Below are 57671 nucleotides of genomic sequence, written 5' to 3'. Positions count from 1 at the left end.
CTCAAGGAAAAGATGTACCTGTCTATCCTGGAGCGCAGCTTCAAGAACCAGTCGAACGAGGCCTTTCTGCCGCTGATTGGTGCGGATACAACGGGTAACCAGTTTACGGCCGGACTTCTACGGCTGCTTAATCTGGAACAGGTGCGCAAGGGGCGGTTTCATGAGGACCGTGATCTGATGCATTTTGCCGTGACGAATGTGATTAATGAGAACAGTGGCGGAGCATTCGAGGCATTCAGTTTTGTGAACCCGAAGAATGAGCGGGAGCTGATTGCGGTCTTTACGATGAAAAAAGGCTATGAGGAGGATGCGGCCTTCCACTCCATGCATCAGCTAAAAAAAGCGGCCGCGACGCTGAAGGAGCTGTTCGGTATACTATGTGCCGGTGCGCTCGGCGCTACATACGGTGATTATCTGGAGCTGGCAGACTCTTATGATACGGCTAAAGCAAGGCTGGATGATATTGACCTGCTGCAGCTGAAGGGTCCGGTGGTATCCGGCGGGGGGACGCCTGTGCAGGAATTTAGGGACAGCCCTTCTCTCACCGGGCGGATGCCGCAGATCCGCAGCATTCTGGAGAGCGGGAATGCCGCCCATGCCAAAAGCATTTTGAACGAATTCACCCAGAGGTGGCAGTCCTCCGCCCGCTTCAGCCTGGGAGATGCGGACCGGACACTCCGCGAGCTCCTGATTCTGCTCGGCGATATTGCCGGAGAGCTGGAAGAGGTGCCGGCTGCGCTGCGTGCTGTCAAGAATAAAGGATTAGCTGCACTGGGCCTAAGCGGCGATTATACCTCGTTCAGCCAGTTTGAAGGACTGCTGAATGGGCTTCTGGATGCCTATGCCGGTGAAATCAGCCGGTCGCTTGCCGGCAACCGCAGCGGTGTGCTGGAAAATATTAAAGCATACATTGATAACCATTATTTTGAGAATATTAAAATATCGATGTTCACGGATAAGTATTTCCTGAGCAGAGAATACTTGATGAAGCTGTTCAAGGGTAAATACGGCTGCGGTATTCATGAGTATGTGCAAAAGGTGAGGATGGACAAAGCCAGGGATCTGCTGGCCGACCCCGCGCTCAAGGTTCAGGATATCTCTGAAATGCTGGGCTACAAGGACAAGAACTATTTCAGCAAGGCGTTCCGCAATTACTATGATTGTTCGCCTTCTGAATTCCGGACCGGGAACCTGGAGGGAGAAAAGTGAAACGGTTACATTAGCCCACTTTTTTACCCTTAGAAGTTCACTTATGTACATTCTTATCCTTTTTCTTTTTATTTAGAATAAACACCAAGAACACAAGCTACATGAGGAAAAGGGGGCAACATCATGTTAAAAAGATTCATGGCAGTCTCAGCGAGCCTGCTGCTCGCAGGAGGATTGCTGGCCGGCTGCGGAGGCAATAACAATAATACCGCTAACAACACGGCTGGAACAAACGGCGGGGATAATGCAGCTGCCGAAACAGACTCCTCCAAGCCTGTAACCATTAATATGTTCACCGCATCACCGGAGTACACGGACGCCTTCAATGCCTACATTGCCGAGTATAAAAAAGTGAAGCCGAACGTGAGCATCAACCTGGAAATTATGCAGGCCGACTATAACACCGTACTGAAATCCAAAATTGCTGCTGGCAGCACTCCTGACGTCTTCCAGACCACTGCCGGCGGGGATATTGATACCTTTGCTGAATACAGTGCGGACCTGACCAATGAACCGCTGGCTGCAGCCATGACCGATGCGGTACGTGCCAACATGAGCTCATCAGACGGCAAGGTGCTGGGGCTTCCGGTAAAAGGCAATCTGTTCGTATTGATGTATAACAAAAAGCTGCTGGCCGATGCCGGCATCACGGATGTTCCGAAAACAACCGCTGAGCTGGATGATGCCATCACCAAGCTGGAAGCCAAAGGCATCACTCCATTCGCCAATGCTTATAAAGAGTGGTGGGTATGGAAGCACATCTTCCAGCACTTTGTAGACGCAGCGGCTATGGATGCCGGAATTGATGCAAAGACACTGGTAGCCAACTTCATCGCGGGTGAGACTACCTTCAAGGATCATCCGGTGCTGTACGATAACTTCTTCAACTTTATTGATACTACCGTTAAGCACGGAACAGACAAGCCGCTGGAACGTGACAGCAATGCTGAAGTGAGCGATTTTGCCCTTGGCAAAGCAGCATTTATGACCGGTAAAGGCGCTTGGGATGAAGAGGCGATCAAGAAAATCACCCCGGACTTCGACCTTGGCATTGCCGGATACCCGGTCAGCGACAAGGCTGAACAATCCCAGATCATTACCGGGGCCGACCAGGCGCTGCGCATTAACAAGGATTCCGCAGTAGCTGCCGAAACCATCGAATTCTTCAACTGGCTGTACACTTCCGACTACGGTAAAAGCTGGTTCTCTACTGTAGCCAAAGTAATTCCGCCAATCAAGGATGCGCCAATGCCTGACCTGCAGATGCCGAAGGAAATGGATGAAATCCTCAAAACCGAAAAATCCGGTGACCTGTCCGTCAACTACTCGCTGGATACCTTCCACCAGAAATTCGGCGAGCTGATGCAGGCCTACATCGGCGGCAGCAAGACTAAAGACCAGGCGATCGACGAAATTCAGAAGGCATGGATTCAATTCGGTTCGGCTGAATAACAGAAGGTGATAATCCGGGACGGTCTCGCAGGTAAGGTTCTTACCGGCGGGGCCGTCTGTTTTTGTGAATTAAAAGGATTGATTTTAGGTATTGGACGTAACTGCGGAGAGCGTTTGGATTTCCGGCCGCTGTTATGTTTGGATTTCCCGATTTAAACTGCTGGCTGCAGTAGAAATCCAAACATAAAGGCGGACGCTTCCGCTCCTCCAATTCCAAACCTCCCCTCCGTTACTCTTACCTTTTATTTTGGATACGAATTCATATGTAGTTCAAAACCCACAAAAGGGCAAGGCTTAGAGATGAGTTGGTTTTCTTCAACTCGTTTAGCAACTAATTAATATAATTAAAAGAGACGTCAAACCACATTCATCACTTGTCAGGAGGCTTCAACACTTATGACCAGCAGGCTGATTGAAATTGCCGAAAACGGATTATATCTTACGATTGAAATTACAGAGGAGCTTGATGTCCGGCTGCTGCATTTCGGGGCGGCGCCGCTTGAGCCGGGAGCGGTTGCGGACAAGCATAAGCCGGGCTTCCGGCTGCTGGAACTGCAGCTGTCCGGGGAAGACCGCGCAGAGTACCACGGCCGGACTCACCGGGCTTCTTATCCGGGACTGCGGATGGAATACGACGGACATAGCGACACTGTTAATGCGCTTGGGCGTAAGCTTGAGTTCACTTTAAAAGATCCGGTCACTGCGCTGAAGGCCGTCCAGCATTTTCAATTTTACAGCGGGGTGCAGATCGTCCGTTCCTGGACGGTGCTGAAGAATGAAGGAGACAGTGAAATTGCTGTAGAATATATTTCTTCCTTTGCCCTTACAGGTGTGGACAAGGAGGGGAGTGGTGACAGGGGGGACAAGATTGAAGTCACGCTGGCGCACAGCGGCTGGCAGAGCGAGCTGCAGTGGCGGACCTACAGCCTGCCGGAGCTGGGCATGTACCATCTGGCTGACCGGGGCTCGAAGCGGATTGCCGCCAGCAATACGGGCTCCTGGTCGGCGGCGGAGCTGCTGCCGATGGCGGTGCTGCACAACACAGAAAGCGGAAGCAGCCTGTTCTGGCAGATTGAGCATAACGGCTCGTGGCACTGGGAGCTGACCGACCAGTACGATCAGCTTACTCTGCTGGCCAGCGGACCCACAGAGCATGACAACCACTGGTGGCTGAAGCTTGCGCCGGGCGAAGCATTTACCTCCGTTCCGGTTGCCGCCGGCTCCGTGCAAGGGGGACTTGAAGCGGCGGCCGCGCAGCTGACGGCCTACCGCCGGATTATCCGCAGACCGAATGAGGACAATGAGCTGCTGCGGATTATTTTTAATGACTACATGAATTGCCTATGGGGCAGTCCGACGACAGAGAAGCTGCTGCCGCTCATTGATGCCGCCGCAGATGTAGGCTGCGAATATTTCTGTATTGATGCCGGCTGGTATGCGCCCGGAGAATGGTGGGATGGTGTGGGCCAGTGGGAGCCTTCGGCTGAGCGATTTCCGGAGGGGATCAAATATGTGTTGGATTACATCCGGGGCAAAGGCATGATCCCGGGACTGTGGCTGGAGCTGGAGGTCATGGGGATCAACAGTCCGAAGCTGGCTGAAGCCGATGACAGCTGGTTCTTCATGCGGCACGGCAAGCGGGTCAAGGATCGCAGCCGCTATCAGCTGGACTACCGCAATCCCAAGGTTATCGAACATGCCGACGGTGTTATTGCCCGTCTGGTCGAGGAGTATGGCGTAGGCTATATCAAATTGGATTACAACATCAATGCGGGTATAGGCACCGAGACGGATGCGGACAGCTTCGGCGACGGGCTGCTGCAGCATAACCGGGCTTATCTGGCCTGGCTGGACAGCATCTTCGCGCGTTATCCGGAGCTGGTCATCGAGAACTGCTCCAGCGGCGGCATGCGGATGGATTATGCCATGCTGAGCCGTCACAGTATCCAGTCCACCAGTGACCAGGAGGACTACGTGAGCTATGCGGCGATTGCTGCCGGTTCCCCGCTGGCGCTGACACCGGAGCAATCGGCGGTCTGGTCTTATCCGCTGCGTGAAGGCGATGATGAAGAGGTCATTTTTAACATGATCAACGCCCTCCTGCTGCGTGTGCACCAGAGCGGCCATCTGGCAGAGCTTGCGCCCGGCCGCAGGGAGCTGGTGCGTGAAGCGCTGGAGTACTATAAATCGATCCGCGCTCAAATCCCGCATGCGCTGCCGTTCTGGCCGCTTGGCCTGCCGGACAGCCGGGGGCAGTGGGTCAGCTATGGTCTGCAGCACGGTAATATCCGCTATCTGGCAGTCTGGCGGATTGCCGGGGAAGAGCAGAGCGTTGCGCTCCCGCTGCCGGAGCTTGCCGGCCGGGAGGTACGGATCAGCTGTGCTTATCCCAAGCAGCATGGCTCCGAATGGAGCTGGAAAAAGGCGGAGGGCAGCCTGACCGTATCTGTTCCGGCCGGAAGAACAGCCAGACTGTTTGAGCTGCATAGTTAAGAGGGCAAATAAGGTCTAAAGCACCGTACGAATAGAGACATCCTTCGCAATCTGGAAATGATTGACCAGTGCTAGCGGAGGGTGTTTTTGCTATTTTCACAAAAAAATATTATTATTCATGTAAAACTATCTAAAAATCATAATATTGCTAATTGAAAGAATTTTTATATTTTGTCGAATCATCTCTAAACTTTGTCGAATCATATGTCGATAAATATCAAAAGATGTAGAAATAAATTTGACAGGGAAGAAATAGCACTTTACAATGCAAATATGAGCGTAATCATTACTACTATTTAGAAGCCTTGATAGCTTTTAACACAAATGATTATATAAAGTGCTTATTTCAAGGGAGGATGCATAATAATGAAAGCAACTGGTATTGTGAGAAAAGTTGATGAACTGGGACGTATTGTAATTCCGATTGAGCTGCGCAGAACAATGGGAATCGACATAAAAGACCCGCTTGAAATCTTTGTTGACGGAGAAAAAATCATTCTTAGAAAATACGAGCCTACCTGCATCTTCTCCGGAAGCGCAGAAAACCTGATCAACTTCAGAGGCAAAATGGTCAGCAAGGATGTCCTTGACGAGCTGATCGCCAGCTTTGACCGGATTTAATCATTTATTTTTAACTTGAGATTTCAGTTGGACAGGATGACCGGAGTGCAGACACTTTAACAGTGAATGCTCCGGTCTTTTTAATGCCCTGCCCCTCGTAGACAATGAGTGCTGCAATCCTATATCATTAAGGCGTGCAGAACAATCTGAAGGGAAGGTCACCTTATGACGACACTGAAGAAACCGGAAGCGATTGTATTTGATATGGACGGAACGCTGTTCCAGACGGAAAGCCTGTTATTGCCTGCCTACCATAAAATGTTCAATATCCTTCGCGAGGAAGGGCTGTATGCCGGTCCCACGCCGCCGGAGGAGCGCATTCTGGGCAGTCTGGGTATGCTTCTTGCGCAGATCTGGAAGAATGTGATGCCGGAAGCGGATGAAGCGGTGCACCGCAGGGCGGATGAGCTGCTGCTGCAGCTGGAGATCGAAGGGCTGGAGGCCGGCGGCACACTGCTGTACCCGGGGGTTGTGGAGACGCTGCGCGCGCTGCATGAACGGGGAGTCAGGCTGTTCGTCGCCAGCAACGGGCTGGCGGATTACATACACAGCATAGTGGTTGTGCATGAGCTGAAGGATTTGTTCGAGGGGCTGTACAGTGCAGGCGGCCAGGGAACGGCGACGAAGACAGAGCTGCTGGGCCTCCTGCTGAAGGACAACGGGATAAGCAGCGCCTGGATGGTCGGCGACCGGTCCTCCGATGTGGAGGCAGGCAAAGGCAACGGTCAGACCGTGATCGGCTGCGGCTATGCCGGGTTCGGCCGCCAGGAGGAGCTGAAGGGCTCAGATGTTATTATTTCTGCGTTCGATGAACTGGTCGGTCTGTACGACAGTGCCGATTAATTCACGGGTAGCCTCCAATACCAACAGATTAGCCTTCTTTCCGCAGCTTGCGGAGAGGGGCTTTTTTTGGCGGACATAGAGTTTGATTGAGCAGGAAAGCCAGCCTGGGAGGAGTTCGGATTTATTTTAGAAAATAGGTTGATTACCTATCTATTATATGATTTAATCATCAGTGTATCTCCGCAGAAACGGAATCCGTCCTCGTGTTCTTGGGTGCAAGACGGTAAGCCGTTTCTTCTTGCTGCTTGTGTAACTCTTTCTCCCGGAAGTGAATATAAATACTTGGCATGAGGTGACCCCCTTGATCAACCTGTCTGTTGTCGTACCTGTCTACAATAAAGAAGAGCAGATTATAGAGCTGTATCGGAGCATAACGGCTGCAGTTAAAGACAAGGCGGGCAGCTATGAAATTGTGATGGTTGATGATGGCAGCAGGGACCGGAGCGCTGCGATTCTCGATGAGCTGGCCACTGGCGACAAGGCGGTTAAGGTCATCCATTTCGAGCGTCACTGCGGTGAGACGGCAGCGGTCTCGGCAGGACTGAAGCAGTCCGGCGGTGGGCTGATTGTGCTGATGGAAGGCGGGCTGCAGGGCGATCCGCGGGATATTGTCCTGCTGATGCCGTTTATCAACAAGGTGGATTTCGTGAACGGACGGCGGACGGATGCCAAGGCATCCCTGCTAACCAGGATTCCTGCTCAGCAGGCTCAGGCCGGCGGCGAATGCTGCTGTCAAATTTTGAAATATAATGATGTTTTTCTGAAAATCTAGGGGGAGTCAAAATGAATCAAAATTCTGCAATAAAACGCCTGTTCAGCAGACCTATCATACTATTCAGCATTGTGCTGCTGATCAAAAGTGCCGTAGCCTGGTTTGTCGTCTTCAGCGAAGGCCCGAGCTGGAGCATGGCATTCACAGAGATTCCTTTTTTCCTGATTGTGTTCAGTATGATTGAATGGCTGGCCTCCAAACGGAAAATTCTTTATTACATGATTGCGAACCTGCTGATTACCATTATTTATTTTGCTGTGCTGATGTATTACAAATATTACGGGGTCATTGCTACCTACCACGCGCTGCAGCAGGCAGATAAAGTGACCAAGGTCGGGGAAAGCACGTATTCGCTGATTACGCCGTATTACCTGTTTATTTTTGTCGATATCCTCTTCTTCCTGTTCTTCATGTTCCGTCCCAAATACATTGCCAAGTGGAAGGAACGGGGGGCAATCCGGATGAGCCGGCCAGTTCTGCTGGTGCTGTCTGCCGTTTCTTTTGGCCTGTGTGTCTTTAACATCTGGCCTAACCACGCAAGCATGAACGAGATTAAAAAAGCGGAGAGCATGGGGATTCTGAACTACGAGCTGTACACGCTGTTTGCCGACACGACGGAGGATGAGGAGCTGATTGCCCCTCAGGACATCACGCAGCAGGCCGTGAACGAGGTTAAGGGGATCACGGAGCCTGCAGCGCCGCTCTATTTCGGGGCCGACAAAGGCCGGAATCTGATTGTGGTGCAGATGGAGTCGTTCCAGAACTTCCTGATCGGACTGAGCATTGACGGGCAGGAAATTACACCTAACCTGAGCAGGCTGGTACGCGAAAATACGTACTTCAACAACTTTTACACCAACGCAGGCCAGGGAACCACCTCGGATGCCGAGTTTGCGGTAAATACCTCTTTTTATGTGCCCAAGAACGAACCGGCAACCTCTTCCGACTATATGAGAAAAGCGGTACCGAGCCTGCCGAAGCTGCTTGGCGGCAACGGTTATGCTACAGCGACGTTCCATACGAACAGTGTGGAATTCTGGAACCGCACCGCCCTGTACAAAGCGATCGGCTTTGACAAGTATTATGATCAGGCTTTTTACGGGGATGACGATCACATTGCCTTCGGTTCTTCAGATGAGGTGCTGTTTGCGAAGACTGTACCCGAGCTGGTCAAAATGGATGCCGGAGACCAGCCGTTCTATGCGATGGTGATCTCCATGAGTGCGCATCATCCTTACAGGATTCCTGAGGAAAAATACAAAATGGTGCTGCCTGACCGTTACAAGGGAACGCTGCTTGGTGATTATATCCAGGCCCAGAATTATGCCGATTATGCCATGGGGCAGTTTCTGGAGGAGCTGAAGGCAAGCGGCCTGTGGGATGACAGCCTTGTTGTCTTTTACGGGGATCACCAGGGGGTACCGATGTATACGCTGGGCAGCGGAGAGAAGGAGCTGATTAACGGGCTGGTCGGTCATGACTACGGCTACACGGATATGTTCAACATCCCGTTCATTGTCCATTCGCCAAGCGGCAGCTTGCCTGCTGTCATGAGCGGAACGGGCGGACAGGTCGATATTCTGCCGACAGTGGCTAATCTGCTGGGCGTTTCCGTAGCGGGGCAGCTGCATTTTGGCGAAGACCTGTTTAATCAGGCCAGTAATCTGCTGCCGGTGCGGCATTTCCTGCCGACGGGTTCCTTCATTAATAACCAGAGCATTTACGTCACTGGGGACGGCTATGCTGACGGTACCAACTACAGCCTGCTGGATAACTCCAGCCTGCCCGGCAGCTCGACGGAAGCGCAGTTCACCGCAGTCCAGCGTCTGCTGAGCCTGTCGAACAGCTACCTGCTGCAGCTGCCGGACCGGACGGATCAGACGGATCAATAACAATCGCTGGTCCATAAAAGGGGCGCTCAGAACAAGAGAAGGATAGGCACCAAGTGCGGGGAGAGAACCTGCGCTTGGTGTTTTTTTAGAGGGAGGGATTTAAAGGTAGAATGAATTAAGAGAAATCCGCCTGTCCGTTCAGCTGCTCAAAGTAGGCATGGACTTCGTCCAGCAGCTCTATGAGCTGAGCACTTTTATCTTCACCCAGATGGTCTATCATACCCTTGAACGTATCGCGGATCTTGGCAATGGCCTGGTCGGCGAGCTGCTCGCCCTGCTCCGTCAATTGGATCGCGCTGATCCTGCGGTCCTGAGAGTCGCTGGTACGCACTGCCAGTCCCTGGCTAAGCAGGCTGTTCACCATTTGTGTGATGGTGGGAGAGGTTACACGCAGCAGTTTGCTGACTTCCGAGACGGTAAGCGTATCCTTACCGGTTCTTTTTTTGCCCATGCGGATCGTAATCAGTACCCGGATTTCACTCGGCTTTAGCCCGAACATTGTCGTCTTTTGCCAGTTCAGCCGGGAAAATTGCTGAAAAGCCCCCATAAGGCCGTCCACTTTGTTATACCTGTCTTCGTTCATTAGTACACCCCGTAAGCATATTTACCTATAATTATAGCCCAAATTCAGTTCTTATCAAATTTTTCTCTGCCTGAGGATGTAATTAAACCTTACAAAAGACTAGAAAAATCTTGAGGCAATCTGTATATTAAGTTAAGAAACTTTACTAACTATAAGATTCAGGGGAATGCAAGAGAGTATGTGGCAAATCATGAGAGTAGAGGGCGAACGATGAACATGTCATCTGCAGGAACTCCGAAAGCGATGCGAAATATGAATGAAATGCTGATCCTGAACCGGATTATTGCCGGCGGGCCGCAATCCAGAGCGGATCTTAGCCGTGAAACGGGACTGAGCAAGCCGACCATATCCTCGGCAGTGACCCAGTTAATCGGACGGGGACTGGTCAAAGAAACAGGACGGGCGGAGAACGCCCAGGGCCGCAAGGCCACACTGCTTGAATTTAACCGGAAATGCTATTATGTCATCGGCGCGGACCTGGGGGCGACCCGGATCAGGATGTCTGTGGCCGATATGGGCGGAGAGATTTGCCATTACAAGCAGCTGGCAATGCCGGCAGATCATCTGGCAGAGCCGGAGTTTCGGGACTTTCTGGTGCAGGGCCTTGAAGGGCTTCTTGCCGAAGCCGGGTTACACTGGGACAGTATCCAGGCTGCGGCTTTCGGTATTCCGGGTGTGGTCAATCCTGCAGACGGCGAAGTGTCCGAGTTGGTATTACCGCTGCGGGGCCGCGAAGATGTGCTGAAGCTGGCGAATCTGGCACAGCTGTTACCGGTGCCCGTTGTCACCGAAAATGACGTCAATTTGGCCGCTTTGGCCGAGTATACCCTGTCCGGAGCGGAAAAAAGCCGTTCCCTGCTGTACTTCTCCATCGGTGAAGGAACCGGGGGCGGGCTGATTATCGGCGGGGAGATTTACCGCGGGCTCGGCGGCGGTGCCGGTGAATTAGCTAATGTGGTGCTTGGTGCGGGGAGGCTGGAGGATATTCTATCTGCAGGCGGACTGAAGCAGCTCGCCTCCAGCATAGCCGCTGAACAGCAAACAGCGCCGGCAACTCCACTGCTAGCAGGCCCTGAAGGATCTGCAGAGCAGATATTTAATGAAGCCCGCAGCGGAAATGTTCTCGCAGAATCCGTTCTGGATGCATACTGCCGCCTGCTGGCAGAAGCACTTGGCAGTATTTGTGCAGTAATCGCTCCGGACCGGGTAGTGTTGGGAGGCGGGATCGGCGGAAACGGCGATCTGCTGCTGCACAGGCTGGAAGCGGAGCTGGCGCAGCTGCAGCGTAAGCCACGGCTGTCTGTATCCGGCCGCGGGGATAAGGATGTTGTGCTTGGTGCCATACAGATTGCCCTACAGGCTGCTTTTGGCCGTATTCGCGGACAGTAGGCCGGAATAAGAAATCATAACATGCGGAGGAATTCATAATGAAGCTATTCAGCGCAGGAATCGATGTCGGCGGAACCAAAACACAGCTTTGCCTGACAGATGAGCAGGGCAATATCCTGGAGGAGCATAAACTGGAGACGCAGCTGAGCCGTGATCCCGGAAAGTTCTTTAACTGGTTATTCGATGAACTGGAGCAGAGCTGCATCCGAAACGGCGGTACACTGTCATCGCTCAAGGGAGTAGGCATCGGCTTTCCGGGAGTGATGAATGAACGTACAGGGACACTTACCAGTGCACCGGCGCTGAATTGGCCTGCTGTCGATATTCGTCCGCTTATTGCTGCCCGTTATCCGGGGGCTGCCGTGCTCGACAACGATGTCAATATGGCAGCACTGGGCGAGCATGCGGCAGGAGCGGCTGCCGGTTCCGGGCATTTCATCATGATTACGGTCGGAACCGGAGTCGGAAGCGCCCTGTTCCTGGACGGGCGGCTGTACCGGGGAGCCGGCTTCGCCGCCGGCGAGATCGGCTATCTCATTGTTAGGCCGGGCGAGTACACTGCGGCAGCTGATCCGGAGTACAGCGAGTTCGGCCCGTTTGAAATGGAGGCGTCCGGTACAGGGATCGGAGCAAAAGCAGCGGATTATTTACACAGCAGCGGCCGCCCGTCTATAATCCGCGAACTGGCGCAGGGCGGACCGGTCCGGGCAGAGCATGTATTTGCAGCCGCCCGGCGTGAGGATGAAGCGGCATTGCAGCTTCTGAATCAGGCATACGGGCACATGGCGGCTGTTATCAAGAATATCGTGCTCACGCTCGATCTGGAGCTCGTCATTCTCGGCGGCGGAGTGGTGGAGAAGAATCCGGGATATATAGACGAAATTGTCAAGCGTGTCAGCCGTTATACCCCGCATCAGCCGCCGGCAATCCGGCAGGCGGTGCTCGGCAACCGGGCAGGGGCAATCGGAGCGGCCGCAGCTGTAAGAAGCAAGATCACTTCAGGCCATTAAAAAGAAACGAGGGTTAGATCATGAAACGTGAACTGGGCATAATAAGATTTTCGGTCAAGAGCAAGGAGTCCGAGGTGCTGCTGAAAATGCGCGGACTCTACCTGTTCACGGGTCTGGCGGGGGGCAGCTTCAATCCGTACGTCACTTCACTGCTGGTTCATCAAGGCATGAGCAGCCAGGCAATCGGGGTTATGATGGCCTTCGGCACCCTGCTGGCGATTCTGTTCCAGCCCTTGTGGGGGATTCTGGTAGACCGCTATCAGCGGACAAGGCTGGTGCTCATGCTCACCTTGATTATTCCCGGAACCATCGTTTATCTTTATAATTTGAGATGGCTGATGGTTATTGTGCTGGTATACAGCCTGTACACTATATTTCAGAGTACACAGACGCCGATTGCCGACTCCTATGCGGTAAGGGCGGCCCAGGCGGCAGGCACCTCCTTCGGTACGATCCGGCTGTTCGGCAGTGTCGGGACGGCGCTGGGCGGTTATTTTGGCGGAATGTATCTCAATTGGCTGGGAGTAACGGAGCTCTGGATACCTTTTCTGATCTTTAACCTGCTGGCACTTGCACTGGTAATCACTATTCCTACAAGTGCGGAGCGAAGAAGCACTAGTAGGACCTTCTCACAGGGAATCAGACAGCTGCTGGGCAACAAGGTGTTTCTGCTGTTTCTGGCCGGCTGCTTTCTGGTCAACCAGACGCTGACTGCGTTCAACTCCTTTTTTGTGCTGACCTTTCAGATGGCCGGGGGCAGCTTCTCATGGTCGGGCATTGCGCTGCTGATTGCTTCCATTACCAGTGTTCCGGCGATGCTGGCAGCATCCAGGGTGCTGAACAAATACGGCTATGAAAAAACGCTGATGCTCGCTTCCGTCGCCTACATGCTCCGCTGGGCCATCCAATGGCTCATTCCGGTTCCCGGTGTTATGATAGGAGTCCAGGCGCTGCACGGTCTTTCCTTCGGCTTCTTCTATATTGCTGCTGTGGAGTATGTGGCTTCTATAACAGGCAAGGAGCTGCAGGCCACAGGACAAAGCCTGTTCAATATGGTGTTTGTAGGCCTTGGAGGGATTGCCGGGAATCTGCTGAACGGCTATTTGCTGGAGACAGGCGGTCCCGGGCTGATGTACTTTGCCTGCACGGTCAGCGCTGCGGCCGGCGCTTTACTGCTATACCGGGTTAAGGCTGTCTCGCATTAAAGTTAATCATTTCTAAAAAAGGGAGGGAAGCGCGATGAAACGCAGTTGGTACAGTCGGATGCTATTTTCATACTTCCCTGTCTTTCTTCTTGTCGTGTCGGTGCTTATTTTTCTGGCTTTTATGATCATTACAGAGCTCTCCCGCAGCGAGACGCAAAAAGCCAATTACATCTCCACCAGCTACATTGCAGATACCGTGGAACGGACATTAAGTGATGTGCAGCTCAGTGTGCTGGATGAGATCGAAAATAACTACTCCTACAACGATTTTTTTGACAAGTTCGGTCCAGTCTACCCTGGTGACAGCGCCTACGAAATTGTCCAAAGCATGAACCGTCTGGTTGAACGCATCAGCCTGATAGACTCAATCTATATTTACCGCAGCAAGGACAGGCAGATTCTCAGCCAAAGCGGCTACGTGGACCTGGACTTAACGCATGAGGCAGCATATATTGATCAGATTTCACAGCGGGAGATACAGTCCGGATGGAGTCCGGTGCGGATGTACCAGCCAAGAAATGCCAAGGCTGAATATCCGGTGGTCAGTCTGGCCAGAAGGCTTCCGATTCCACTGGGCTCAGACGGTTACATCGTTATTAATATCAGCGTATACCGCCTGGAGCGTCTGGTGGACAGTTTAACGAACGGCGAGCTTTCTTTTGTCCGGATAAAAGATTCCGCAGGCACCCTGTTGTATGATTCATCGCAGACGTCAGGTGATGACACCATCCGCAAGCTATCCACGATCCGGGCGGACAGCCTGGGCTGGACCTTTGAGAGCGGACTGCGCGCAGGCCGGCTGTTCGACTGGATTTCGGTCATCTCCTATGTCTGGATTGTGATCGGACTGGTGACGATTACTCTGGGAGTGCTGTATATCATTTATATCACCCGCCGCAATTACCGGCCGATCCAGCAGCTGATGGTACGGATTCAGGCGCTGCAGCCCCATGGCAAAAATGAGCCGGCAGCCGCTAATCCGGATGAGCTGGCCCTGATGCATACTGCCCTGGACAGTCTGGTGCAGCTGACAACCGACTATGAGCGGGAACGTTATGAAAATCTGCTGATCCGGCGCAGACAGCTGTTTCTGGACATCATCAGCGGTGAACGCCTGAAGGATGTATCTGAAAGACTAACAGCGCTTGATCCGTTTGAAGGAAAACGGGAGTTTGACGGCTTTGTTGTATTTGCAGCGGAGCTGAATGCGGGAGATGAGCTAAAGGTTCTTTCCCGGCAGGAGCAGAATTTGCTTAGATTCGCCCTGACCAATGTAATCAGCGACCTGATGGCCGAGAAACAGCTTCAGGCATGGTCGGAATGGGTGAGCGGACAACGGATTGCTGTCCTGATCGGCCTGCGGCACCGACCTTCAGATGAGGATGCTCAGCTGCTGCTTGAGCTGGCCAGGGGCTGCCACAGCTGGATTCTGGAGAATCTGCGGCTATCCCTTACCTTTGGAGTCGGTCACACAGTTGACCGCCTGCAGGATATTCACCTGTCCTACACAGCTGCTGCCGGTGTGCTCAGCCACAGGCTGGCGCTCGGAACAGAGGTTGCTGCCGTTCATATAGACCGGCAGGAGGAGCCCGGGCTGCAGAGCTATAAGTATTTCGGCAATTTTACGCAGCTTGTCCGGGAATTCCGGCTATCAGGGGAGAATTGGCGGAGCAGGCTGGAGGAGATTTTTGCTTCCTTCCGTAAAGACCGCTTGAAGGACGAAGAGATTTACATGCTGCTGGAGGTCATGCTGCAGGCGCTGGAGCAGGAGCTTAAGGGCATCTCGGAATCACTGGACCGGCAGCTGGCGTTAACCGGGACCGGCGGATTACAGGAGCAGATCCTCAGAAGTACTGATCTCGAGGACATCAAGGAGCTGTTAACGGGCTGGCTGAATGAAACCTACCATGTCTATGTTTCGGTGAATGAGCTCAAGAGCCACCGTGTCATGATCAAGGAGGTTAAGCTTTATATAGAGGATAATTACGCCAATCCGGATCTCTCCTTGAATCATCTGAGCGAACGGTTCCAGATATCCGGCAAATATGCCAGCTATCTGTTTAAGGAAGAATTCAATATGAAATTTGTTGACTTCCTGGCGGAGCTGCGGGTAAAGAAGGCGAAGGAGCTGCTGGACAACACGCAGGACAGCATTCAGGATATTGCCCTGCAGGTTGGTTATGCTAACGCTATTACCTTCGGAAGGGTCTTCAAGCGGGTTACCGGAATGACCCCCGGCGATCACCGGAAGCTGAATCATCCGTGAGATATTGATTAGCACATGCAAGCGTAAATCCGGAAGCCAGGCGGCCGGCATTTACGCTTTTTTATCGGAATCAGCCAGCACGCATAGAACATACGATGTTATTTATATGTCATGTTTGTTTGAATTTCATTGAAGCAAGCCGTTAAATTCACAGGAAAACTGTATATATGTTATGAAAAATGACGCAAAACCCTATGATTTTCATGAAAAAACGCAAAGAAACATGTATATTGTGCATTTTCAGAAACGATGTAATAATTCATCCCATGATCAAGTCGAAAGCATAGCAGAGACAGAGACGACTGGATTAATACCAGAATTCGAAAGGGTAAGGTGAGGGAATATGGCAAACGGTCACAGCAAAGGGAAATTGGCTTTGGGTCTTTCAGCGGTTCTTGCTTCTTCAGTATTATTATCTGCGTGTTCGCAGAATAACAGTACCAGTGCAAGTGACGGCGGATCAGAACAAGCCGGAAGCTTAAAGATCGAAGTGTTTGACCGCGGTAACGCACCGGCAGGACTTACGGCATCGGATAACTTTTTGACTGACTATGTTAAAGAAAGCTTTGGCCAGCCGAACAACATCGATGTTGAATTTGTCCCTATTCCCCGCTCGGAGGAAGTAACCAAGCTTAACGTATTAATGGCGAGCGGTACAGATGTCCCTGATATTGTGTTTACCTACGATTCCGGTACCTTCAATAAATATGCCGAGCAGGGAGGCTTAACGGATCTGACTCCGCTGCTGGATGAATACGGGCCGAACCTGAAAGCCTTCCTTGGTGAAGATACACTGAAATACGGTCAATATGAAGGCGTGCAATACAGCATCCCTGCCAAACGCTCTACCGTTGGGAAATACGCCTCCTTTGTACGCCAGGACTGGCTGGATAAACTGGGACTGCCGGTTCCGACAACAACAGAGGAGCTTTATAACACTCTGGTCGCTTTTAAAGAAAAGGACCCGGGTGAAACCGGAGGTAAGGTTATTCCGCTCGGCATGACGATTGCCCCTGGACAATATGAGTCGCTGATCTGGTCCTTTATCCAGCCGGTGACCGAGCAGGAGCGCTTCGAGCTGACCCAGACACTGAGCTCCAGAGACTATCCGGTGCTGCTACCGGGCTTCAAGGATGCAGTCCAATATTTGAACAAGCTGTATAATGAAGGGCTGATCAGCAAGGATTTTGCCCTCGATGAAAATAAGGAGACTCTTACACAGAATATCGGCTCCGGGCTCGTAGGTGCTTTTAGTGAAGACAATGATAACATCTTTTACCCTGAAGGTGCTTATGATTTGCTCCTGCAGAACCATCCGGATGCGGTCCTGACTGCAATTGATCCTTATACGAACAGTGAAGGCAAGCATGCCAAACCGGTGGCTGCCCCGAACGGAATGTATATTATGGTTCCCAAATCCAGTGAACATGCAGTTGAAGCGATCAAATATCTCGACTGGATGGCCTCTGAAGACCATCTGATGTACATTCAGAACGGAATTGAAGGCGAGCATTACACTCTGGAAGACGGTGTGCCGGTTGCCATTCCGAATTTGTCTGCCGAGTCCACGAACAAGCTGATGGGCGGCGGGGATATCGGGATTATCGCTAACGGCCGGATCTTTGAGAGCCAGGAGAAGAACAATGAAGCTTTTGTGAAGAGCTTCAAGCCTGACTACCAGGATATCATTGCCAAATCGCTTGATATTTCAAACACCGATGCCATCGAGCCTGTGTATACCAGCCGTCCAATTGAGGCGGAAAGTAAATACGGCACCACACTCAGCGAAAAGGCCAAGCAGCTGATTGTAAAATCGGCGATGGTGTCGCCGGCAGAATTCGATGCAACCTATGAAAGCATGCTGAAGGACTATATGGGAAGCGGCGGACAGGCGATCCTGGATGAACGCAAAGCAGCCTACAGCGAGCAACAGTAACAGATCTTGATAGAGCGGTGCGGCTGCAAGCCGTGCCGCTCCCCTTAACATCCGAGGCATAGCAAAGGAGGAGCCGCCCATGGGGTACGCCCGATATTTCCGCAGAAACTGGCAGATGTACGCATTGCTGGTGCTGCCTATAACCTTTTTCATTATTTTTAAATATGGCCCTATGTACGGTGTGCAGATTGCTTTTAAGGATTTCAACTTTTTCAGGGGAATCGGCGGCAGTGAATGGATCGGCCTGGACGGATTCCGCGAGGTTTTTGCCAATCATGATTTCTACTTAACCCTGCGCAATACGCTGATGCTGAACTTTCTCGATCTTATCGTTTCATTTCCGGCACCTTTAATTCTGGCGATCATGCTGTTTGAGCTGAAAGTGGTCTGGTTCAAAAAGCTGTCGCAGACCATTCTGTACATTCCGCATTTTATTTCCTGGGTAATCATCGGGGGAATTGTCTATCAATTGTTCGGCACACAGTCCGGTATGATCAACAATCTGCTGATGAGCCTGGGCTTCGATGCTGTACCTTTTCTGTCTGAAAAAAATTACTGGCTGATCACCTACCTGCTGACCGGGGTGTGGCAAAGTGCCGGCTGGGGGACGATCCTCTATCTGGCGGCGCTTACCGGCATCAATAAGGAATTGTTCGAGGCGGCTGAAGTGGACGGGGCCGGCAGGCTGAAGCGAATTCTGCATATAACGATTCCGGGAATCAAACCGACGATTGTTACGCTGCTGATCATCAACCTGGGGAATATGATTTCGATCGGCTTTGAGCGACCGTTTGTTATCGGCAACCTGGCTGTAAGGGAATACTCGGATGTGCTGAGCACCTTCGTATACCGGATCGGACTTGAATCGGGGCAGTATACGCTGGCTACAGTGGTCGGGCTCTTCCAGGCAGTGGTTGGACTCATCTTCCTGCTGGCGGCCAATTATATCTCCAAAAAGCTTACAGACGAGAGCATCCTCTAAACAACCTTTTGACAGGGAGTGTACATTATGAGTGAAAGAGCAGTTAACATAATGAGCAAAAGAGCGACTAACATAAGGAACAATAAAGCGACTAACAATGCATTTGATGTGGTCATTATCGTCTGTCTGATTCTTTCTGTGCTGGCGTGTCTGATTCCGTTTATTCATATTCTGGCTGTATCCTTCAGCGGAACCGTGCCGATCGCATCGGGAAAAGTCACTTTATTGCCCTTGGATTTCAATATTGAGGCGTATAAAAAGGTGTTCGGTGATGCTGCCATGATCCGTTCGCTGGGCTTCACCGTATTTCTGACCGTGCTTTTTACGGTTCTCTGCATGATGATGACAGTTGCGGCCGGCTATGCGCTGTCCAAGAAGGACCTGAAGGGCCGCAAAATCTTTATGTTCATTATTGTAGTGACGATGTTCTTCAGCGGCGGTATTATTCCCGAATATATTCTTACACGTGAATTGCACCTGCTAAATACCATCTGGGCCCTAATTCTGCCGGGACTGATTAGCCCGTTCTACATGATCATTCTGATCTCTTTCCTCGCCGGCATTCCGGATGCGCTGAAGGAGTCCGCAGAGATTGACGGCAGCAGCCAGTTCGGCACACTGCTCCGGATTATTTTGCCGCTGTCCATGCCGGTGCTTGCTACCTTAAGCCTGTTCTATGCGGTCGGCCGGTGGAACGGATTCCAGGATACACTGATGTATATTACCAAGCCGGAGCTGTATCCGCTGCAGCTTAAGCTGTACCAGATGATCCAGAACAGCCAGGTGTCGGATCTGATGCGGATGGAGGGTAACGCTATCAGTACAGTAGTGCCGGAAAGCCTCAAGGCGGCGACAGTAATGTTCGCGACAGTGCCGATTCTGCTCGTATATCCTTGGCTGCAGAAGTACTTTGTCTCCGGTGTAATGACCGGGGCTGTTAAGGGATAAGACGTTGTAAGGGGAGCTTTGGAATTTGAGGAATGAGGAACTGAAGAATGTAAGGGACTTAGGCAATTCAAAGTAGTTTAGAATGAGAGAAACTTCTGTTAACAATGAATATGAGGGGGTGTACTGGAGTGAAATTCACATCAAAAGAGCAATACTCCTTCTCGACCTGCTGGAATATCAGAAGGCATGAATCCGGTGACCGGATGATAGAAGAAATACGTTCGCTTGGCTTCTCCAGAGTTGAACTGAACTACAATGTAACCCGTGAAATGCTGCAGACGATTGAGCCGCTGATTGAACGGGGAGAGATCGGCATCTCCAGTGTACACAATACATTCCCGCATATAGCCGATCCCGACTACGGCACAGATTCAGTGCTGCTTGGCTTTGAAGACAAGGAGCGGCGGAGCAGGGCGGTGGAGCTGCTGCTGCAGTCGGCGGAATACGCCCACCGCTATGGGGCAGAGGCCGTTGTGGTGCATCCCGGCGAGGTGCCTTTTGACCGGGATATTGACCATCAGCTTAAAGAGATTTACAGCACACAAGGCCGGGAGTCTGCCGCGTATCAGCGGCTTTGGGCTGAAATGATTGAGCGCCGGGAAGCCCTGAGCGACGGCTATATTCAGCGTATTATGAGCAGCCTCGACGACGTGTGCGAGCAATCCGAGAGACGCGGGTACAAAGTGAAATTCGGGATTGAAACCCGTTCGCGCTGCAACCAGATGCCGACACTGGAGGAGGCCAGGACCATTATCTCTGGCCTGAGGGGAGCACCGGTCGGCCTGTGGTATGACATCGGCCACGGCATGATGATGGGACGGATGGGGCTATATGACAATGTGAACGAAGCGAATGCAATGATAGAAGATATTGTAGGCGTCCATATACATGAAACGATTGGACTATCGGATCATTGGTGTCCATATGTACACAGCGGGGATATGGAGGGCTTCGATTCCTTCCTCGATATTATCGCCCAGGCACCGGTCAAGGTGTATGAGCTGAAAGCGGCCTGCGCCCCGGCGGATATTGAACTGAGTCATCAGATGCTTGTTTCAAAGATAGCCCGGCGCAGCGGAGGACGGATTGCGCGGACAGTTGGAGGGGAATAGCAGATGTTCAAAAAGATAACGGCTATAAATGACAAGTGGACACAGGAATCACTGGAGATGCAGATCACTGACCGGGATAACCGTTACTTCGGAGGCGTGCGTGATCCGCTAAGCGGCGTAGCCTGGCCGAATCATACCGGCACCGCCCAGTACATTGCGGCCTGGGCTGCCGCACTCTGTAATCCGCAGTCGCAGTATTACCGTGATCCGGCCCTGCTTCAGCAGCTGCACCAGGCGGCGGATTTCATGCTGCGGTTCCAGCATGAGGACGGCACGATATCTCCGGGCTGGACCAACTACCATTCACCGCCGGATACGGCCTTTGTGGTAGTGGGGTTAGCTAATATCTATACCCTGCTGGAGCAGCAGGCCTGGGATCCTGCCCGCGCGGTTCAGGAGAAGATCGGCATGTTTCTGCAGCGGGCCTTGCCGGCGATGCTGACCGGCGGCGTGCATACGCCCAACCACCGCTGGGTACTGACCGCTGCGCTCGGCTCCCTATACCGGATTTTCGGACAGGAAGAGCTGAAGTGCAGAGCCGAAGAATGGCTGCAGGAGGGGATGGACATCACCCCGGACGGAGAGTGGACGGAGCGCAGCAACGGGATCTACAACACTGTCAGTGACATTATGCTCTATTATGCGGCCCAGGATTTGAACCGGCCGGAGCTGCTTGAGCCGGTTCGCCAAAATCTGCGGATGATGAAATATCTCGTCCACCCGGACGGGGAAGTAGTGACCGATTATTCGGGACGACAGGATTTCGGCAGTGTCTTCTCGCTGGCAGACTACTATCTGTGCTATAAGCTGATGGCTGAGCTTGACGGGGATGCCGAATTTGCCGCACTGGCCGAGCTGGCCGGCCGCTCTGTTATTCACCCCGGTTCACTGCCGAATCAGATCATGCTTGGCTTCCTGTTATACCCGCAGCTGCAGTCGGCTGCGGTGAAACCGGGAGAGCTGCCTGGCCAGTACCGGAAGGTAATTAACGGCGCATTCAACCGCCGGGAGCTGCTGGACCGGATGAGGCATGACGGCTACGGCGGCCCTGTCCGCCACAGCAAGCAGCATACCGAATTCGGGGCACCGGTTGCCCGGGTCCGCAGAGGCTCCACAAGTGTGAGCGTGATGACCGAGGCGTCTTCACTGTTCTCTCTGCGCCACGGCAAGGCGCGCCTGCTCGGGGTTCAGCTGGCTTCCAGCTTTGAGCCGGGGCTGATCACTATGGATTCCCTGGTGGAGACCGAGGCAGGCTTCCGGCTGGAGTCCACCGGGGAGAAGGGCTATTACGGTACGATTCCTGCAGACAAGCTGCCGCCGCTTTCAGGGCTGCCTGCCAGTCCGTGGTATCTGCTGCCGCACGGCGAAAGGCCGCTTACCCATTCCCAGGTAAGTAAATTCTCCGTCGAGGTGACCGAGCACAGCGGAGGCTGGGAGCTGCATCTCACATCGCCGTCACCGGCGGATGTGCTGACCCAGATCGTGCTGCTCTTCGGCAGTGAAGGGATCTTGGAGGGAGAGGCGCTGACACCGGTTCCGGGAATGACGGAGGCCTCCTTCTGGAAATCCGGCAAGCTGCGCTACAGCTGCGGCGGAGACTGGATGGAGCTTGAGCATGGCAGCCATGAGCACCATTTGGCCGAAATCCGGGGCATGAGCTACCCGGATGGCTGCCAGAAGGTCATTGTAACGCTTATTACGCCGCTTGATTATACGTTGCGCATCAGCCTCTCCTGACGGAGCGGCTGTTTGTTTTATTGTGTTAGGTATGATGCCTGCGCCGCCCGCGCCGACCCAAAATGCCAAAGTCCATCCCCGGGACCCGCCGACTGCCGACCCGGAATGTCGCATTTCCGCCGCGCCGACCGTAAACGCCATCCGTGCCCTTCCGGCCCCCAACCGTAAACGCTAATCACTCAAACACCAAGCTATTATCCACCATCTGCTAACCACAAACGTCAACAAGTACCTATGACCCGCTGACTCCAAACCCCAAACCCCACGGTTGACCAGTCAACAGAACCTTCGCCCCACGAAGCCAACCCGCGCCCGCCAACAAACTACGCACTACTGTAAGTACCTGTTGCAGACGGTCCCTGCCAGTTGCCAACTCCCAAACGCTACCCACTAACTTTTAACGGACCTGAGTGACCTTATTCCGACTGCAGAGGACAATTTGCAAATCTAACGGACTGTAGCGCCGTTATTTTCCTATAAATAGTCTGATAGAGGAGAAATTGAGGTAAATAAGATCATTGGGGTCCGTTAGCGCATCAAAAACCGGGTTTTAGCCAAAGTAAGGTCATCTGTGTCCGTTACAGGGAATTCGCCTGGTTCCTGTCAAAAGGAGAAGCGGCAAATGGCAGGAAAGTTGCATAATATCGCGAACGTTTTATATGAAACGGCCGGTGAGATTGATCTGCAATCTTATAAAACTGGTAGGGGAGCGTGTAAAATGCCTAAAATGATAATAGCAGTTGCAATGTTTGTATGGGTACTGTCCGGATGCGGCCTAAACTCAGGATCAAATACCACCGGAAATCCAACAGCTAACGATGTCTTAAGCACGAATCCCGATGCAAATATTTTTATGTATCAGGATATCATTTATAGTGCAGGTATCAACTGGGTCGACGAATTAACGCTTACCAAAGATAAAGAAATAACAGAGGTAAAAGAACAGCGAAAGGACGGAAAGGAATTCAGGAATGGGACCGCAAATAAACTGAAAGCAGGGACTAAAATATTCAGTGCAAAAGAGCGGAATGACATTATAATTGCTGAAACTGCTGATGGGGAAGTCAGGTTCTACAGCTTAATAGAAGGATGAGGCGGCGAAGCTGATAGTTGCTTTCACAGCTATACAAGCTTAAGGGTGAACATTATTCATACAAAATAGTAAGGGGGGAACGCATCTGGTACTTCTGGTGAGCATATTGGGTTCGTGTCGTTTAGTATTATTGCCGGGGTTGAAGCCGGAAAGGCACTATTTGATCTTGCATTGCTTATGGGTAAACCAGATGGTGAGGAGGAAGCCGGATTTATAATCTTCGAAATGAGTCCAAAATTTAACAAGCGGAAGCTGAGGATTGCATTTTTTTCCTAACCATTATATGTTTTTTCTGGGCGCCTTACATCATAGGATGGTCGTCGCAGCTTGCTGATTATATTCTTTAAAAATCTACATTTCAGAGCGCACTCTCAGCAAGCTAAGTGGAAAATCGCCATCTATTTCTTTGTCAAACAACGTTAATTGAATATTAGTTGGAAAAAGGACACTTAATTCCAGCGGATTCGCACCAAAGATGAGTTTTCATTTGAAATAGGTGTCATTTTTCCAACTAGTGGCGGCAATCCGCGGAAAAGTGTGGGATTAAGTGCCGGAAATCCAACTAAATTAGAAATAAGCAGCTGATTCAGAGAACTGGGCAGTCGAGTAGCCGGGCAGCCAGCCCGAGCAGCCGAATAGCGTATCAGCACACAGCACATCTGCACCTTACACCACAGCACATCAGCCACTCACCCGCACGCGTGAGCATGAAAAACCACCCTGTACATTGTACAGGGTGGTAATGGTTATTCCTCCGCCGCTTTAGCGGAGGCAGGCGTGCTTTTGTTCTTGTGTACCCACAGCGCGTACTCCAGCGGGCGCACCAGCGCTGTGCGGTAGGTGCTGCTGTCGCCGGTGCGGGCGAACACCTCGCGGGCCGGCTTGGGGTTGACCTCCAGCACGAAGATCCGGCCCTGCCGGTCGATCGCAAGATCGAGCGCCAGCTCGCATAACGTGCCGAAGCTCTCCTCCAGGAAGGCGGCGGCCTCCAGGCCGAGCTTCTCAGCCGTCTTCATCGCTTTGTCGGCCTTCTCTGCGCTGCCGAGCCACTCTTTCAGCAGCACCTCCGCACGGACGGCATGGCCGCCACCGTGCAAATTTGAGGTGACGCTGCGGGCGGCGCCGACGCGGCCGGCAATGCCGGTCAGCTCCCATACGCCCTGCCCGTTCTTTTGCACGAGCATGCGGTAGTCATGGAAGCGCCCGCCCGGCAGGCGCAGCGGGATGCCCTGCTGGACGAGGAAACGCCCGCCGGCGCACCACTTTCGGACAATGGCCTCCAGCTTCGACAGCGTCACCTTGCGCGGGGAGATAATTTGCCGGTTCTGGCGGCGGCCCTGAATATCATAGAGGCTCTGCCCCTCTTTGAGCCGTTCGATCCGCAAAATGCCGCGTCCGCCCGTACCGTTAATCGGCTTCACATAGAGCACCGGGTTCGTTTTAAGCATCCGCAGCAGATCGGACGAAGATTGATAGAGCAGCGTCTCCGGCATATGCTGGCGGAAGCGGGTCTTCTGTGAAAAGGTCTGCTGGATCGTCCATTTGTTGCGCAGCGGGCGGTTCAGAAAGGTCAGATGGTTATAACGCGAACGGAAGCGTAACAGCTGCTCAAACCGGGAGCTGCGCTGAATCCGGCAGCGGTCGTAGATCATATTGGGGAAAGAGCGCCATTTGCGTGACCATTTACCGCTCACCGGGTCATAGATCATGGCATGGATCAGCTCTTTGCCCGTATTGACATCCATGGGGGTAAACACAAAGACATCCAGGCCGATTTTTTTGCCCTCAATGATCATCCGCCGGTAGATGCTTCTTTCCTCGAGCTGCTTGGCGTCGTTCAGATAGAGCGTCAGGATGCCTAAGACGGGTTCTGGCACAAAAGTTCACCTTCTTGTGGGAGAATTGCCGCGCTGCACTCCGGCTGCGACCGGAGCAGCAGCGTGGGCTTGCCTGTCGGTCCGCTTATCAGGTCAACAGCGGCAAGACTGCTGTTGAAGCACATCTTGAGACTGGCCGGATTGTCACAGGCCACCTGGCATTCCAGGCGGCCCAGGCGCTGCAGCTGTGCTGACAGCAGTGCCGTTCCTGTATGGCGGCCCCGGTACAAGGGATGAACGGCGACCAGACAGGCTTCCCGGCCGTAGCCGGAGACAAAGCTAACACCTGCCAGCTGCCGGCCGTTCTGTCCGCGCACCGTAGCGACGAGCAGGGACACACCGGGCGCTGCCAGCTGCTCCGGCGTGAGCCGGGACAGCAGGCGGCAGCCGCGCAGTGTGATCCGCCGGTCCCCGTATTCCCGCAGGAAATCCAGCAGCCCGGCAATCCTGGCTTTCCAGCGCTCAGGATTGCTGTCATATATAGAAGAGATCTGCATGGGGGTCACTTCCTTGGAAGGATTCTACTTAAAAGATAAGAAAGTATATATTTCACGCTATCCGTTATCCTTATCTTTCTCGCATAAACGGATACCGTCCTGTTTAGGACGGCGTAGCCGTTTCTACTTGCCCTGCCGGGCGAGATGCTGGCTGAACTGGAAGATCCGCTCCAGCGACAGCTTGCGGATGGCCGGTTCATCGAACTTCATCGGCCGCGAATTGGCCTCGAAGAACCAGAGGCCGCCTTCCTCGTCGACGCCGAGATCCATGGACATCTCGCCGAGCATGGCCCCTGAAGCCCGCTCGATCTGGCGGGCAATCAGCAGGGCGGTGGTTGGGACATTTTTCAGGATGACTGCCGCCCGTTCCGTGCCGAAGGTTCCCTCCAGCATGCTCGCCGGCTCTTCAACACTGCCGCCGCGGGGGACATGAGTAGTGATGCTGCGGACACCGGCCAGCCTTGCACCGATTCCGGTCACCGCCCAGGCACCCCGGCCGTTCTTCTGCAGCAGCACCCGCAGATCAAAGGGGCGGCCGCGGTGGGTGGCAAGCCCGATGGCCTGCTGCACAATATACTGGGAGATGCCCTTTTCTCTTCTGAGCCGGGCCCACAGGCGGTCGATTGAAGCGGTTTTATAGGTTATATTCTTTTTGCCGCCCTGGATCTGCAGCCGGAAGGGCAGGCTGGCTTCAGCCGCATATTTGATTCGCATGATGCCTTTGCCGGCCTTGCCGTTTTCCGGTTTGAGATAGAGGCTGTCATGGTGTTTCAGCATGGCAGCCAGTGTGGCAGCACTTTTCAGGCGTCTTGTTTTGGGCACGTGCCGGACAGTCGCCTTCGATTCCTTCAGCCATTCAAACAGATTCCATTTGTTAAAAAAGCCCGGGTTATACATTTGGATGGACTCATGCTCCAGACATTCGGCAATTTTGCGGGCGACCGGGGCCTTTTCCTCCTCGTTGCGGTTTGGAATCCGGTTGTAAATCACTTGCGGCAGAGGCATGGGGACGTTGTACCAGAGCTTTCCGCTGGGGGAAGGGATGAAGCCGTTCACCGTCTGCTCCTCAAACTTCAGGTCGCGGACGGTGACGACATAGACTAGATAACCCATTTCCTTGCCGGTGCGGATAATATCGCGGAAGTTGTTCCGGTTGCCGCGGAACTGCTTCAGCCTGTCACTGGTTGTCAGTATAGCAATTACCGGTTTGGGGGAGTCAGGGGAACGGGTATTCACAGCTCATCCCTCCTGCGGAATTTGCTGAGATACAGGCAGTGCTCCAGAATATGCTCAACGGAAGCTTTGCCCTCAGCACGCAGGGAAGGATGGCGGAAGATGGAACGTCCCGGCTTAGCGTTCGCCTCGAACATCCAGATATCTTCATCCTGGTCAATGCCAAGATCAAAGCCGATTTCACCGAGCAGGTGGCGGTGCTGGATTTCCAGCGCTTCAGCCAGCTTGACGGCAGTTGTTTTGGCCCGCTGCAGCACTTCATCCGACCTTGCGCCAAATACCCGGCCGAGTGCCTGCTGGGGAGTAAGCAGCGCTCCGCCGTTCTTCAGGTGGGTGGTGACGCTGCCCCGGCCGGCTTTTTTGGCTCCAATGCCGACGACTACCCACTGATTGCTGCCGTTCTTGTGCATATGGAAGCGGAAGTCAATCGGGCAGGAGTCGATCTCGATCAGCCGGATGCCCTGCTGCACCACATAGTTCTGCAGGTGCTGGCCGTGGCGGGAGCGGAGCATACGCATCAGGCTGTCGAAGCTGGTGAAGCGCAGCAGCACATTTTTGCCGTTTTTACGGTAGCGGGCAAAATACCCCTTCTTGGGCAGGTAAGTCAGCCGGTAGATTCCGTGTCCCAGGCTGCCGGCGGACGGTTTGTAGTATACGAAATGATGACGATCCAGCATTTCCCGCATTTTTTCCGGGCTGGGATTGGTGACTGTCTCAGGCACATAGCGGTAGGCTGCGCTGTCGTTCTCCAGCAGCCGGTAGACATCCGACTTGTTGAAAAAGCTCCAGTTGAAATAGGGAATCCGTTTACGCCCGAACCGTTCGCGGAGCTGGTTGATGTAAGGCGAGGTTTCGGCCCGGCGGCTTGGCAGCCTGTTGTATACGACATCAGGGAGCGGCACAAGCTTGCGCTCGAACTTGTCGCTTGCGTTCAGAAAAAAGCCGTTGACCTGCTCTCTCTGCCAGTCAATATCGCGCGGAGTGAAGGCAAAAATATAGCATTTATTGCTGCCCTCGCGCAGCAGCTGCTTGATGAAGCCGGTACGGGAGCCGAAGGGATTGCTTGATGAGGTGGGCCCGTCGGACAGAATGCCGACCAGCGGGCCGAGCTGTACCTCATCATTCTGCAGATTACGCAGATAGACACCGCCCGTCTTAGGGACCTTGATCGCGCTTTTTACGCCTGAAGCCAGGAACAGATGCTTTCCCGCCCGTTTGATGGGCTTGATCATGGCCGGAATGGCATCCTTACCGAGCCGCAGGCGGATATTTTTTTTACCGGATAATTTTAGGCTTTTCATCAGTTCACCCGAGACGTAGACAACTCTTTGGGGCTGCTTGGTGAAATGGACATTGCAAAAAGTGAGACCCATTGATGAATCCTCCTTAGGAACCATTGATTTCATTCTCCTGTCTGTAACGGAGCGTCTTGGCGGGTATTCTGCGGCCGGCCGGCGAGTGCTGAAGCAGATGCCGCGCATAGCGCAGCGGGTTCTCGGCGGCGAGTCTGGCCGCCCGGATGTCACCTGTCAGCCTGAATACCGAGCGGCCCGGCTTGGAATTGGCCTCCAGCAGACAGATTCTGCTTCCCGGATCAATGCCGAAGTCAAGGCCCAGCTCTCCGAGCCTGCCGCAGGATTCCTCCAGCAGGGGAGGGAGGAGTGCAGCAGCAGCAGCAAGCTCATCCTGCAGCTCAGCCCCGACTGCGCCATACTCTGCAAGCAGGAAGGGCAGCACAGCTGCTGCTGTACCCCCGCCGTGGAGGTTCGAGGTGAGGCTGCCCTGACCGCCGAGCCGCACAGCCATGCCCGTTAGCGTCCAGGCGCCGCGTCCGTTCTTCTGCATCAGCACCCGGACATCGAAGGGCCGGCCCTGGCTATCGGTTAAATGCAGATATGGCTGGATGATGTAGCTTCGCTTGCCAATGAACCGGTCGATCCAGCGGATTCCTTCCCCGGAGGTGCTGAAGTGATGGCGGAAGGCTGTGTTGTCGCCGTTCCGGCCGCGGATGCTTAATCCGCCGCCTTCCCTTGCGCCAAGTAATCTGGCATGCAGCGTTCGTTTGCCGTGGGTGCCGGCGCGGGGCTTCAGAAATATGCCGTATTCCCGCTCGGCAAGCATGGAGCCGAGCGTGTCCGGACCGGTATAGAGCCTTGTTTCTGGCAGCAGCGATGCAGCAGCAGGGCTGCGCCGGAGTATTTCATATACTCTCCACTTGTCAGGCAGACCCCGCGACCAGGGAACGGTGCGGGACAGCACCGCAAGCGCTGCCGCTGCCGCCCTTTTCTCCTGGCGGCTTGAGCAGATGCAGCGGTTGTACAGAATGTCGGGTGCAGGGGCTACCGCCTGCTGCCACTGCCCCTCCTTCCAGGTATAACCGGTTATGGATTCACCATTCTCCGCGACATCTTCGGGGTGGAACACAAGCACCTTCAGATCAAACAGCGGGGCAGCTGCGCTTAGCTGGCTGCAGAACTCCGGCTCTGCGATCGGCGGATGTCCCTGGCGCCGTCCGGTCATGATACCCAGGAATCCTTGAGCTGTATCTGTCATGGTGTCCTCCTTATAACCCGGCCAGGTAGCGGCAATATAGAATCATCTGCTTCACGGACGGTCTAATCTTCTGGTCATTCAGCGGGGTGTTGTCGTTCTTGGACGGCTTGGAGTTGACCTCCAGCAGCCAGATCCGCCCCGATTGATCCAGGGCAAGGTCAATGCCCAGCTCACCGAAGTGCGCAGGGATAAAGGTTTCGACTCCCCGGGCAATGGCCAGTGCCGCACGGGGCAGCTGGACCTGCGAGCTTTCCTTCATTCCTGCCGGAAGACTGCTTTTGCCGATGGCTTCCTTCACTGTACTGAGCGTGCCGCCCCGGGCCAGATTGGAAACGAAGTGATTGCTCCCGGCGGTACGCGCAACAATCGAAGTCACACCCCATTTGCCGGTGCCGTTCTTCTGCACCAGCGCCCGGAAATCGACAGGCCGCTTGCCGAGCTCCATCAGATTCAGTCCTTGCTGAATCTGGAAGCGGGTGGTTTTCATCTTGGGTGAAATGGACTGGAACAGCTTAGCCAGACTGGGATAGCTTTGTTTGCGCGTGCCCATCGGCGTAGTAGACAGCAGCCGGTAGCCTCCGCCTTCTTCTCTGGAGATGCGGAGGATGCCTTTGCCGAGGCTGCCGCGTACGGGTTTCAGGAAAACGCTGGAGTAGCTGTTGCACATTTTTTTAAGGATGGCAAAACCGGTCAGGGCATGGGATTCCGGCAAATACCGCTGCAGGGCGGTATCCTGGGCCAGCGCCTCAAACACCTCGGTTTTGTCAAGGAACTTCTCATTGAAAAAGTGGGTTCCGTAGCGGGATTTTACATCCGCCAGAAAATGCTGTACGCTAGGTTTGTTCTCTACCTTGCGCGTAGTAAGCCGATTGTTGATTACATCGGCGACAGGAAGACTCAGCTTCCGCCAGCCCTCGTCGTATACCCAGCCCTGGATGGACGAGCTGCGTGTTTCCAGCGCCTCCGGGGTAAAGAAATATACATAGGCACCCTGTGCTTGGCAGGCGTTGGTAAGCTCCCGGCAGAACATCGTGATCTGGCCGAACACCCGGTCCGGCTGGTCAGGATGATCCCGGCTCACCAGCACGCCGATCAGCGGGCCAAGCCGCAGAATACGGCTGCCGGTACTGTAGGAGGCATTCAGCACAGGCCGGCCTCTCCAGCCGAGCCGCCGGGCCAGCCCTTCGCTTACACGCAGGCTGTCGGCTTTGGGGACCGGAATGACGGTAACTTCCTGCCTGAATGAGCCGAAGCTCAGCTGAATGATGCCGTGAGCCGGTATTTTGAGCCTTTTCATGGATTTGTCGCCAAGCATGATCGCGTTTTCCTGCAGGATGCCCGAGTGGACCGTTTGGACCGGGATCTTGAACTTAGACATCGTGGATCTCCTTCCGGTAGGCAGCATGATGCCGGCAATTATGAATCATAAGGGTTACATATCATTCATCATATGGAGACATCTGACCCTTGGTGATTGACCTATTCCGTAAAAAGCCGTGCCGGGTGCAAATCACTATTGCTGCAGGCGGCAGACCGCAGACCCAACAACAAAATCCAGGAGGTAACACAAATGAACGTAATCGACAAGGCCCATGAGCTGGCCAGAGCCATTAAAGAAAGCACTGAATTTTCCGACATCAGCAGTGCAATGAAGGTGATTGAAGCCGATCCGGAGAGCAAGCAGATGCTGGATAATTTCCGCCAGAACCAGATTGAGCTGCAGCAGCGGATGATGAACGGGGAAATGCCTCCGCAGGAGGAAATGGAAAAGATGGAGAAGCTGTTCGAGGTGCTGAACCTGAATCTAGGCATCCGCAGGCTGTTCGACGCAGAGCGCCGCCTCAGTGTGGTTATTGAAGATGTGAACAAGATCATTACGGACAGCCTGTCGCAGATGTACGGCGGACATTAATCCTTCCCGCTCCGGCTGGGGCAGGATAAGCACAAAGGGGACTCCCCGGCCGGTCGGCTGGAGAATCCCCTTTTGTTTCATTTGCCGGATCTGCTAATCCTGCTTGCCTTCTACGGCACAGAGCAGAATTCCGGCGGCCAGCCCGAGCCTGCGGTCGAGACGGCCGGTCCGGTCACCGGAGAAGTCGGCGGTAATTTTGGTGACGAACGGGTTGATGTTCTGGCTGTAGGTCGGGATCGGGTCCCCCTGCAGCTCGACACTGTATTTTTGCGGAATAAAGCTGATCATCCGGCGTAACAGCGCCATAAAGGTGCTGTCTTCCTTCACCAGTCCGATTTCCTGGTCATGACTGTCCAGAATCAGCCACTCATCCTTCAGAATCGACTTGAGCCCCTTGCGGCGGAGTGCGCCCACATGTTCTCCGGTCTCGGAGTCAATCACATCAAAAGTGACGCTAAAGTCAATAATGCTCCGTGCCTTAATCCGCAGAAGCTCCCTTTCCATCGACTCATCCGTATAGAGTGCAATATCCTCTTTTAGCTTAAACGCCTTCATCTGTGAATAAAGCACCAGCTCCTCAGAGCTGTTATAAATATGCAGCTTGGTGCTCATAATCGAAAAAACCTTTTTGCGGATCGTATATTCCGTGTACCCGTACGCCTGATTCAAGTAATCGCCTCCTAATAATTGTATATATCATCTCATATGACCGCAGGCAGTGCTATATCATTTTGTGTGTAGCCTTATTTTTTTGCAGACTTGTCTCATAATTTCCGGGGCCGGTTCATAGAGTAGAGATATAGATTCAGTTGAAGGAGCTGTTTGTGATGAAAAAAAGAAACAAGTTCAAGCACAGCTTATACCTGCTGATTGCACTTGCCATGCTGCTCTATGCCCTCCCGCAGCTGTCATTCCAGAACGGGCCAAGCTGGGTGCTGGGCTTTGGGATTGTCTGGTGCGTATTTGCTTTCCTGATTATTGCGGCGCATCTGCATTTCATCATCGGAGTGGATGAGGAGAAGCAGAAGCGGCTGGAAGCGGTCCGCAAGCACAAGCTGGAGCAGTGGCAGGGCAAGTGGAACGAGGAAACCAGAATGTCGCAGCGTCTATAGGAGGCTGTGAACGAAGGACAAGGAGCCCGGTATCTAGTCTCTCTGCAGACAACACCTCATACAGATCCTGAGACCCGGCTGCCGGAAACGGCGTCCGGGCTTTTTGGAGAATAAAGACTTTACGGTATGCCCGTTAATGTACGAGATTAATCCTTGTAAATTCCCCGCTTTGCGGGGTTATTTTGGCTGTCCGGTCATTCACTGACTTAACTTATTTGACCTCCTGCGGGCGGTTGTACTCTGCAATTTCCGGCTGTATAATGAGTACAGAATAGTACAGATTGGGGCATGGGGGTGTAACAGTTGGAAGGACAAGGCGATAACATTACAAAGCATGAACAACTGCTGCAGCATATCGAAGGTCTCAAGGTAGGCACCAAAATTTCTGTACGCAAGCTGGCTAAAGAAATGATAGTGAGTGAGGGGACGGCTTACCGGGCGGTTAAGGAGGCCGAGAACCTGGGTATCGTCATTACGAAGGAGCGGATCGGCACCGTCCGTGTTGAAAAGAAGCCTCGGAACATATCAGACCAGCTGACCTTCGGGGATGTCGTGGATATTGTGGAAGGTCATGTGCTGGGCGGAGCTGACGGGCTGAACAAGCACCTGCATAAATATATAATCGGCGCGATGAAGGTCGATGCCATGATCCGTTATATTGACGCCGACAGCCTGCTGATCGTAGGGAACCGCGACGACGTGCATTCGCTGGCACTGGAGCAGGGGGCAGGGGTGCTGGTGACGGGCGGCTTCGGTACGAGCCGTGAGGTTAAAGCGCTGGCGGACGAGCTGGATCTGCCGGTGATTTCCTCAAGGCATGATACGTTTACCGTGGCCTCGATGATTAACCGGGCGATCTTTGACCGGCTGATCAAGAAAAAGATTATGCTGGTAGAAGACATTCTGGAGAGCAAGCCGCGGCTGAATACGCTGAAAACATCCAGCACGGTCGGTGAGCTGCGCCAGCTGGCACTCTCCAGCGGGGAGCAGCGTTTTGCGGTAACGGATGAATGGAACCGGGTCATCGGGATTGTCGGACGGCGCGATGTGGAGGAGCTGCAGGAGGGTCAGAGCATCGAAAAAGCGATGGTCCGCAGCCCGGTTACAGCGGCTCTGCAGACCTCACTGGCTTCGGCGGCGCAGATCATGATGTGGGAGGGGATTGACTTCCTGCCGATTGTGGACCGCAACCGCAAGCTGGTCGGATCGCTGACCCGCCGTGAGGTGTTGCAGAGCCTGCGGGATGTCAGCAACCAGCCGCAGATGGGTGAAACGTTCGATCATCTGATCTGGAACGGGTTTGCCGAGGAACGGGATGAGGAGGGGAAGCTGTTCTTCCACGGCTTCATCACCCCGCAGATGGCGACGGATCTGGGTACCATTTCCGAAGGTGTCCTGTCCACTTTGATGACACTATCCGCGTTCAAGGCGGCCAAGGATATTACCGGCAACGATTATGTGCTGGACAACATGTCCACCTATTTTATCCGTCCGGTGCAGATTGAGCATTCGATTATCGTGATGCCCAAGCTGCTGGAGATCAGCCGCAGAACCTGCAAGCTGGAGATCGAGATCAGCCATAATGACACGATGGTCGCCAAGGCGGTGCTGATGCTGCAGTCGATTGATCACGGGTGAGCCTGCATTGTATGAAGAGAGACCGCTCTATACGGGCAGTCTCTCTTTTTTTACTATTATATTAAAGTAGAGTTGGGGAATACCGGTATGATCCGCTACCACACTGCTGCCGTTCACCAGGGACTATGCTCATTAAGCATATAGTTGGATTTTTGCCATTTAAATTGGCCAGAATCCTATCCTTATAAAAATTAGATGGAAAATCATCACTTATTACAGGCCAAAAGCGCCATCTGGGACGAAAATGCTGGGATTAAGTGTCTTTGTTACAACTAGTATCCCGTTTTCGACTATGATCCAGAAATTAGGTGTCTATTTTTCACTTAACTGTCTTCACAGAAGTACCTGGCGGCGGAGGGGGCGGTTGCGAATTGCGCAATGAGGCTGTAAAATCAACCCCGCTAAGCCTTGCGCCTGCTCCCGCTCCGGCTGTAATAACCGTAGCTGCGCAGCCCGGAGAAAATATTAAACGCCCCGATAACGAGAAACACCGCTTCCACGATCACGCTGAGGGTTGAGCCCCGGAACAAAAACATCGACATCAGCGACAGGGTAACCAGCATGCCCCCGAGCAGCACGTTCATAATGGAGCGCCGGCGGCCCTTTTCCAGCGTGTCGGAGGTCCGGCGTGAGGAGAAGCTGTACGCGGCGGCACCAATCATAAAAACAACAAGCAGGATGAACAGCAGATACTTGATAAGCATAATCATGGACAGGCAGCTCCTTTATCAGAAGATCAATACAAAAAGCTCTGCATGAATTCCGTTTGCTATATACCTGTCCATTATTGTAGCACGGCTTCCGCCGGTACGCCCGTCTAATCTGCAGCTCAGCTGCGTTTATAAGGATTGACCTCCACCCAGATCTGCAGCACGCCCTCCATTACCAGCATGGTGCGGATCCGTACGGAGTACTCTTTTTCACGGACAATATAGATTTTACCATCCAGCAGCAGCCGCGCCAGCTTACCGTCGGTATCAATGTCGAACATGCTGCGGCCGCGCATCGGCTCCAGGTCTTCGCTCATCTGGCTGATAATTTCCTTCAAGGTTACCTGATCCAGCGCGCCGGCCCCCTCTTTTGTCTTGCTCTCCTCTGTGCGCAGCTTGATTTCCCGGATGACAGTTGAGGTATTGTTGTATTTTTTTAACGTTTTGATGTCTTTGCTGTACTGCTCGATCTGCACCCGCAGATCCTGGTTGTCGAGCCAGAGTACATTATAGCCCATATGAAAAATGGCATTGTACATGACGGCTCCTGTCACCATTCCAAGCACAAAAACGGCGGAGATCTGCGAAAAGCGGCGGTAACGCTGAAAAGGCGGAATTCTCACAACCTGCTCACCCCTTGCCGCACACCCATTTGACCAGCTCGCTGCCCATATGGGCGCCTAAAAAGGCGAATACCAGGTAGAGGATCTGCTTGATGGCGGGAGACAGATTGCCCCCGATCATATTGCTCTCAATGACCCGCATGGGGTCGATGGTGCCTCCAACTGCGGCGGCGAGCGCCCAGATTTTGATCCGGTCGGCAATATCCAGCATCGTCTCAGTCGGCGGTTGCAGCGAAACGACCGCACCGATGCCTCCGAGCATGGCGCCGCCCAGCACTATGCCGAAGGCGATGAAGAAATCGAGAACGGCTTTGCTCATGAAAATAGTCATACAAGCCCCCCTTTCCGGACAAGCGGCCCTTGTGGTTCTGCCTGTCCCTGTGCCCTTAATCCATTCTATGGGCGGCTCCCCCGGTATTATGATAAAATAGTTTCATCTTATGTTTTGATTTGAAGAGTAGAAGGGATGTGGGGATCATGAGCCCATTCGTGCATTTGCATGTGCACAGCGAATACAGTTTACTGGACGGCGCGGCGCGCATTACGGATCTCGTGCGCCGGGCCGGCGAATACGGCATGAAGTCGCTGGCGCTGACGGATCATGGAGTGATGTATGGGGCAATCCCCTTTTATAAAGCGTGCACTGCCGCCGGCATCAAGCCGATTATCGGCTGCGAGGCCTATCTGACGGCAGGCTCGCGCCGTGAGCGGGGCAGCCGCAAGGATCAGCCGATCTATCACCTGATCCTGCTCGCGAAGAATGAAACCGGCTACAGAAATCTGATGAAGCTTGTCTCCATCGGCCATCTGGAGGGCCAGCATTATAAGCCGCGCATTGATATGGAGGCACTGGCTGCCCATGCGGAGGGAATCATCTGTCTGAGCGCCTGTCTGGGCGGGGAAGTGCCGCAGCATCTGCTGCACGGGCGCGAAGATGAGGCGCGTAAGGCGGCGCTGCGCTACAAGGAGATTTTTGGCGGTGACTTCTATCTGGAGCTGCAGGATCACGGCATTCCCGAGCAGAAGCGGGTGAATCCGCAGCTGATTTCCCTGGCTTCGGAGCTGGACATTCCGCTTGTCGCGACGAATGATGTGCACTATCTGGCCAAGGAGGATGCCGAGGTCCAGGATGTGCTGATCTGCATCGGCACAGGCAAGACGGTGGACGATGAGGACCGGCTGAAGATCGGTACGGACCAGCTGTTCCTGAAGAGCGGAGAGCAGATGGCGGCGCTGTTTCCGCATGTACCTCAGGCGATCACCAATACACAGGAAATTGCCGATAAATGCAATCTGGAATTGACGTTCGGGCAGCATATTCTCCCCGAATATTCCCCGCTGCCGGAAGGGCTGGATGCAGCAGCTTATCTGCGCCGGCTCTGCCGCAGCGGGCTGGAAGCGCGTTATGCGGATACACCGCTGTGGGCTTCACCCGGGCAGAAGGCGGCTGCAGAGCAGCGTCTGGACTATGAGCTGGGTGTCATCGAGAGCATGGGCTTCAGCGATTACTTCTTGATCGTCTGGGATTTCATTGCCTTCTGCCACAAGAGTGGTATCGTTACCGGCCCGGGCCGCGGCTCTTCGGCAGGCAGTCTCACCGCCTATACCCTGCGGATTACCGATGTAGATCCGTTGAAATATAACCTGCTCTTTGAGCGTTTTCTTAATCCGGAGCGGATTACGATGCCGGATATTGATATCGACTTCAGCGATGAGCGCCGTGATGAGGTTATTGCTTACGTGGTCGAGAAATACGGCAGGGAGCATGTGGCACAGATCATTACGTTTGGAACAATGGCAGCCAGGGCAGCGGTCCGTGATGTCGGCCGGGTGCTGAACCTGCCGTACAATGAGGTGGACAAGGCAGCGAAGCTGATCCCCGGACAGCTCGGGATCAGCATTGCGCGCGCACTTGAGGGCAGTCCTGATCTGAAGGCGCTGTATGAGACCAGCGGCAAGACCAGGGAGCTGCTCGACATGGCGATGAAGGTTGAAGGCATGCCGCGCCATGCGTCCACACATGCTGCCGGCGTTGTAATTTCCAAGGGCCCGCTGACCGATGCGGTGCCGCTGCAGGCCGGCAATGAGAGCACGGCGCTGACCCAGTATTCCATGGAGCATCTGGAGAGCGTCGGACTGCTCAAAATGGATTTTCTGGGACTAAGGACGCTGTCGATTATTGAACGCTGCATGAATTGGATCAGGGAGATGGACGGGGCGGCTCCCGATTTCCGCACCATTCCCGATGATGATCCGCTGACCTACGAAATGCTCGGGGCCGGCGAGACGACCGGCGTCTTTCAGCTGGAGTCTGCGGGCATCCGCCGTGTGCTGAAGGACCTGAAGCCGTCGGGCTTCGAGGACGTCATCTCGGTGCTGGCGCTGTACCGTCCGGGCCCGATGGAGTTCATCCCCAAGTTTATTGCCGGCAAGCACGGCGAGATAGAGGTGGACTATCCGCATGCCGACCTGACGCCGATTCTGGCGGATACGTACGGCATTATCGTATACCAGGAGCAGATTATGCAGATTGCTTCCCTGATGGCGGGCTTCTCGCTTGGTGAAGCGGACCTGCTGCGCCGCGCGGTGTCGAAGAAGAAGCGCGAGACGCTGGACAAGGAGCGCAGCCACTTTGTGGAGGGCAGCCTGCAGCAGGGCTATCAGGAGGCGGATGCGAATGCCGTCTATGATATGATCGTCCGGTTCGCCGATTACGGCTTCCCGCGGGCTCATGCCGCCGCTTACGGCGTGCTGGCCTTTCAGACTGCCTATCTGAAGGCGCACTATCCGGTGCAGTTCATGGCTTCTATGCTGACGGCGGTCATGGGTACCCACCGCAAGGTGGCCGAATATGTGCTGGAATGCCGGCGCACCGGCATCGGTGTTCTGCCGCCGGATGTTAATGAGAGCGGCGTACTGTTTACTCCGGTTCCCGGCGGGGAAGGGGGCGGCGGCCATATCCGCTTCGGTCTGGCAGCCGTGAAAAATGTCGGAACGCTGGCGGTGGAGAACATTATGGCCGTCCGTAAAGAGCGTCCGTTCGACAGTCTGCTCGATTTCTGCCGCCGTGTCGATTTGCGCGTCTGCAACAAGCGCGTCATCGAATCGCTGCTTCAGGCCGGAGCCTTCGACCGGCTGCCCGGACACCGGGCCCAGCTGCTGGCCATGCTCGACGAGACCGTCGATGCCGCGGCCAAATGGCGCAAGGAGCGGGACGAGCTGCAGATCCAGCTGTTCGACGATCTGATCGAGACCCCGAACTGGGAAATCCGCTATCCGGATATCCCGAGGTTCAGTGTCACCCAGCAGCTGGAGCTGGAGCGCGAGCTGCTTGGGCTGTATCTGTCCGGCCATCCGCTGGACGACAGTGCGGCCCTGCTTGAGGAGCCGGGCATCCAGCGGCTGATGGACCTTGGCGAAGCTGCGGATGAGAGCCAGACGGTTACGGCGGGGATGGTCGTCTCCGTCAAGGAGATTATGACCAAGGCCGGCAAGGCGATGGCGTTCATCCAATGGGAGGACCAGATCGAGCGCTGCGAGGTCGTGCTGTTCCCTGAGGTGTGGAAACGCAGCCGCAGCCTGGTCGAGAAGGGTGCGCTGCTCGCCCTGCGCGCCAAGGTGCAGCAGGAGGACGAGGGCTTCAAGCTGCTGGCCGAGGAGGTCGCGCCGCTTGGCGCGGACGCTCTCCATGGCCTGCTGCAGCGCCGCAGCGCAGCTGCCTCCCGTCCGTCCGGTCCGGGACGGACGGCCTCTGCAGGAGCGCCGCGCAGCGCTCCTGCTCCGCGGGGCGGCGCCGGGGGCACCGGCGCGCCGCGCACTGCCGCAGGCGGCGCAGCAGCGCCTGCAGCCCCGCCGGCCGCACCTGCGGGTGCGGCGGGAGGCGGCCAGCGTGTCTTTATCAAGATCACGCCGGCCGCAGAGAACCCGGCGCTGCTCTCGCGCCTGCAGGCACTGCTGCAGACCCATCCCGGGCCTGCAGCCACGCTGCTGTTCTACGAGCGCGAGCAGCGGGTGCTGGCGCTCAGCGACAGCTACCGGATCGAGCCGTCGCCGGAGCTGTTCGCAGCAGTTGAAGAGATGCTGGGAGCCGGTACAGTAAGAATAAAATAAGAACATTTTCGCCCTTTTCCGCATACATTAGGAAACCACAGGGAATGGTCCCGTGCGGAAAGGGGATTGACCACATGTCCTATCAAATGGCAACAGAACTGCTGGAACGCAGGGGAGTAACGTTATCGTCCATTGCTGAGATCGTATATATTTTGCAATCCAAATATTATCAGGATTTAACAGAGGAAGAATGTATGTCCAGCGTGAAGTCGGTGCTCGGCAAAAGAGAGGTGCAGTACACGCTCATGACAGGCGTTGCCCTGGATGAGCTGGCGGAGAAAGGGATGCTTCCCCAGCCGCTGCAGGCGGTGATGGAGGCGGATGAATCGCTGTATGGCGCGGACGAGACGCTGGCGCTGGGGATTACGGGGGTGTACGGGATGATCGGGCTGACCAGCTTCGGCTATCTGGACAAAGTCAAGCTTGGCGTGATCGGCAGGCTCAACGATGAGCCGGGCAGAATCCATGTCTTTCTGGATGACCTGGTTGCCGGAATTGCCGCAGCCGCTTCTGCCCGGATTGCCCACCGCCATGAAGGGGCAAAGGTGTACCCCCATGTCACCGGTACGCCATAAGGGATCACCCGATAGCTGATGAATACGGCCTCCTGGTCCCGCCTCCTCCGTTTTACTCCTGTTGCGGGAAAAAAGAAAACTGTGTTATCATGATTCCATTATACGCGGGATACGGCTGGGAATTGAGATCAGGGAGGCCTTGCAGGGCATGTGGACGGTAATTTATATAGCGCCAACCGCCAAAGTGGCGGATATGATTCAGAGCAAGCTTACGGAAGAAGGATTCCTGGTAAAGTGCCGTCCGATTAATATGTCCAAGCAGCAGTTTGAGATTCTGGTTCCTTCGGGGGAGCTTGAGGAAGTGCAGGAAGCCCTGAATCTGATTTTACATCCCTAATTAAATATGTATAAGTGCAGTAGTTGACAGCGGCAAGCTGCTGAATGCGCAAATAAACGGCTGAAGAGGTGCGACCCTTGTTCAAAGATTTATTTCAGAAAAAACGGAAGTACGCGACTATTCCTTCAGAACGTCTGGAGCGGAGCGGCGGACCGGCGGAAGGCGAACGCCCGAAGCGGGAGATTCCCGAAGGGCTCATGAGCAAGTGCAGTAAATGCGGTACGATCCAGTACAGCAAGGAGCTGGAGAAGAATCTGAAGGTATGCCCGGCCTGCGGCCATCATATGCGGCTGAACGCGCTGGAGCGGATCGCTATGACGCTTGATCCTGAGAACTTTATCGAGTTTGACAGCGAGCTGTCGTCAGTGGACCCGCTGCAGTTCCCGGGCTATGCCTCGAAGCTTGAGCAGCAGCGCTCCAAAACCGGACAAGTTGAGGCTGTGGTGACCGGCCAGGGCAGCATCGGCGGCCATCCTGTTATTGTTGCAGTGATGAATTTTGAATTTTTCTCAGGCAGCATGGGCTCTGCAGTCGGGGAGAAAATTACCCGTGCGGTGGAAGAAGCGACGGAGAAGAGACTCCCGCTGCTGATTTTCTCCACCTCCGGCGGAGCGCGTATGCAGGAGAGTATCCTCAGCCTGATGCAGATGGCCAAGACAAGCGCGGCTCTGGCCCGTTTTGGCGAGTCCGGAGGATTATATATTTCGGTCATTACTGACCCGACTACCGGCGGTGTATCCGCGAGCTTTGCGAGCCTTGGCGATATTATTATTGCCGAGCCCGGTGCCGTGTTCGGCTTCGCCGGGAGAATCGTCATTGAGCAGACGATCCGCCAGAAGCTGCCGGATGATTTCCAGACGGCTGAATTCAACCTTCAGCACGGCCAGCTTGACCTGGTGGTGCACCGTAAGGAAATGCGGTCTACGCTCACCAGGATTTTGGAGCTGCATGATGTGAAAGGGGGATTTTAGGTTGGCGGGAGAGTTGCCTTTTGAAATGCCTCTGGTAGAAATGCGCAAGAAGATTGCCGAGCTGAAGCAGTTCGGTGAAGAGAAGGGCATTGATTTTACGGATGAAATCATCCGGCTTGAAGAACGTTACCGCGTGCTTGCGGATGAAATTTACAGCAATATTTCCGCCTCCCAGAAGATGCATCTGGCCCGGCATCACGGACGTCCGACCTCGCTTGATCTGATCGGGCTGATTTTTACGGATTTCCTGGAGCTGCACGGCGACCGCCTGTTCGGGGATGATCTGGCCGTTGTCGGCGGCATTGCGAAGCTGAACGGTCTTCCGGTTACGGTAATCGGACAGCAGCGCGGCAAGGATACGAAAGATAATATCCAGCGCTTTTTCGGCAGCGCGCACCCGGAGGGGTTCCGCAAGGCTATGCGGCTGATGAAGCAGGCGGAGAAATTCCGCCGTCCGATCATTACCTTTATCGATACCAAGGGAGCTTACCCGGGGAATACGGCGGAGGAACGCGGGCAGTCTGAAGCCATTGCGCGCAGTCTCTATGAGATGTCCCAGCTGGCTGTGCCGGTCATCTGTGTCGTCATCGGCGAGGGCGGAAGCGGCGGGGCTCTGGCTTTGGCCGTGGGCAACCGTGTCCTGATGCTGGAGCATGCCATCTATTCGGCGATCTCGCCGAACGGTGCAGCCTCCATTCTGTGGAAGGATGCCTCCAAGGCGGAGCAGGCTGCTGAAGCGATGAAGATTACCGCAGCGGATCTGCTAGGGATGGAAGTCATCGAGGAGATTGTCCCGGAACCGCGGGGCGGCGCGCATCAGGATTATGAGACTGCTGCAGCCAACATCAAGGAGGCCCTGTGGCGCCATTTGCAGGAACTGTCCAGTCTGGATGCTGCAGAGCTCAAGGAGGACCGTTACCGCAAATTCCGCAAAATCGGCGAGTTTGCCGAAGGTGCCCAAGAGTCTCTATTGCCCGAAGAAGAAGTCCAAAGCGTAGAGTAGAGTAACGGTTTCATTTGCACTTTCACACATATGGAAGTTATTTCCGGTCTGGGACCCCAGAAGAGTGTGATATACATTTGTTTCCAGATAAATCATCCCGCAGCGTTTGCGGGATGATTTTTATTTTGGTGACAGAATGCGTAAATTCGACGTAAATTTACAGAGGAAACACGCTGGAACATTGATTTTGTGTCCAAGTTGCAGTAATATTCATTAGGGCGTAGTAAAAGGTGCATGTGATATAGTTCCTATACAAACATTAAGCCTTATAGTAGATTTTGTAGTTGGAAAAAGTGAGACAGAGAGAACGAAAAAACGGAGGAAAACCTAATGCGGAAAAGTAAAATTGTATGTACGATCGGACCTGCAAGTGAATCGTTGGAGAACATCAAAAAATTGATTTTGGCTGGTATGAATGTAGCCCGTCTGAACTTCTCCCACGGCGACTATGAAGAGCACGGCAACCGGATCAAAACGATTCGTCAGGCTTCCCAGGAACTGGGCAAGACCGTTGCTATCCTGCTTGACACCAAAGGACCAGAAATTCGTACAGGCAAGCTGGAAGTAGAACCGATTGAACTGGTTCAGGACGAGTACCTGACATTGACTACGGAAGAAATCCTTGGCGATCAAAACCGTATCTCTATCACTTACAGCGACCTTCCAAACGACGTTTCGGTTGGATCAACAATTCTGATCGATGACGGTCTTATCGGACTTACAGTTGTAGACATTCAAGGCACTGAAATCAAGACCCGTATTGTTAACGGCGGTACAATCAAGAGCAAAAAAGGCGTTAACGTACCGGGAGTTTCCATCTCCCTGCCGGGTATTACGGAAAAAGACACCAACGACATCATTTTCGGGATCGGACAGGACATCGATTTTATCGCCGCTTCCTTCGTTCGCAAAGCCAGCGACGTTCTGGAAATCCGTTCACTGCTTGAGAAGCACAATGCTTCCCACATCCAGATCATCTCCAAGATCGAAAACCAGGAAGGCGTCGACAACCTTGATGAAATCCTGGCAGTATCTGACGGTCTGATGGTTGCCCGCGGTGACCTCGGCGTAGAAATTCCTGCTGAAGATGTGCCTCTGGCTCAAAAGCTGATGATCAAAAAATGTAACATTGCCGGCAAGCCGGTAATCACAGCTACCCAAATGCTGGATTCCATGCAGCGCAACCCGCGTCCTACCCGCGCTGAAGCGAGTGACGTAGCTAACGCTATCTTCGACGGTACTGATGCAATCATGCTGTCCGGTGAAACAGCTGCCGGGAAATATCCGGTAGAATCCGTACTGACCATGTCCCGCATTGCCGAGAAAGCGGAATCTGCCCTGAACCACCGTGAAATCTTCATGAAGCAGCAGATCGCGCAAGAAACCACTGTTACTGAAGCTATCAGCCAATCCGTAGCGATCTCCGCTCTGGACCTGAACGCTAAAGCTATTCTTTCTTCGACTGTAACCGGCCACACAGCACGCGTGGTTTCCAAATACCGTCCTAAATCCCAGATCATCGCTGTTACGACTCAGGAAAGAACGATGCGTCAGCTGGCTCTGGTATGGGGCGTAACTCCGGTATTCGGCAAAGAAGCTACTTCTACTGACGAACTGCTGGCTACTGCACTGCAAGGCGGTAAAGCTTCCGGTCTGGTAAAAGCAGGCGATCTCGTTGTGATCACTGCCGGCATCCCGCTGGGACGCTCCGGTTCCACCAACCTCGTGAAAGTGGATACGATTCCTGCCGACTAAGACAGGCTTCAGTTCCATAACGGATAAAAGACATAAGCAAAAAAGCAATGGTGTAATCCGCCATTGCTTTTTTGCTTGATATCACGGCTTTGAATGATTATATTTGATTGAGGGTTTTTTGAGAGCGCTTGTTGCTTTGGTGCGGATAAAAACAGGTCTTTTCAGGTAAGCTTGTGACAGACCTTTAGGATATAGACGTTTTACTGTAAATGCATCGCCCTTGACATTGGGACTCGAAGGTATGGCGACTGTAACCTTGTTCTGGATCATGATGCCGCCGTTTGCCGGCTTAAGCCTGGGGCTAATCCCGTTGACCCTACAGCAGCGGAACCGCACAGATGAGGTACGGGCAAGATCGGCGACGGTTCCCCCGACCTGAGGTGCCTCCATGATCCACTCGGCAGAGGATTGCGGTCCATTGTAGCGCTGGACCGTCCGAAAGGTCCAGCGCTTGCTCAGATTGCACAGCCGGATGCACCATTTGCGGGGGCCGAGCTTTACGATGCTTGCCCGGATCAGATCTCCCGGGGACACGGGAAGCGGAATGACGGTCTCAGCATCGGGGAGAATCTCCCACCAGGCATAATAATGAACGGTTCCGTTCATGGATTCGTGGCCGGTGCCGGTCTGAATCAGACTGCTGTTTTTGAAGCCGTCGATTCCGATCCAGGCCGAAGAATAAGTAGGCTTAGCCGTAGGTTTTACGTAGGGGACTGTCCACTCGGCCGAGATCCGCCGGAAGGCGCCTTTCTTGCCGGTAATGGCATATCCGCTCCAGTTGCTTGACGTCCAGCCGAAGCCGGTATTCCGGGTCCGGCCTGTATTGGATTTGTCAGCTAGACAGGGCCGGCTGCGCTGAAATCTATGAACTGTGCTCACTTGTCCACCGCCTTTTATAAGGTTCTGCTCTATCTAATGCAGTGGAGTCTCGTAAAGTATGGGTTATCTGTTAAAAAGGAATGGAGAGGACTACTAGCACCTATGGATAAACTAATGAAGCTGCGCGGCTTCTATCTTTTTTTGGGATTGGCGGGGGGCTCCTTCGGCTCCTATCTGACCCTGCTGCTGAAGAATAACGGCATGGCTGTCAGCCAGATCGGTATGATGATGGCGGCCGGTACGCTGATAGCCATTTGTATTCAACCGGTGTGGGGCCTGATTGCTGACAGGTACAACCAGGCGCGTCTTGTGCTGATTCTGAGTGTGGCCGTACCTGCAGTGCTGGCAGGCTTTTACCGGTTCGACTATTTCATCGTTATGCTGCTGATCTACACGGTGTCTACCATCTTCTCGGCTACACAGGCGCCTATCGCCGATTCTTACGCCATTGCAGCGGCGAACAAGGCCGGGTCATCCTACGGCAGCATCCGGATGATGATGAGCATAGGGGCGGCCGTAGGGGCCTATGCGGGCGGGCAGTACATTGAGCTGTTTTCGGTATCTACCATCTGGCTGCCCTTTCTGCTTCTGAGCTCGGTAGCCGTAATATTTGCTCTGACACTGCCGAGACAGGCGGAAGAAAACCATATGATGAGCCAATCCTTTTCACAGGGTGTGAAGCAGCTGCTCAGCAACCGGATTTTTCTCGCTTTTCTCGGCGGATGCTTTCTGGTGAACCAGACGATGACTGCATTCGGCACTTATTTTGTAGTGGCTTTTCAGTCGGTGGGGGGTTCGGCGAGCTACGCCGGAATTGCCCTGTTTATCGCTTCTTTTACCAATGTGCCTTCCATGCTCTATGCCTCAAAGGTTATCCGCAAGCTGGGGCGTGAACGCACGCTGCTGATCGGAGCGCTTATTTATGTGCTGCGCTGGGGCATCCAGGTGGCTTTTCCGTATCCTTCGGTCATGGTCGGAGTGCAGGTTCTGCATGGCCTTTCCTTTGGACTTTTCTATATTGCTGCGGTTGAATATGTATCCCAGATTACATCGTCAGAAATTCAGGCGACCGGCCAAAGCGTCTTTAACATTGTCTTCTCCGGGTTTGCGGGAATTCTCGGCAATCTGCTGAACGGCCTGCTGCTTAGTGAAGGGGGTGTCGGGCTGATGAATCTGGCCTGTATGCTGAGTGCTGCTGTCGGATCGCTGCTGCTGCTCTATGTGGCCAGAAGCTCGCGCCGCAAGGTGCAGCTGCCGGTGTCTTCGAACGGCCTGAGCCTGTGAGTTCAGGTTTCAGGCTGCAGCTGTGTCTGCCATTGACAACTGAAAGGGGCGATTTATTATGAAATCACGTGAGCCGGTGCCGGCCAGCCGCTGGTACAGCACCGCATTCCGCGTAAGATATCAGGAGACGGACCAGATGGGCGTGGTATACCATGCCAACTATCTGAGCTGGTTTGAGAGCGGGCGGACTGAAATGTTCCGCGGGCTTGGCTTTGCCTACCGCTCGCTTGAGGAAATGGGCGTAATGCTTCCCGTGACTGCGGCAGATTTGCAATTTAAAAGTCCGGCGCGCTATGATGATCTTATCGCCGTGTATGCGCGGCTCAGCGTCTTTTCGCCTCTGAGGGTGGTATACGAATATGAAATCCGCCGGCTGGCGGACGTCACTGGCAGCGGTGCCGGCTACAGTTCCGGATCCGGTGCTGCGTCTGGTCCGGCGGATGCGCCGCTTGCGGGCGAGCTTCTCGTCAGCGGTTCAACCTCTCATATCTGGCTGAACAAGGACTGGAAGCCGGTAAGGCTGGACCGGGCGCTGCCCGAGCTGTACAATGCCATTACCGGGGCGCTGAGGGAAGAAGGAGGAACATAATGATTAGAAGCAAATGGCTGTGGGCTGCTATGTTTGTAATCCCGGCCGTGGAATTATTCGGGTTTATTTATGTGGCGGGTTTTATCGGTGCGCCCAAAACACTGCTCATCATGGTCGTTACATCGGTAATCGGCTTTTTGATGATGCAATTTGAAGGCAAAAAGGTGCTGCAGGACAGCAAGGTGCAAATGCAGGAAGGCAAGGTGCCTGGACGGACTATGCTGGACGGACTTTGTATCTTTTTCGGCGGCCTGATGCTGATCCTGCCCGGCTTCGTTACGGATATAATCGGTTTTTCACTGGTGTTTCCGCTGACCCGGCCGCTTTACCGGGTTTTTCTGCTGAAATGGATTGAGAAAAAGATGAAAAACGGCACCTTCACTTTTTACCGGAGGTAAGGCGAAGCTGCCGTTTGGTATGGATAGATAGCATGGCTAGTTGAACCTGGTTTAAACTAGTTCAAATTTGTTCAGGTTTGTTGCAGCGTCTTTGTCCGCAATATGCGGCGGGGGCGCTTTTGTTTTTAGGGGGGGAAAGGGTGGTGCTGGTGCGAGGAGCGGGTGAGTGCGAAAACACTGTTAGCCATTTCTGTTCCGGAGGACACAGATACATGCTCGGGGTGGAGTAAACAAGGTCATTGGTGGACAGTGTGGCAAAGCTAAGTGTTATCTCAAGAATATCTGAACAACACCTGAACAACACCTGAACAACACCTGAACAACACCTGAACAACACCTGAACAACACCTGAACAACACCTGAACAACACCTGAACAACACCTGAACAATGGACGTTTCTCCAATACCGGACGTACCGAAGCATACTGAAGAGCACGGACAATCCTGTATAGCATCCGGACAATCCTGAATAGTACCGGGGTTAATCTAAAGAGCGCCCGGATAGACCTGAATAGTACCGGGGTTAATGCTAAAGAGCGCCAGACAATCCTGTAGAGTACCCAGACAATTCTAAAAAGTACTAGGCCAATGTGAAGAGCACCCAGCAATACTGAATAGCACGACCAATCCTAAGTAGCACAATACGATTATAGCACCGGATAAACCTGAAAAGTACCGCAAAACGCAGGCTAAACAAATGTGTGACTGATGGATTAATAGTGTATGCAAATGACCGGTGGTTACTGCTGTTGAAAAAGTAATCAGGCAGCGGGCTAACGGACCGAGGCGACCTTATTTGATGTGTATGAGGCACTCTGCAAAGCTAACGGACCGTAGAGGCCTTATTACCTCTGAAATTGCTGTTTTTGCTTCAAATATCTGCAAATAAAGGCTCTGGAGTCCGTTAGCTTGCTCAAAACCCGATTATGACGAAAATAAGGTCATCTGTGTCCGTAAGGCCCAAACACCAAGCCAAATCAGAGTCAAAAATGACTCTGCTCTGGCCGCAGGCAGCCGGAACGAGCCAGTGAGAGTCAAAAATGCCTCTGATCTGACCGCAGGCAGCCGGAACGAGCCCATGAGAGTCAAAAATGCCTCTGCTCTGGTCGCAGGCAGCCGGAACGGCCAAATCAGAGTCAAAAATGCCTCTGATCCGGCCCCCGCGTGGCCTTCCAGCGGAACCACCGCCGCCGCATCTACCTCGCACCACAGGCGGCTAATGCAATTTGCCGCTCATGATGTAGCTGTGCAGCGCCCGGAAGACGCCGGCGCGGCTGAAAGCGCCAAGTACGACCAGCACGACCGGGCCGATCAGGATGCCGAGCATGCCGAACAGCTGGAGTCCGGCGAACACGCCAATCAGCATGGAGAGCGGGTCTACGCCGATGCTGCTGGCCAGCACCTTCGGCTCCAGCACCTGCCGGGTGATGAGGATAATGCCGTATAGCACCAGCAGGCCGATTGCGAACGCCAGATTGCCTGTCATATAGGAGTACAGCGCCCAGGGAAGCATGATGATGCCTACACCGAGGTAAGGGATGGTATCGATCAGGCCGATGGTGAGTCCGATTACAAAGGCAGAATTGACGCCAAGCAGCAGGAGGCCGATGATGACAATGAATGCGGTGACGGATATAAGCACTGCCTGGGCCCGTAAATAGCCGACCAGCGCTTTGCGCAGATCATTCCAAATGTTAGTCACCGGGCGGAGCAGGGGGGCGGGCAGCAGCCCGGTCAGCCTGGCGTTATGGCGCTCCCAGCCGGTACTGAGGAAAAAGGCGGCCAGCACAATGACAATCAGAATCGAGCCGAGGCTCGGCAGCGCCGACACCAGCTTTAGAATCATATTGAAAAATCCGGTTATCAGCTCCGTAATAAACTGGCCGACGGTTTCCGTAGTCCGGCTAATATTACTGTCAATAGTATCGTGGTAACCGGGGTTATCGTGGTAAAACTGGTTAATCTGGTTAATAATATTTTGAATGCTGGCATTGCGGCTGAGTGAGAGCAGCAGTTCACGCCATTCATCCGTATGGAGGTCGAAGGTCTGGAGCAGCACGATAAGCTCTTTGACAAGACGGGTAATCAGTGCTGTCAATACCAGTGCCGTTCCCCCTATATAAAAGAGCAATGACACCACCACAGCCAGCCAGCCAGGCAGCTTGAGGCCCTTGAGAATCAGCACCAGCGGATGAATGAGATAGGCCAGCAGCCAGGCGAGCAGCAGCGGATAGATTAGAGGCAGCAGTATATATACGGCCAGCAGCAGGCCTGCACCGGCTAATACGACCCACAGGCCGCGCAGCACTTTTTTGACTAAAGGCGAATCCATTGCCAAACCTCCCGTCGGACTCATTTCCGGCTGAATACCAGCTCGTCTAATGTATATTCAGCTGACAGATTCGCAGACTATGAATTACGGTGAAATGAGACAGAACCTTGAAAACAGGACATTACATATACACTGAAAGCGCAATCATGAAACAATGAAGCGGAATGTTTTTTTCTATCCCTCCGATAAAATCATTTGATGCCACACAAAGCTTCCACGTTGTTCACATAACCGTCAAAATCCGGTATGATAATTAAAGCTTCTGTTTCGAAAGTTAGTTGCAATCCCCGGAAGGGGTATTACCGCCTATTTTTTCATGATTTTTATCTTTCAAATTGTAAATGTTTTCATGATGTCAGGAACGGCTTGTACACCCTCGTTGGCAAAGGAGAGATATACTATGACAGCTACTAAAGGCCTGGAAGGCATCGTCGCCACGACCTCCTCGATCAGCTCGATTGTGGATGGCGTACTCACTTACCGCGGATACGATATTGATGATCTGGCGGCAAACGCGACATTTGAAGAGACTGCTTATTTGCTGTGGTTCGGCAATCTGCCGACAACTCCGGAGCTGCAGGCTCTGCAGCGTGACCTCAGCGCCTTTGCGCAGGTTCCGGATGAGGTCATTGCCCAGATGAAGCTTTATCCCAAGGACACGAACACGATGGCCGCGCTGCGTACCGCCGTATCCAGCCTCGCGCTGTACGATGAAGCCGCCGATGATATGAGCCGTGAAGCCAATGAGATAAAAGCAGTGAAGCTGCAGGCGCAGATCCCTACCCTTGTAGCAGCGCTGGCACGCATCCGCAAGGGCCTCGAGCCGGTAGCCCCCAAAGAAGGCGTTACGATCGCCGAGAATTTCCTGTATATGCTCTGGGGCAGACAGCCTGATATTGTGTCCGTCAAAGCACTGGATGCGGCGCTTGTGCTGCATGCCGACCATGAGCTGAATGCGTCCACCTTTGCCAGCCGGGTGACTGTGGCTACACTTTCCGATATTTATTCCGGTGTAACCTCGGCCATCGGGGCACTGAAAGGCCCGCTGCACGGCGGCGCGAATGAGGCGGTCATGAAGATGCTGGAGGAAATCGGCAGTCTGGATGCTGTGGAGCCGTATATCAACGGCAAGCTTGAGCGGCGTGAGAAGATTATGGGCTTCGGACACCGCGTTTACAAGAACGGCGATCCGCGCGCCAAGCACCTGATGAGGATGTCCCAGGAGCTTGGAACCATGAAGAATGATACTACACTCTATGATATGTCCGTGAAGATTGAAGAGCTGATCACCGGGCAAAAAGGTCTGAAGCCGAACGTTGACTTCTACTCGGCCTCTGTATATACGCAGCTGGGCATTGAGCGCGAGCTGTTCACCCCGATCTTTGCGATCAGCCGCACTTCAGGCTGGACTGCACATATTCTGGAGCAGTACGAGGACAACCGCATTATCCGTCCGCGTGCAGAATATACGGGAATGCTTGAACAGAAATATGTACCTGTAGACGAGAGATAAGAAGGGGACTTGCAGGCTGCAGCGCCCCTTAGTAGAATTAGAGCTAGTACTTTGCTGTAACGGTGAACCCGGCAGACGTATTCTGAAGCGCCCTGTCTCTTGGCGGGCGAAGGTTTTATGGAAGGCGTCTGCCGCTACTATACTTTTTTAGGAGGAATCCCCACACATGTTGAAACTGGAGAAATATGATCTGCCGACTGAAGGCGAACAAATTACGATTGAAGATGGCAAGCTGGTGGTTCCTGCTAATCCGATTATTCCGTTTATCGAAGGCGACGGCACAGGACGCGATATTTGGAAAGCTTCCAAACGGGTGCTGGATGCTGCTGTTGAGAAAGCGTACGGCGGGGAGAAAAAGCTTGCCTGGTACGAAGTATTTGCCGGCGAGAAGGCCTTCAATACATATGGTGAATGGCTGCCGAATGATACGCTGGAAGCAATCCGTGAGTATATCGTAGCGATCAAGGGACCGCTGACAACGCCAATCGGTGGCGGTATCCGTTCCCTGAACGTGGCGCTGCGCCAGGAGCTGGACCTGTATGTGTGTCTGCGTCCTGTACGTTATTTTGACGGTGTGCCTTCACCGGTGAAGCATCCGGAGCTTGTGGATATGGTTATTTTCCGTGAGAACACAGAGGATATTTATGCCGGCATCGAGTATAAAGAGGGCTCTGAAGAAGTGAAGAAAGTGATCGAATTCCTTCAGAAGGAAATGGGCGTTAACAAAATCCGCTTCCCGGAAACCTCCGGTATCGGTATCAAGCCGGTATCCTCCGAGGGTTCTAAGCGCCTGGTGCGCTCTGCAGTTGAATATGCAATCAAACACGGGCGCAAGAGCGTTACCCTGGTGCATAAGGGCAACATCATGAAATTTACAGAAGGCGCGTTTAAGAACTGGGGCTACGAAGTGGCTGAGCAGGAGTTCGGCGACAAAGTATTCACCTGGAACCAGTACGATCTGATTAAAGAAAAGGATGGCGAAGCAGCGGCGAATGCAGCACAGAACGAAGCGGTCGCTGCCGGCAAAATCATCATCAAGGACGCTATTGCAGACATCGCGCTGCAGCAGGTGCTGACACGCCCGACAGACTTCGATGTGATCGCTACACTGAATCTGAACGGGGACTACCTGTCTGATGCGCTGGCCGCACAGATCGGCGGTATCGGCATCGCGCCGGGAGCCAACATTAACTATGTGACCGGACATGCGATCTTTGAAGCAACCCACGGCACGGCGCCTAAGTACGCTGACAAGGACGTTGTTAATCCGGGTTCCGTTATCCTTTCCGGTGTTATGCTGCTTGAGCATCTCGGCTGGCAGGAAGCGGCGGATCTGATCTACAAGGGCATGAGCACCGCGATCAATAACAAGACGGTAACGTATGACTTTGCCCGTCAAATGGAAGGCGCAACAGAGCTGAAATGCTCCGCCTTTGCTGACGAAATTATCAAAAATCTGTAAGCTGTAAGATGAAGTGCTCGGGCCGGAGGAAGCTGCATGCTTCCGAGGCCCGTTTTGTGCGAGAAGGGCTATAAATAAAAATTAATATAAAATTCAGGAGGTCTACCATTGGCTATCAAACGTTATAAAATCACGGTCGTGGGTGCCGGATTTACCGGAGCGACTACGGCGTTAATGCTTGCCCAAAAGGAGCTCGGCAATGTCGTTCTGCTGGATATCCCGCAGCTGGAGAACCCGACCAAAGGGAAGGCGCTGGACATGCTGGAAGCGGGTCCGGTCCAGAAATTTGACAGCCAGATCACCGGAACCTCCGATTTCGAAGACGCGGCCGATTCAGATATCGTTATTATTACTGCCGGTATTGCCCGCAAGCCGGGAATGAGCCGCGATGATCTGGTGAATACCAATGCTTCGATTGTGAAGTCCGTATGCGAGAACGTCAAACGTGTCGCTCCTGAGTCCATTGTCATTATCCTTAGCAATCCGGTTGATGCGATGACCTATGTGGCTTATAACGCCCTGGAATTCCCGAAAAACCGTGTGATCGGACAATCCGGGGTACTGGATACTGCCCGCTATTGCACCTTTATCGCCCAGGAGCTTAACGTTTCCGTAGAGGATGTGCGCGGCTTCGTCCTCGGCGGACACGGAGACGATATGGTTCCGCTTGTACGTTATTCCAGTGTGGGCGGCATTCCGGTGGACAAGCTGATTCCGGAGGAGCGCATTGCCGAGATCGTGCAGCGTACCCGGGTAGGCGGCGGAGAGATCGTCAGCCTGCTCGGGAACGGCAGCGCCTACTATGCTCCGGCAGCTTCCCTGGTACAGATGACTGAAGCGATCCTCAAGGATAAGAAACGGATTATACCGGTTATCGCCCTGCTTGAAGGTGAATACGGCTATGACAGCCTGTTCATGGGAGTACCTGTGCTGCTGGGCGCAAACGGCATTGAGAAGATTTATGAGCTGGAGCTCACAGCAGAAGAGCAGGCGGCACTGGACAAGTCAGCTGATTCCGTACGGGCCGTCACATCTGCAGTCAATGTCTGACCCTTGTAACCCGGCAAGACCCGTTTGATCTTATACTAAGAATGGGCTTTCTTTTCTTATGCGGCAGAGTAAGTTATAATTAAAATGTAACTTATATCACAGCAACTTTCAGAGGAGGTAAGGGATGGACCGTTTTCTGTATTTCTTACATATGATCGGGACCCTGGCGCTTGGCTTCTATCTGGTACTGCCGTTTATTCTGAGTGGGGCACAGAAGCTATCGGCTCCGGCCAAAGAAGGCACGCTCAGCGCAATTACCGGCTTCAACCGTTTCGCCCAGTACGGGCTGGTCATTCAGCTGCTGACAGGCGGTTACATGATGAGCCAGGACGATTACTCGGTGGCCTGGATGGTTGTAGTGGTTCTGCTGCTTTTGGCCATGTTTGCGCTCGGAGGAATCATGGGTAAGCCATTGCGTCTGGCGGCTGCCGGAATCCGCGAGAACCGTGATGTATCATCCTACACAGCCAAGCTGCGGACGTTGAGCCTGCTGCTCATGGTTGTCCTGATCGCCATGATCTTCTTCATGGTATACCGACGGATTATTTAACAGATGAACCGGGATTGCCCCGGCGGCTGCGGCTGCCGGGGCAATTTTGCGTGCATATATAGACTGCACCCTATAGTGATGAATACAGGACTTTAGCCAAAGAAGTCATATCCATATTCCATTTAATGGTTTAAAATAACTCTGGCTGGAAGCGGTTTGTCAGGCCGCAGATCAGGCTTGGTATTTTTATGGGGGGGATATAATGAATTTCAAAAGAGCAATGAGCTTAGGTTTAAGCCTGTGTCTTGTTCTAGGTATTGTATGGGGAGCAGGGTCTGTTTCAGCTGCGCAGAGCAATGATTATGAAGGACACTGGGCACAGAAGCAGATTGAAAAGTGGTTGCAGCAAGGCTATCTGAAGGGCTTAGGAGATGGTTCAGTGAGGCCGGATGAGGCTATTACACGAGCGGAATTTGTTGCGCTGACTAATCGGATGTGGGGCATTACGGCGGGGAAACCGGCAGAATTCAGTGACCTGCCGGAGTCGAGCTGGGCATATGCTGAATTTTCAAAGGCGATGTCAGCAGGTTATATCGAGGGATATGAAGGAAAGGTACGTCCAAACGGGCTGATTACCCGTCAGGAGGCAGCTGTTATTATCAGCAGGCTTTTGTTATTGGAGGATCCTTCTTCGGCTGAAGTGCTATCTGTTTTTACAGACTACAACGAGATCGCCGACTGGAGTAAGCTTAAGGTTGCCGCAATGGTGAATATCGATGCGATGAAGGGTTATCCTGACGGCAGCTTCAGGCCGAATCAGCCTATGACCAGAGCAGAGTCGATAACACTTCTGGATATTTTCAATACAGTATCTTGTGGAATTGGAGATTTGACAGTAACTGGCCCAGGAGAAGTCGGGGGCTGCAGCCCATCTGAAATTAAGACATTCAGGAATGTTACAGTCTCTGCTCCCGATGTTATTTTGAAGAACATGATTGTAAAAGGTGACCTGCTGCTTGACAGCAGCACTGGGAAAGGTGAAATTACGCTCAATAATGTAGCCGTAGAAGGAAAGCTCATTGTTCAGGGGGCTGAAACTGCACTTAAGCTGCAAAAGAGTTCAGTAAGCTTACTCAATGTGAATCCAGGTGCGGCGGCTTTCAAGGTGGAGCTTGGCGAAGGTACAGTTATAGCCCGTGTGATACTGGATGCGGCTTCGGTATTTACGGGCCCGGGTACAGTGCAGTCAGTAACAGTGAATGATGGAGGTAAGGGCTCGTCTTTTACCGTGAAGCCCTTGGAGGTAAAAGGCAGCCAGAAGAATTCGATTGTAATAAACGGAGTATCCCATTCTGCAGGTCTCCCGCTCCTTAGCGGTATTGTTATAACACAAGGAGAAGAATACAGATATACAAATGCCGGCTCTGCTCAGCTTAGCCTTGAGGGTCTGCCGTCAGATATTGCCGCTGCAGCTCACCGTCCCGGTTACTATTTCAGCAAGGGTGCTGAACCGGCTCCCGATTTGACTAATCCTAATATTCTGATGCTGCCGCCATCATCGCAAAGGTATTCGTTTCCCGTACAGCTGGAGCATAGCCGGGATTACATGACTATTATTTTGTATGATATTAATAGCAAGCCTCTGGGCTATCAAGTAATCAAGCTGGATTTGGACGAGGCACAGGTAACCCTAAATGAGCCTGTCACCCGGTTTAATGAGGGAGTGACAATCACCCGTGAATTCAAAAGCAATGCTATTACAGACCGGATCGACATAAATGCAGGCTTTGCCGCCGCACATCCAGAGCTGAAATATTATACTTTTACTTCAAACACTTACTTTGATTACATATCTGAAGGAGCCAAATCGTTCACTGTCAAAGATGTATCCTCCAAAATACAGCTGTTAAACAGGCTCACGGATGTTATGTACAGCGTACCGCTTGAGAGTCTCGCCAGATCTGCTGTGCATGCCAATATAGCTTCTGACTTCCGCGAAAATTATATGATTGTTTTTTATGACAAGGATTTCAATGTAAAAGGATATTATGAGTCTCCGGCAATTGTTACTGATCAGCAGGCTGCAGATACAGTGGCTTATTTAATCAACCAGCTGCCTGCAGTGAGCGCCGTTACCCTGAATAATGAGCAGGCTGTGAACTGGGCTTATAAGCGTTATTCAGGTCTGACAGAAGCGCAAAAGAAGCTGCTTGATGAAGCAGCTGCCGCCAAAATTATTGCTTTAAAATCTGCCGTCGAGCAGTTGAAAAAGAAGCCGTAACTGGAACTAAAGCTGCAGAACAAGACCAAGAAGACCGCTGCTTCTAGAAGGGCGGTCTTTTTGACATATAGAAACAACTCGTTTATATCAGCTCAGCCATTGTGAACACACCGCTCCGTTCAAATTCAGCCAAAATTCCCGCAGGCAGCAGCTCCTGAAGCTCGGTCCGGGTACACCATTTATAGGCAGCATGCTCCTCAGAGAGCTGGACGGCATTTTCTCCGCTCCTGCAGAGGTAAGTGATAATCACAACCTGTCTGCCGGGGTCGGTCAGAAAAGAGGCAGCATACAAAACCTCCCCGACCGTGACTTTAAGCCCTGTCTCCTCGGCGATCTCACGCTCCAGCGCAGCCTCAAGCCCTTCTCCAAATTCAATTTTGCCTCCCGGGCATTCCCAGCTTCCCGCTCCGATCACATCAGCCGCAGCACGCTGGACAATCAGGATTGTTCCCTGATGCATAACGACACCCTTGACAGCTACGATAATGCCCCGTGAATTTCTGGTCATGACTCTTGCGCCTCCTTTTACACTGTTCCTACGTCAGCCCCTTATCACCCTGATTCATTATATCCGCAGATCGGGCAGGCAAGGACTAAATTTTTTGTTTGGGCGTGCCCAGAGGCACGCATTATCTAGTTGGTGCAAGTCCAACCAAGAGAGGGGCCAAGCCACTCTTGTAGCTAGGATGCTTGCGCATGGCGAAATCTGTGTGTAAAAGCGCATCGACAAAAGTACCGGTCAGAGACCGGGCGAGCAACAACCCAGGCCGCAACATCAAGTGAATCCTGCCGCGTCGTCAAAAAGGCCCTGCAAAGGGGAAAAGAGGGAGCCGAGTCTCGCTAAACTGGACGAAGGCCATGGAAGCTGTAAAGAACTTGGTACAACAGCGAAGAACCCTCCGGCGTAGAGGGAACGGCATGGTTTGAAAGATAATGCAGTGAAC

Annotated in this window: 48 protein-coding genes (1 of these 48 running past the window's edge); 34 read left to right on the top strand and 14 right to left on the bottom strand. The window is 53.3% G+C overall.

Annotated features, from left to right (window positions below):
• From BLR64_RS08495 to BLR64_RS08465, 7 genes are all read left to right on the top strand, one after another.
• A protein-coding gene (locus BLR64_RS08495; protein WP_090713709.1) for a response regulator transcription factor crosses the window boundary here: on the top strand, positions 1 to 1209 show its 3' portion. The gene continues 438 nt to the left of window position 1, outside the view; 1209 of the gene's 1647 nt are visible here — the last part of the coding sequence; its start codon lies beyond the left edge, outside the window; its stop codon occupies positions 1207 to 1209.
• 123 nt (positions 1210 to 1332) lie between these two features.
• On the top strand, positions 1333 to 2661 hold the full coding sequence (locus BLR64_RS08490; RefSeq protein ID WP_090713708.1) for a type 2 periplasmic-binding domain-containing protein: 1329 nt from the start codon (positions 1333 to 1335) through the stop codon (positions 2659 to 2661).
• Between the two features lie 396 nt (positions 2662 to 3057).
• Positions 3058 to 5154, top strand: a complete 2097-nt coding sequence (locus BLR64_RS08485; protein ID WP_090713707.1) for a glycoside hydrolase family 36 protein — start codon at positions 3058 to 3060, stop codon at positions 5152 to 5154.
• Between the two features lie 363 nt (positions 5155 to 5517).
• Entirely contained in the window at positions 5518 to 5775 is a 258-nt protein-coding gene (locus tag BLR64_RS08480) for an AbrB/MazE/SpoVT family DNA-binding domain-containing protein (RefSeq protein ID WP_068728741.1), read from the top strand.
• Positions 5776 to 5940: 165 nt separating this feature from the next.
• Positions 5941 to 6618, top strand: a complete 678-nt coding sequence (locus BLR64_RS08475) for an HAD family hydrolase (RefSeq protein ID WP_090713706.1) — start codon at positions 5941 to 5943, stop codon at positions 6616 to 6618.
• Between the two features lie 301 nt (positions 6619 to 6919).
• Complete coding sequence (locus BLR64_RS08470) at positions 6920 to 7390, top strand: glycosyltransferase (protein ID WP_090713705.1); 471 nt, start codon at positions 6920 to 6922, stop codon at positions 7388 to 7390.
• A gap of 11 nt (positions 7391 to 7401) precedes the next feature.
• Positions 7402 to 9282: an LTA synthase family protein gene (locus BLR64_RS08465; protein ID WP_090713704.1), complete on the top strand. Its 1881-nt coding sequence runs from the start codon at positions 7402 to 7404 to the stop codon at positions 9280 to 9282.
• A gap of 115 nt (positions 9283 to 9397) precedes the next feature.
• Here the strand turns inward: BLR64_RS08465 and BLR64_RS08460 are convergent, their stop codons facing one another.
• Positions 9398 to 9865, bottom strand: coding sequence for a MarR family winged helix-turn-helix transcriptional regulator (locus BLR64_RS08460; RefSeq protein ID WP_090713703.1), 468 nt, complete (start codon positions 9863 to 9865; stop codon positions 9398 to 9400).
• 210 nt (positions 9866 to 10075) lie between these two features.
• Between BLR64_RS08460 and BLR64_RS08455 the strand changes: the two genes are divergently transcribed.
• The 10 genes from BLR64_RS08455 to BLR64_RS08410 all read left to right on the top strand — a co-directional run bounded on the left by BLR64_RS08455 (position 10076) and on the right by BLR64_RS08410 (position 23543).
• Positions 10076 to 11254 carry an ROK family transcriptional regulator gene (locus BLR64_RS08455; protein ID WP_090713702.1) on the top strand — a complete coding sequence of 393 codons (1179 nt, stop codon included), beginning with the start codon at positions 10076 to 10078 and terminating at the stop codon, positions 11252 to 11254.
• A 38-nt stretch (positions 11255 to 11292) separates the two neighbouring features.
• A complete protein-coding gene (locus tag BLR64_RS08450; RefSeq protein WP_090713701.1) occupies positions 11293 to 12264 on the top strand; it encodes an ROK family protein in 972 nt (323 codons plus the stop codon).
• A gap of 20 nt (positions 12265 to 12284) precedes the next feature.
• Entirely contained in the window at positions 12285 to 13469 is a 1185-nt protein-coding gene (locus tag BLR64_RS08445; RefSeq protein ID WP_167360627.1) for an MFS transporter, read from the top strand.
• Positions 13470 to 13503: 34 nt separating this feature from the next.
• Positions 13504 to 15735: a helix-turn-helix domain-containing protein gene (locus BLR64_RS08440; RefSeq protein WP_090713700.1), complete on the top strand. Its 2232-nt coding sequence runs from the start codon at positions 13504 to 13506 to the stop codon at positions 15733 to 15735.
• 343 nt (positions 15736 to 16078) lie between these two features.
• Positions 16079 to 17671 (top strand): extracellular solute-binding protein, encoded by a 1593-nt coding sequence (locus BLR64_RS08435; protein WP_090713699.1) that lies wholly within the window; start codon positions 16079 to 16081, stop codon positions 17669 to 17671.
• 79 nt (positions 17672 to 17750) lie between these two features.
• Entirely contained in the window at positions 17751 to 18653 is a 903-nt protein-coding gene (locus tag BLR64_RS08430) for an ABC transporter permease (RefSeq protein ID WP_090713698.1), read from the top strand.
• Positions 18654 to 18704: 51 nt separating this feature from the next.
• Complete coding sequence (locus BLR64_RS08425) at positions 18705 to 19601, top strand: carbohydrate ABC transporter permease (protein ID WP_090713833.1); 897 nt, start codon at positions 18705 to 18707, stop codon at positions 19599 to 19601.
• A gap of 128 nt (positions 19602 to 19729) precedes the next feature.
• A complete protein-coding gene (locus tag BLR64_RS08420; protein WP_244157642.1) occupies positions 19730 to 20713 on the top strand; it encodes a sugar phosphate isomerase/epimerase family protein in 984 nt (327 codons plus the stop codon).
• Between the two features lie 3 nt (positions 20714 to 20716).
• Positions 20717 to 22450: a hypothetical protein gene (locus BLR64_RS08415; RefSeq protein ID WP_090713697.1), complete on the top strand. Its 1734-nt coding sequence runs from the start codon at positions 20717 to 20719 to the stop codon at positions 22448 to 22450.
• A gap of 622 nt (positions 22451 to 23072) precedes the next feature.
• On the top strand, positions 23073 to 23543 hold the full coding sequence (locus BLR64_RS08410) for a hypothetical protein (protein ID WP_090713696.1): 471 nt from the start codon (positions 23073 to 23075) through the stop codon (positions 23541 to 23543).
• A gap of 746 nt (positions 23544 to 24289) precedes the next feature.
• On the opposite strand, the gene BLR64_RS08405 is transcribed toward BLR64_RS08410, so the two are convergent.
• The 6 genes from BLR64_RS08405 to BLR64_RS08380 all read right to left on the bottom strand — a co-directional run bounded on the left by BLR64_RS08405 (position 24290) and on the right by BLR64_RS08380 (position 31081).
• On the bottom strand, positions 24290 to 25420 hold the full coding sequence (locus BLR64_RS08405; protein WP_090713695.1) for a YheC/YheD family endospore coat-associated protein: 1131 nt from the start codon (positions 25418 to 25420) through the stop codon (positions 24290 to 24292).
• Positions 25402 to 25917 (bottom strand): GNAT family N-acetyltransferase, encoded by a 516-nt coding sequence (locus BLR64_RS08400; RefSeq protein ID WP_090713694.1) that lies wholly within the window; start codon positions 25915 to 25917, stop codon positions 25402 to 25404. Before BLR64_RS08400 ends, BLR64_RS08405 begins: the two co-directional genes overlap by 19 nt.
• A 123-nt stretch (positions 25918 to 26040) precedes the next feature.
• Entirely contained in the window at positions 26041 to 27153 is a 1113-nt protein-coding gene (locus BLR64_RS08395; protein ID WP_090713693.1) for a YheC/YheD family endospore coat-associated protein, read from the bottom strand.
• A complete protein-coding gene (locus BLR64_RS08390) occupies positions 27150 to 28523 on the bottom strand; it encodes a YheC/YheD family endospore coat-associated protein (RefSeq protein ID WP_090713692.1) in 1374 nt (457 codons plus the stop codon). Before BLR64_RS08390 ends, BLR64_RS08395 begins: the two co-directional genes overlap by 4 nt.
• A gap of 13 nt (positions 28524 to 28536) precedes the next feature.
• Positions 28537 to 29703 (bottom strand): YheC/YheD family endospore coat-associated protein, encoded by a 1167-nt coding sequence (locus BLR64_RS08385; RefSeq protein WP_090713691.1) that lies wholly within the window; start codon positions 29701 to 29703, stop codon positions 28537 to 28539.
• A gap of 10 nt (positions 29704 to 29713) precedes the next feature.
• Entirely contained in the window at positions 29714 to 31081 is a 1368-nt protein-coding gene (locus BLR64_RS08380) for a YheC/YheD family endospore coat-associated protein (RefSeq protein WP_090713690.1), read from the bottom strand.
• 192 nt (positions 31082 to 31273) lie between these two features.
• On the opposite strand from BLR64_RS08380, the gene BLR64_RS08375 reads away from it, so the two are divergent.
• Entirely contained in the window at positions 31274 to 31615 is a 342-nt protein-coding gene (locus tag BLR64_RS08375; RefSeq protein WP_068728702.1) for a YlbF/YmcA family competence regulator, read from the top strand.
• Between the two features lie 93 nt (positions 31616 to 31708).
• On the opposite strand, the gene BLR64_RS08370 is transcribed toward BLR64_RS08375, so the two are convergent.
• Positions 31709 to 32284 carry an LURP-one-related family protein gene (locus BLR64_RS08370; protein WP_090713689.1) on the bottom strand — a complete coding sequence of 192 codons (576 nt, stop codon included), beginning with the start codon at positions 32282 to 32284 and terminating at the stop codon, positions 31709 to 31711.
• 158 nt (positions 32285 to 32442) lie between these two features.
• Between BLR64_RS08370 and BLR64_RS08365 the strand changes: the two genes are divergently transcribed.
• Both BLR64_RS08365 and BLR64_RS08360 read left to right on the top strand, forming a co-directional pair.
• Positions 32443 to 32727: a hypothetical protein gene (locus BLR64_RS08365; RefSeq protein WP_208607154.1), complete on the top strand. Its 285-nt coding sequence runs from the start codon at positions 32443 to 32445 to the stop codon at positions 32725 to 32727.
• Between the two features lie 303 nt (positions 32728 to 33030).
• Positions 33031 to 34365, top strand: coding sequence for a DRTGG domain-containing protein (locus tag BLR64_RS08360; RefSeq protein WP_090713688.1), 1335 nt, complete (start codon positions 33031 to 33033; stop codon positions 34363 to 34365).
• Between the two features lie 401 nt (positions 34366 to 34766).
• On the opposite strand, the gene BLR64_RS08355 is transcribed toward BLR64_RS08360, so the two are convergent.
• The 3 genes from BLR64_RS08355 to BLR64_RS08345 all read right to left on the bottom strand — a co-directional run bounded on the left by BLR64_RS08355 (position 34767) and on the right by BLR64_RS08345 (position 36029).
• Complete coding sequence (locus tag BLR64_RS08355; protein WP_090713687.1) at positions 34767 to 35075, bottom strand: YtpI family protein; 309 nt, start codon at positions 35073 to 35075, stop codon at positions 34767 to 34769.
• A gap of 119 nt (positions 35076 to 35194) precedes the next feature.
• The gene (locus BLR64_RS08350) at positions 35195 to 35698 is read right to left on the bottom strand and encodes a sporulation membrane protein YtrI (RefSeq protein WP_090713686.1); all 504 of its coding nucleotides are present in this window, start codon (positions 35696 to 35698) and stop codon (positions 35195 to 35197) included.
• 7 nt (positions 35699 to 35705) lie between these two features.
• Entirely contained in the window at positions 35706 to 36029 is a 324-nt protein-coding gene (locus tag BLR64_RS08345; RefSeq protein ID WP_090713685.1) for a YtrH family sporulation protein, read from the bottom strand.
• A gap of 146 nt (positions 36030 to 36175) precedes the next feature.
• On the opposite strand from BLR64_RS08345, the gene BLR64_RS08340 reads away from it, so the two are divergent.
• From BLR64_RS08340 to pyk, 6 genes are all read left to right on the top strand, one after another.
• Entirely contained in the window at positions 36176 to 39808 is a 3633-nt protein-coding gene (locus BLR64_RS08340) for a DNA polymerase III subunit alpha (protein WP_090713684.1), read from the top strand.
• Positions 39809 to 39882: 74 nt separating this feature from the next.
• Complete coding sequence (locus BLR64_RS08335; protein ID WP_090713683.1) at positions 39883 to 40383, top strand: phosphatidylglycerophosphatase A family protein; 501 nt, start codon at positions 39883 to 39885, stop codon at positions 40381 to 40383.
• Positions 40384 to 40531: 148 nt separating this feature from the next.
• Entirely contained in the window at positions 40532 to 40720 is a 189-nt protein-coding gene (locus BLR64_RS08330; RefSeq protein WP_039871751.1) for a hypothetical protein, read from the top strand.
• Positions 40721 to 40797: 77 nt separating this feature from the next.
• A complete protein-coding gene (gene accD / locus BLR64_RS08325) occupies positions 40798 to 41691 on the top strand; it encodes an acetyl-CoA carboxylase, carboxyltransferase subunit beta (protein WP_090713682.1) in 894 nt (297 codons plus the stop codon).
• 1 nt (position 41692) lies between these two features.
• Positions 41693 to 42694, top strand: coding sequence for an acetyl-CoA carboxylase carboxyltransferase subunit alpha (locus tag BLR64_RS08320; protein ID WP_090713681.1), 1002 nt, complete (start codon positions 41693 to 41695; stop codon positions 42692 to 42694).
• A gap of 330 nt (positions 42695 to 43024) precedes the next feature.
• The gene (pyk, locus tag BLR64_RS08315) at positions 43025 to 44449 is read left to right on the top strand and encodes a pyruvate kinase (RefSeq protein ID WP_090713680.1); all 1425 of its coding nucleotides are present in this window, start codon (positions 43025 to 43027) and stop codon (positions 44447 to 44449) included.
• 81 nt (positions 44450 to 44530) lie between these two features.
• Here pyk and BLR64_RS08310 read toward each other — a convergent pair whose 3' ends face one another.
• Positions 44531 to 45328, bottom strand: a complete 798-nt coding sequence (locus BLR64_RS08310) for a G1 family glutamic endopeptidase (protein WP_090713679.1) — start codon at positions 45326 to 45328, stop codon at positions 44531 to 44533.
• Between the two features lie 102 nt (positions 45329 to 45430).
• Between BLR64_RS08310 and BLR64_RS08305 the strand changes: the two genes are divergently transcribed.
• Genes BLR64_RS08305 through BLR64_RS08295 form a run of 3 tightly spaced genes read left to right on the top strand, consistent with a single transcriptional unit; the run spans position 45431 to position 47599 of the window.
• Complete coding sequence (locus BLR64_RS08305; protein WP_090713678.1) at positions 45431 to 46612, top strand: MFS transporter; 1182 nt, start codon at positions 45431 to 45433, stop codon at positions 46610 to 46612.
• Between the two features lie 58 nt (positions 46613 to 46670).
• A complete protein-coding gene (locus BLR64_RS08300) occupies positions 46671 to 47201 on the top strand; it encodes an acyl-CoA thioesterase (protein WP_090713677.1) in 531 nt (176 codons plus the stop codon).
• Positions 47201 to 47599, top strand: a complete 399-nt coding sequence (locus tag BLR64_RS08295) for an FxsA family protein (RefSeq protein ID WP_068729664.1) — start codon at positions 47201 to 47203, stop codon at positions 47597 to 47599. The genes BLR64_RS08300 and BLR64_RS08295 overlap by 1 nt, the downstream gene beginning before the upstream one ends.
• 1216 nt (positions 47600 to 48815) lie before the next feature.
• Here the strand turns inward: BLR64_RS08295 and ytvI are convergent.
• Positions 48816 to 49931: a sporulation integral membrane protein YtvI gene (gene ytvI, locus BLR64_RS08290; protein WP_090713676.1), complete on the bottom strand. Its 1116-nt coding sequence runs from the start codon at positions 49929 to 49931 to the stop codon at positions 48816 to 48818.
• A 400-nt stretch (positions 49932 to 50331) separates the two neighbouring features.
• On the opposite strand from ytvI, the gene citZ reads away from it, so the two are divergent.
• From citZ to BLR64_RS08265, 5 genes are all read left to right on the top strand, one after another.
• Positions 50332 to 51444 (top strand): citrate synthase, encoded by a 1113-nt coding sequence (gene citZ, locus BLR64_RS08285; protein WP_090713675.1) that lies wholly within the window; start codon positions 50332 to 50334, stop codon positions 51442 to 51444.
• A 166-nt stretch (positions 51445 to 51610) separates the two neighbouring features.
• Entirely contained in the window at positions 51611 to 52906 is a 1296-nt protein-coding gene (icd, locus tag BLR64_RS08280) for an NADP-dependent isocitrate dehydrogenase (protein ID WP_090713674.1), read from the top strand.
• 108 nt (positions 52907 to 53014) lie between these two features.
• Entirely contained in the window at positions 53015 to 53956 is a 942-nt protein-coding gene (gene mdh, locus BLR64_RS08275) for a malate dehydrogenase (RefSeq protein WP_090713673.1), read from the top strand.
• Between the two features lie 124 nt (positions 53957 to 54080).
• Positions 54081 to 54506, top strand: coding sequence for a hypothetical protein (locus tag BLR64_RS08270; protein ID WP_068729675.1), 426 nt, complete (start codon positions 54081 to 54083; stop codon positions 54504 to 54506).
• 202 nt (positions 54507 to 54708) lie between these two features.
• A complete protein-coding gene (locus BLR64_RS08265; protein WP_090713672.1) occupies positions 54709 to 56727 on the top strand; it encodes an S-layer homology domain-containing protein in 2019 nt (672 codons plus the stop codon).
• Positions 56728 to 56809: 82 nt separating this feature from the next.
• Here the strand turns inward: BLR64_RS08265 and BLR64_RS08260 are convergent, their stop codons facing one another.
• Positions 56810 to 57235 (bottom strand): NUDIX hydrolase, encoded by a 426-nt coding sequence (locus BLR64_RS08260; RefSeq protein WP_090713671.1) that lies wholly within the window; start codon positions 57233 to 57235, stop codon positions 56810 to 56812.
• Between the last annotated feature and the right edge of the window lie 436 nt (positions 57236 to 57671).

Source organism: Paenibacillus typhae (assembly GCF_900099765.1).
Classification (GTDB): domain Bacteria; phylum Bacillota; class Bacilli; order Paenibacillales; family Paenibacillaceae; genus Paenibacillus_AQ; species Paenibacillus_AQ typhae.
Note: the sequence above shows the minus strand (reverse complement) of the source record. Positions and strands in the feature narration are given on the sequence as shown.

What these genes read in the sequence shown, in the direction of transcription:
- BLR64_RS08485 (WP_090713707.1), top strand. Translation starts at nt 3,058, where the DNA reads ATGACCAGCAGGCTGATTGAAATTGCCGAAAACGGATTATATCTTACG.
- pyk (WP_090713680.1), top strand. Translation starts at nt 43,025, where the DNA reads ATGCGGAAAAGTAAAATTGTATGTACGATCGGACCTGCAAGTGAATCG.
- BLR64_RS08305 (WP_090713678.1), top strand. Translation starts at nt 45,431, where the DNA reads ATGGATAAACTAATGAAGCTGCGCGGCTTCTATCTTTTTTTGGGATTG.
- icd (WP_090713674.1), top strand. Translation starts at nt 51,611, where the DNA reads ATGTTGAAACTGGAGAAATATGATCTGCCGACTGAAGGCGAACAAATT.
- BLR64_RS08455 (WP_090713702.1), top strand. Translation starts at nt 10,076, where the DNA reads ATGAACATGTCATCTGCAGGAACTCCGAAAGCGATGCGAAATATGAAT.
- BLR64_RS08445 (WP_167360627.1), top strand. Translation starts at nt 12,285, where the DNA reads ATGAAACGTGAACTGGGCATAATAAGATTTTCGGTCAAGAGCAAGGAG.
- ytvI (WP_090713676.1), bottom strand. Translation starts at nt 49,931, where the DNA reads ATGGATTCGCCTTTAGTCAAAAAAGTGCTGCGCGGCCTGTGGGTCGTA.
- BLR64_RS08390 (WP_090713692.1), bottom strand. Translation starts at nt 28,523, where the DNA reads ATGGGTCTCACTTTTTGCAATGTCCATTTCACCAAGCAGCCCCAAAGA.
- BLR64_RS08430 (WP_090713698.1), top strand. Translation starts at nt 17,751, where the DNA reads ATGGGGTACGCCCGATATTTCCGCAGAAACTGGCAGATGTACGCATTG.
- BLR64_RS08330 (WP_039871751.1), top strand. Translation starts at nt 40,532, where the DNA reads ATGTGGACGGTAATTTATATAGCGCCAACCGCCAAAGTGGCGGATATG.
- BLR64_RS08340 (WP_090713684.1), top strand. Translation starts at nt 36,176, where the DNA reads ATGAGCCCATTCGTGCATTTGCATGTGCACAGCGAATACAGTTTACTG.
- BLR64_RS08260 (WP_090713671.1), bottom strand. Translation starts at nt 57,235, where the DNA reads ATGACCAGAAATTCACGGGGCATTATCGTAGCTGTCAAGGGTGTCGTT.
- BLR64_RS08465 (WP_090713704.1), top strand. Translation starts at nt 7,402, where the DNA reads ATGAATCAAAATTCTGCAATAAAACGCCTGTTCAGCAGACCTATCATA.
- BLR64_RS08475 (WP_090713706.1), top strand. Translation starts at nt 5,941, where the DNA reads ATGACGACACTGAAGAAACCGGAAGCGATTGTATTTGATATGGACGGA.
- BLR64_RS08490 (WP_090713708.1), top strand. Translation starts at nt 1,333, where the DNA reads ATGTTAAAAAGATTCATGGCAGTCTCAGCGAGCCTGCTGCTCGCAGGA.
- BLR64_RS08385 (WP_090713691.1), bottom strand. Translation starts at nt 29,703, where the DNA reads ATGACAGATACAGCTCAAGGATTCCTGGGTATCATGACCGGACGGCGC.
- BLR64_RS08355 (WP_090713687.1), bottom strand. Translation starts at nt 35,075, where the DNA reads ATGATTATGCTTATCAAGTATCTGCTGTTCATCCTGCTTGTTGTTTTT.
- BLR64_RS08295 (WP_068729664.1), top strand. Translation starts at nt 47,201, where the DNA reads ATGATTAGAAGCAAATGGCTGTGGGCTGCTATGTTTGTAATCCCGGCC.
- BLR64_RS08335 (WP_090713683.1), top strand. Translation starts at nt 39,883, where the DNA reads ATGTCCTATCAAATGGCAACAGAACTGCTGGAACGCAGGGGAGTAACG.
- BLR64_RS08450 (WP_090713701.1), top strand. Translation starts at nt 11,293, where the DNA reads ATGAAGCTATTCAGCGCAGGAATCGATGTCGGCGGAACCAAAACACAG.
- BLR64_RS08400 (WP_090713694.1), bottom strand. Translation starts at nt 25,917, where the DNA reads ATGCAGATCTCTTCTATATATGACAGCAATCCTGAGCGCTGGAAAGCC.
- BLR64_RS08380 (WP_090713690.1), bottom strand. Translation starts at nt 31,081, where the DNA reads ATGTCTAAGTTCAAGATCCCGGTCCAAACGGTCCACTCGGGCATCCTG.
- BLR64_RS08345 (WP_090713685.1), bottom strand. Translation starts at nt 36,029, where the DNA reads ATGACTATTTTCATGAGCAAAGCCGTTCTCGATTTCTTCATCGCCTTC.
- BLR64_RS08265 (WP_090713672.1), top strand. Translation starts at nt 54,709, where the DNA reads ATGAATTTCAAAAGAGCAATGAGCTTAGGTTTAAGCCTGTGTCTTGTT.
- BLR64_RS08270 (WP_068729675.1), top strand. Translation starts at nt 54,081, where the DNA reads ATGGACCGTTTTCTGTATTTCTTACATATGATCGGGACCCTGGCGCTT.
- BLR64_RS08435 (WP_090713699.1), top strand. Translation starts at nt 16,079, where the DNA reads ATGGCAAACGGTCACAGCAAAGGGAAATTGGCTTTGGGTCTTTCAGCG.
- BLR64_RS08440 (WP_090713700.1), top strand. Translation starts at nt 13,504, where the DNA reads ATGAAACGCAGTTGGTACAGTCGGATGCTATTTTCATACTTCCCTGTC.
- BLR64_RS08300 (WP_090713677.1), top strand. Translation starts at nt 46,671, where the DNA reads ATGAAATCACGTGAGCCGGTGCCGGCCAGCCGCTGGTACAGCACCGCA.
- BLR64_RS08365 (WP_208607154.1), top strand. Translation starts at nt 32,443, where the DNA reads ATGAAAAAAAGAAACAAGTTCAAGCACAGCTTATACCTGCTGATTGCA.
- BLR64_RS08460 (WP_090713703.1), bottom strand. Translation starts at nt 9,865, where the DNA reads ATGAACGAAGACAGGTATAACAAAGTGGACGGCCTTATGGGGGCTTTT.
- BLR64_RS08375 (WP_068728702.1), top strand. Translation starts at nt 31,274, where the DNA reads ATGAACGTAATCGACAAGGCCCATGAGCTGGCCAGAGCCATTAAAGAA.
- BLR64_RS08410 (WP_090713696.1), top strand. Translation starts at nt 23,073, where the DNA reads ATGGCAGGAAAGTTGCATAATATCGCGAACGTTTTATATGAAACGGCC.
- citZ (WP_090713675.1), top strand. Translation starts at nt 50,332, where the DNA reads ATGACAGCTACTAAAGGCCTGGAAGGCATCGTCGCCACGACCTCCTCG.
- BLR64_RS08415 (WP_090713697.1), top strand. Translation starts at nt 20,717, where the DNA reads ATGTTCAAAAAGATAACGGCTATAAATGACAAGTGGACACAGGAATCA.
- BLR64_RS08425 (WP_090713833.1), top strand. Translation starts at nt 18,705, where the DNA reads ATGAGCAAAAGAGCGACTAACATAAGGAACAATAAAGCGACTAACAAT.